The 57,671-nt window shown below is 44.6% G+C and carries 35 protein-coding genes and 1 riboswitch; of the genes, 16 read left to right on the forward strand and 19 right to left on the reverse strand.

Annotated elements, in window-relative coordinates:
• The 13 genes from D7D25_RS06580 to D7D25_RS06640 all read right to left on the reverse strand — a co-directional run.
• The coding region (locus D7D25_RS06580; protein WP_185140228.1) for a right-handed parallel beta-helix repeat-containing protein at positions 1 to 2,504 on the reverse strand (2,504 nt) is incomplete at its 3' end.
• Between the two features lie 96 nt (positions 2,505 to 2,600).
• Positions 2,601 to 5,111, reverse strand: a complete 2,511-nt coding sequence (locus tag D7D25_RS06585; RefSeq protein ID WP_148038871.1) for a glycoside hydrolase domain-containing protein — start codon at positions 5,109 to 5,111, stop codon at positions 2,601 to 2,603.
• Between the two features lie 54 nt (positions 5,112 to 5,165).
• A complete protein-coding gene (locus D7D25_RS06590; RefSeq protein WP_122968187.1) occupies positions 5,166 to 8,291 on the reverse strand; it encodes a DUF5107 domain-containing protein in 3,126 nt (1,041 codons plus the stop codon).
• Between the two features lie 255 nt (positions 8,292 to 8,546).
• Positions 8,547 to 9,566, reverse strand: a complete 1,020-nt coding sequence (locus D7D25_RS06595; protein WP_122968188.1) for a DUF5627 domain-containing protein — start codon at positions 9,564 to 9,566, stop codon at positions 8,547 to 8,549.
• A gap of 44 nt (positions 9,567 to 9,610) precedes the next feature.
• Positions 9,611 to 11,368, reverse strand: coding sequence for a RagB/SusD family nutrient uptake outer membrane protein (locus D7D25_RS06600; RefSeq protein WP_122968189.1), 1,758 nt, complete (start codon positions 11,366 to 11,368; stop codon positions 9,611 to 9,613).
• Between the two features lie 12 nt (positions 11,369 to 11,380).
• Positions 11,381 to 14,392 carry a SusC/RagA family TonB-linked outer membrane protein gene (locus D7D25_RS06605; RefSeq protein WP_122968190.1) on the reverse strand — a complete coding sequence of 1,004 codons (3,012 nt, stop codon included), beginning with the start codon at positions 14,390 to 14,392 and terminating at the stop codon, positions 11,381 to 11,383.
• 44 nt (positions 14,393 to 14,436) lie between these two features.
• Positions 14,437 to 16,224, reverse strand: coding sequence for a RagB/SusD family nutrient uptake outer membrane protein (locus D7D25_RS06610; protein ID WP_148038872.1), 1,788 nt, complete (start codon positions 16,222 to 16,224; stop codon positions 14,437 to 14,439).
• A gap of 10 nt (positions 16,225 to 16,234) precedes the next feature.
• Entirely contained in the window at positions 16,235 to 19,693 is a 3,459-nt protein-coding gene (locus D7D25_RS06615) for a TonB-dependent receptor (RefSeq protein WP_158602557.1), read from the reverse strand.
• A 191-nt stretch (positions 19,694 to 19,884) separates the two neighbouring features.
• Positions 19,885 to 21,405, reverse strand: coding sequence for a SusD/RagB family nutrient-binding outer membrane lipoprotein (locus D7D25_RS06620; protein ID WP_122968193.1), 1,521 nt, complete (start codon positions 21,403 to 21,405; stop codon positions 19,885 to 19,887).
• Positions 21,406 to 21,436: 31 nt separating this feature from the next.
• On the reverse strand, positions 21,437 to 24,814 hold the full coding sequence (locus D7D25_RS06625; RefSeq protein WP_158602558.1) for a SusC/RagA family TonB-linked outer membrane protein: 3,378 nt from the start codon (positions 24,812 to 24,814) through the stop codon (positions 21,437 to 21,439).
• A gap of 256 nt (positions 24,815 to 25,070) precedes the next feature.
• The gene (locus D7D25_RS06630; RefSeq protein ID WP_122968195.1) at positions 25,071 to 26,264 is read right to left on the reverse strand and encodes a FecR family protein; all 1,194 of its coding nucleotides are present in this window, start codon (positions 26,262 to 26,264) and stop codon (positions 25,071 to 25,073) included.
• 170 nt (positions 26,265 to 26,434) lie between these two features.
• The gene (locus D7D25_RS06635) at positions 26,435 to 27,004 is read right to left on the reverse strand and encodes an RNA polymerase sigma factor (protein WP_255417217.1); all 570 of its coding nucleotides are present in this window, start codon (positions 27,002 to 27,004) and stop codon (positions 26,435 to 26,437) included.
• Positions 27,005 to 27,255: 251 nt separating this feature from the next.
• Positions 27,256 to 29,673 (reverse strand): TonB-dependent receptor, encoded by a 2,418-nt coding sequence (locus D7D25_RS06640; RefSeq protein WP_185140229.1) that lies wholly within the window; start codon positions 29,671 to 29,673, stop codon positions 27,256 to 27,258.
• Positions 29,674 to 29,932: 259 nt separating this feature from the next.
• On the opposite strand from D7D25_RS06640, the gene fldA reads away from it, so the two are divergent.
• The gene (gene fldA / locus D7D25_RS06645; protein WP_122968198.1) at positions 29,933 to 30,439 is read left to right on the forward strand and encodes a flavodoxin FldA; all 507 of its coding nucleotides are present in this window, start codon (positions 29,933 to 29,935) and stop codon (positions 30,437 to 30,439) included.
• Between the two features lie 327 nt (positions 30,440 to 30,766).
• On the opposite strand, the gene D7D25_RS06650 is transcribed toward fldA, so the two are convergent.
• From D7D25_RS06650 to D7D25_RS06665, 4 genes are all read right to left on the reverse strand, one after another.
• Positions 30,767 to 32,251 carry a BACON domain-containing protein gene (locus tag D7D25_RS06650; RefSeq protein ID WP_370453840.1) on the reverse strand — a complete coding sequence of 495 codons (1,485 nt, stop codon included), beginning with the start codon at positions 32,249 to 32,251 and terminating at the stop codon, positions 30,767 to 30,769.
• Positions 32,252 to 32,316: 65 nt separating this feature from the next.
• Positions 32,317 to 35,586: a carboxypeptidase regulatory-like domain-containing protein gene (locus D7D25_RS06655; protein ID WP_122968200.1), complete on the reverse strand. Its 3,270-nt coding sequence runs from the start codon at positions 35,584 to 35,586 to the stop codon at positions 32,317 to 32,319.
• 307 nt (positions 35,587 to 35,893) lie between these two features.
• Positions 35,894 to 37,528: a chaperonin GroEL gene (gene groL / locus D7D25_RS06660; RefSeq protein WP_122968201.1), complete on the reverse strand. Its 1,635-nt coding sequence runs from the start codon at positions 37,526 to 37,528 to the stop codon at positions 35,894 to 35,896.
• Between the two features lie 131 nt (positions 37,529 to 37,659).
• On the reverse strand, positions 37,660 to 37,932 hold the full coding sequence (locus D7D25_RS06665; protein ID WP_122968202.1) for a co-chaperone GroES: 273 nt from the start codon (positions 37,930 to 37,932) through the stop codon (positions 37,660 to 37,662).
• Between the two features lie 335 nt (positions 37,933 to 38,267).
• Between D7D25_RS06665 and D7D25_RS06670 the strand changes: the two genes are divergently transcribed.
• From D7D25_RS06670 to D7D25_RS06740, 15 genes are all read left to right on the forward strand, one after another.
• Positions 38,268 to 39,083, forward strand: coding sequence for an ABC transporter substrate-binding protein (locus D7D25_RS06670; protein ID WP_122968203.1), 816 nt, complete (start codon positions 38,268 to 38,270; stop codon positions 39,081 to 39,083).
• Positions 39,084 to 39,215: 132 nt separating this feature from the next.
• Entirely contained in the window at positions 39,216 to 39,746 is a 531-nt protein-coding gene (locus D7D25_RS06675) for a cob(I)yrinic acid a,c-diamide adenosyltransferase (RefSeq protein WP_122968204.1), read from the forward strand.
• 45 nt (positions 39,747 to 39,791) lie between these two features.
• Entirely contained in the window at positions 39,792 to 40,811 is a 1,020-nt protein-coding gene (locus D7D25_RS06680) for an iron ABC transporter permease (protein WP_185140230.1), read from the forward strand.
• A 198-nt stretch (positions 40,812 to 41,009) separates the two neighbouring features.
• The gene (locus D7D25_RS06685; protein WP_122968206.1) at positions 41,010 to 41,816 is read left to right on the forward strand and encodes an ABC transporter ATP-binding protein; all 807 of its coding nucleotides are present in this window, start codon (positions 41,010 to 41,012) and stop codon (positions 41,814 to 41,816) included.
• 61 nt (positions 41,817 to 41,877) lie between these two features.
• Positions 41,878 to 42,134, forward strand: a riboswitch (cobalamin riboswitch).
• Between the two features lie 133 nt (positions 42,135 to 42,267).
• On the forward strand, positions 42,268 to 44,406 hold the full coding sequence (locus D7D25_RS06690) for a TonB-dependent siderophore receptor (RefSeq protein ID WP_122968207.1): 2,139 nt from the start codon (positions 42,268 to 42,270) through the stop codon (positions 44,404 to 44,406).
• Positions 44,407 to 44,688: 282 nt separating this feature from the next.
• Positions 44,689 to 45,069, forward strand: a complete 381-nt coding sequence (locus tag D7D25_RS06695) for a DUF4430 domain-containing protein (protein ID WP_158602559.1) — start codon at positions 44,689 to 44,691, stop codon at positions 45,067 to 45,069.
• Complete coding sequence (locus D7D25_RS06700) at positions 45,069 to 45,578, forward strand: bifunctional adenosylcobinamide kinase/adenosylcobinamide-phosphate guanylyltransferase (protein WP_122968209.1); 510 nt, start codon at positions 45,069 to 45,071, stop codon at positions 45,576 to 45,578. Before D7D25_RS06695 ends, D7D25_RS06700 begins: the two co-directional genes overlap by 1 nt.
• A gap of 259 nt (positions 45,579 to 45,837) precedes the next feature.
• Positions 45,838 to 46,848, forward strand: a complete 1,011-nt coding sequence (gene cobT / locus D7D25_RS06705) for a nicotinate-nucleotide--dimethylbenzimidazole phosphoribosyltransferase (RefSeq protein ID WP_122968210.1) — start codon at positions 45,838 to 45,840, stop codon at positions 46,846 to 46,848.
• 5 nt (positions 46,849 to 46,853) lie between these two features.
• A complete protein-coding gene (gene cobS / locus D7D25_RS06710) occupies positions 46,854 to 47,612 on the forward strand; it encodes an adenosylcobinamide-GDP ribazoletransferase (protein ID WP_122968211.1) in 759 nt (252 codons plus the stop codon).
• Positions 47,613 to 47,714: 102 nt separating this feature from the next.
• Positions 47,715 to 48,326 (forward strand): alpha-ribazole phosphatase, encoded by a 612-nt coding sequence (gene cobC / locus D7D25_RS06715; protein WP_122968212.1) that lies wholly within the window; start codon positions 47,715 to 47,717, stop codon positions 48,324 to 48,326.
• Positions 48,327 to 48,455: 129 nt separating this feature from the next.
• Positions 48,456 to 49,607 (forward strand): ATP-binding protein, encoded by a 1,152-nt coding sequence (locus D7D25_RS06720; RefSeq protein WP_122968213.1) that lies wholly within the window; start codon positions 48,456 to 48,458, stop codon positions 49,605 to 49,607.
• Positions 49,608 to 49,736: 129 nt separating this feature from the next.
• The gene (locus tag D7D25_RS06725) at positions 49,737 to 51,194 is read left to right on the forward strand and encodes a cobyric acid synthase (protein ID WP_122968214.1); all 1,458 of its coding nucleotides are present in this window, start codon (positions 49,737 to 49,739) and stop codon (positions 51,192 to 51,194) included.
• A 205-nt stretch (positions 51,195 to 51,399) separates the two neighbouring features.
• Positions 51,400 to 52,422: a histidinol-phosphate transaminase gene (locus tag D7D25_RS06730; protein WP_122968215.1), complete on the forward strand. Its 1,023-nt coding sequence runs from the start codon at positions 51,400 to 51,402 to the stop codon at positions 52,420 to 52,422.
• Positions 52,423 to 52,482: 60 nt separating this feature from the next.
• Positions 52,483 to 53,457: an adenosylcobinamide-phosphate synthase CbiB gene (gene cbiB, locus D7D25_RS06735; protein ID WP_122968216.1), complete on the forward strand. Its 975-nt coding sequence runs from the start codon at positions 52,483 to 52,485 to the stop codon at positions 53,455 to 53,457.
• A 149-nt stretch (positions 53,458 to 53,606) separates the two neighbouring features.
• Entirely contained in the window at positions 53,607 to 54,137 is a 531-nt protein-coding gene (locus D7D25_RS06740; protein WP_122968217.1) for a DUF192 domain-containing protein, read from the forward strand.
• A 65-nt stretch (positions 54,138 to 54,202) separates the two neighbouring features.
• Here the strand turns inward: D7D25_RS06740 and D7D25_RS06745 are convergent, their stop codons facing one another.
• Positions 54,203 to 56,641: a prolyl oligopeptidase family serine peptidase gene (locus D7D25_RS06745; RefSeq protein ID WP_122968218.1), complete on the reverse strand. Its 2,439-nt coding sequence runs from the start codon at positions 56,639 to 56,641 to the stop codon at positions 54,203 to 54,205.
• A gap of 137 nt (positions 56,642 to 56,778) precedes the next feature.
• Positions 56,779 to 57,534, reverse strand: coding sequence for an SDR family oxidoreductase (locus D7D25_RS06750; protein ID WP_122968219.1), 756 nt, complete (start codon positions 57,532 to 57,534; stop codon positions 56,779 to 56,781).
• Between the last annotated feature and the right edge of the window lie 137 nt (positions 57,535 to 57,671).

A 57,671-nucleotide genomic window follows, 5' to 3' on the forward strand; every position in this document is an offset into this window, starting at 1 on the left:
ATTTTATTTCCGTAACAAAACAGGTTACGCAGTTCTTTATTCGACAACAATGCGGTAATCCTGTTTTTGGGACAGTCCAGCCGATATACTTTGCCGTAAATATGTACGGTCTGTGCGCCAATTTCAAATTCCACAAATCCCGTGGCTATAGGGCCGGTAGAGGGTACGGTAAATGCCGGCGTTTCATTGGCGTCCTTTTTCCCGTTGTTGTTCAGGTCTATCCAGACATCGGCCTGATCTTCCGCAGCGGCATATAGCGCAATCTTGATTTTTTCTCCGACAGCTTTCTCCGTGACAAGAGTGATTTTATCAACATCGTCCGGTTCTCCCTCATAGGGCACTTTGTTTGCGTTACTGCCCCTATAATCATATACACCCCATTTTTTTGCAACCGCGATATTCACGTCTGCTTTTGTGGCTCTGTTTTGCTCATCGGGAACGGTTGTATCAATAAAGGCCAATGTGCCAGCAGAACCGATTTCGTTGCGATCGGGTAAAGAGTTCATCAGGGCGGTGGCATTTGCTCCCGTGATTTTATTTCCGTAACAAAACAGGTTACGCAGTTCTTTATTCGACAACAATGCGGTAATCCTGTTTTTGGGACAGTCCAGCCGATATACTTTGCCGTAAATATGTACGGTCTGTGCGCCAATTTCAAATTCCACAAATCCCGTGGCTACAGGGCCGGTAGAGGGTACGGTAAATGCCGGCGTTTCATTGGCGTCCTTTTTCCCGTTGTCGTTCAGGTCTATCCAGACATCGGCCTGATCTTCCACAGCGGCATATAGCGCAATCTTGATTTTTTCTCCGGCAGCTTTCTCCGTGACAAGAGTGATCTTGTTGTCATCTGCCGGTGGTGCCACAACCTCCGAACTTTTTGATGCTTCAGCCGTGTTTCCGTAAGCTCCCATATTTACTCTTTCGCCATTGGGAGAAGGTTCTTTTGAATATTCATCATTCGGATTACCGGCATTGATACACGGACTGGTTACATTGTCCGTTATCCATCCGTTCCCATTCCAACGCCCTTCTTCCGATTTCAGGTGGTAATCGGAATTCGTTTCGTCTGCAAATAACGGATCAACGGCTGTATTTCCCGTGCCGGTGATTCGTGCAAATCCGTTCCAGAAATTGGTGTATTCAAATGTAACATCATCCATGTCGCTGTAACCGGCTTCATTTGAATAAGCCGAACCGGTCCATAGCCCCCATCCTCCGTTCCGGGATATGGTCTCATATTGTTTCGTAACGCCAGAGAGTATACAGTTGCGGAGAAGAGTACCCGAATTGTCATCCGCTCCCCCGTAAGCGGTTACGCTAAACCTGAACAGGTGAGTGATGTTGACAAAATTGCAATTCTTGAATGTTGTATTGACCGAACTTCTGAAATAGGCACCGATTATTCCTTTTTCAAAAATACAATTGACGAATTTGTTTCCGGTCTGCATTTGATTGACCCCTCCCTCGCGTGATCCGTCGTAAACGGTGACAACCTGCGTCTTTCCAACTGCCTTGCAATTGCTGAACGTATTGTATTCGGCGCCGTCCCTAACCATCAGGCAGGTATTGAATCCGCCCGATTTACCCGTATTGTCGGCATAGCAGCTATCGGCTACATTGTGATGCGCACCGTGCGAAAAGGAGATGCACTCTTCAAAATTTTTTGAGGTACAGTTGACAAAGCGGTTATTGGTGCTATGCGTTCCTGTCGTGCTCGGATTGTCCTTGATGATGATACCGTGGTCGCCTTTTCCCCACCCGGTTGTATTCTCTGTGTGACAGTTCCGGATAGTATTATTACTGCTCCACTCCAATACGATATAATAATCGGTCGCAAATTGATTATCTTCCGATTGTTTGGAGTAAGATTTACAATCTTCAAGCGTACAATTGTTCGATTTAAACAGGTGAATGTTGTTTCCCCCGTTATCTGTGGTCGAACAGTTTTTGATAAGGGCATTTTCGGCGTATTTCAATTGTATGCCGTAACCATCCCATCCTTTGTTCGCATAATCTGTGTTACAGCATGAATCTACAATAACACCATCTAACGTATTGTTCTTGGTACTTTCAATTAAAATTCCTGTCCGGTAATTTTTTACTTTTATGTTTTTTAATACGATGTAATCTTTCTTGGATATATGAATGCCAACAGATAGCCAGTCTTTTCCATCGAGCACCGGGGTGCCGTTATATCCCATAAAGACGATCGGGGAAGCTTCCGATCCGGCATTTGCAATAACCACATTTTCATTGTCATAATTACCACCTTCTATTAAAATCGTATCACCCGGATTTGCCTCCTTTGCTGCGTAAGATATTGTTTTCCACGCATCTTGCTTTGTGATGCCGGTATTTGTGTCATCTCCGCTCGTTGAAACATAATAACAGGTAATAATCTCTTCAGGTATGATTTCTTTTGGAGGTGGTATTAATTCATCCTCACAATGAATAAACACTACCGCAAAGAATAAAAGGATAAAATAATAAATAAATTTTTTCATGATTTTTAGTTTTTAATAATTATTTGATAAATAAATATTCAATTCCAATTTATTTGTAATGAACAAATTACATATAACAGAATAAAAAATGTCTTGCTAATCATCGATAATTGCGGTTCCAAATCTCTCCGGTCTGCCAAAGCCGCCTCTTGTCATTACCCACGATGAAAGTTCGAGTAATGCATCTTTTGGTCTGCGTTCACGATTGAAGTTCAATCCAAACCGGGGAACTAATTTCATCCCTTTTACAGGGATACCGAGCTCCACAATCCATTCCTGTTTTTCTTTGTTTATTGATGTCGCCGTTTTTATGTCGGGATTCCAATCCTTGTAACTTCCATCCGTCAAATAGATTCCAAGCGGGTTTACGGCTACATGATAAAATTTACTCTGCGTAATTCCGGGATCAAGGAATACCTCTACACAGTCATCACTCGTAACGTTGTCTCCTTGCTCCGTAGCATTGACGGTAAGAAAATCGATCACTTCCTCGGTGCAGGTAAATGCAATGTACAACGTACCGTTATGTAGCCCGCAATGTACTTTTGTAGGCATTTTGGGGGCTCCGAAAATATCATTCAACGTCAATTCTACTTCGGCAGCGTCTTTCCATTCATTAAGAGTAACCTGCCCATCAATAACCGGAGCGTTTTTTAAACCGGGAATATGGATCGTTTTTTGAGCAAATTCCGGTTTGGGGATTGTCTTGGATATTTTCACATTGGGAGGGATCGTTATTCCTGTAGGGGAGACCTCTTCCATTTTTTCCATCATGTGCACGATGTGTGCCGCTACCATTTGACGGATTTTATCGTAATCATCCAATTGCAGATTGTTCCCGTACTTGTATGCGCCGCTGGCATAAGCAGAAATTTTTCCGTGAATGGGAGGAATAAAAGCGTGCTTTTTAGCTTCCTCTTCAGGAAGATACATTGTCCAATCCATGTTTTTGTATTGAGCTGTCGGATTGTTGCTCAAACTTGTGCGAAGTTCTTTAAGCATTTTATCCGCCTCTTCGGCAGCTTTCGCCGCTGCTCCTCCTTTGGCTTTCGCCCTTGAGATGGTTTGCTGACAAAGTTCAAGATAGTGCCTGTCGTTTATTCCCTGACGAATATTTTCCCAGCCGATGGAGCTACCGCCCGGATGCGCAGTTGTTTTGGGATAATGGTGCATCCAATCGCCGATTTTCGAATCGAAGTCATTATAAAGATCTTCTCTTCCACCAAAATAGACCCAGTTAAAAGCGCCATCGAGTCCGAATTTCCAATTAAACAGTCCGGTTGCCCAGCGGCCGCATTCTCCGAGCCAACCGGAAACATCGTAATTGTAAAGGGTAACCTTACGCCCTTCCGACTGTGCTTTTTGCACATCTTCTTCCGAACTGATTGCCGCATTGTAGTTCCAAAAATCGGCATGCGGCCCCGCAATATTGACAAAGTAATTATCGCCCGGGCCATCTATTTCCGTTGGAATGCCGGCCGCTTTCAACACTTTCAATAAATGCAGGTTTTCATCGCGTTCCTGCTGTGAATGCCAACCCGGTTCATCGTAAGGTTGCACATACATTGCCGGCCAACCTTTGGATGCTGCTTCTTTAAACAGTTCTTTATAAAAGCTGACATAGATTGAATCATATTCCGGAGTGCCGAATCGATGCCCTTTCGTTGCCTTTTGTGCCGCCCGGGACATGTCAATAACCGGTTCTGGAAATTTATATTCTTTGTATGCCTCCATAGTTAATTCGAAAAGCGTGTTGCCATCGAAATGAAATTTCACGTCTCCTTTATCGGAAACCGTATAACTGCTTGGATCCACCCCATTGCATATCCCTATGGAGGTCATACCGTGCATCCGCATATCCGCCAGATCGTGCCGTACTTGTGCACGCATCTCATCAACCGTTTTAAGATTTCCGAATACCTGATTATAAGCCATATAGTACAATCCATACAGCAACCCTTCTGGCTCCGGGAGTTTAAAAGGCAAAATCCGTATTTTTAAAGGGATCTCCTGAGATGCATCTTCTGTTTGAAGTGTGATCGTACCGGTATATACCCCGGGCAGAGCATGCTCGGGAGAATGAAAATTTATCCAGATTTTTTCACTTCTATCGGTGGAAATTGAGACGGTTTTTTCAAGTGATGTGATGTACACGGGAGCATTCACCAAATGTTGAAGTTTCTGATACATGAATCTTTTAGTCAAGTACTTCACTATATACGGCTTCATGCTTGTTGCGGAAATAACCGTTCCGTCGTTCTTCTTTAAATCGGAAATTTTTAATTGTGCGTTTTCTATATCACGCAGTGCATATACACAAAAAGTCACCGGAATGATTTCTCCTTGCGCGGCAAAGGCATCGATACCCGTGAGTCGCATTGAGTCGGGCCTTGAATGTTCAAACGACATTTTCAACGAATGACCGGGGTAAACGATAAAACCGTTCTCCTGCTCAGATTTTGTTGCAACAGGTTTGGGATTTCTCTCCACATAGACCACCGCCGCATCTTCCGGTTTTTGTACGTTCGATACGGTTTGTGAATACGATCGGGAAAAATTAAAAATCACAAAAACCGGCAACGATAACATTAAAAAACAATACTTCATGACAATTTTTTTAGTTGTTTCTGTATAATTAAGGGGTTGCATTTCTCGATTTATTTAAAATAATCGTATAAATTCAGCACTCGTTATTGATTCTATAACCTCCGCAATCATCTTATAGTCAAACGCATAATCTTTATCTTTATGGGTATCATAAAAGGTGTTTCCCCAATTTTTCACACGAGAGTCGTTTTGCGCCGACGACCATTTGCGCATCATGTCGTTTGCATGCTGCTTCTCGCCTAACCGGTAAAATGCCAGTACCTGCAATAAATAATGCATTGAATTGTCGCTTTTTTTTGAAAAAGCAACTTTCTTCAAATATTCATCTTGCTCATCCGGTTTTTTTATTTTCTGTGCGATTAATGCATCCAGCCAGTCTTCCAGCCTGAAATCAATATCTTCGTCGTTTGGCTTGCCCACACCCAGGTTACGAGGGTACAGCCGGGCTTCATTTATTTTTTGTTTCGCATATTTCGTGTTGTTTTTTAAAAGTGCTTCTGCAGCCAACATCAATTTTGTCTGCCGGTATAATTTGTGTCCGTCCCGATAACCTTCGGCGGGGAGAACAATGATGTCACTTAATGCTTTTTCCGCCGTTTCATACTCTTTATTTTTTATTAGTACGCGCACATACAACAATCCTGTCTGATATTGTTCCGGATGGTTTGTGCAAAAAGGTGTAATGGTTTCGAGCGCTTTTATATGCTCGTTGCTGGCAAGGTAATAACGGGTTAAATCGCTGACGTATCGCCATTCGGCAGGTGCTAATGAAACCGCTTTTTTCAGGTAATTTCCTTTAGCCTCAAGGTCTGTTGCCAACTGTGCGGAAAATGCATGAAAAGGGGCAAAATTTACCTCTTCACGGACAGATGACATCAGGTTATACGCCTCGTCATTTCTGTTCCTGGACCTATAAAGCAAAGCCAACAGATAACGTGGAATCCAGTGCGGTTGCTCCTTTATCGCCCATTCAAGAATCTCTTTGCTCTCTTCCCTGAAAGGAAACTGAAAAGAAAGTTCCCTCTCAAGGGCTTTTTGTAAATTGATTGTCTTTTCATCTTCCGCATACAGGGCGTCATTTAAAAACGCTTTCCAATAACATACAACCGGAGTTTCGGGCGATTGCTCCAATATTTTAAGGCTTCTATCCGGCAAATTCAGTTGATGGTACCACGTCCCCAGTTCCAGATAGGTTTGCTCCGGCATTTCATTCCGGATGCCGTTCTTGAATTCAGTCAATGCTTGAGTATCGCCACGTTTTAAATAGTTTTCAAACCGTACGAAATGATTCAGCGGATCCAGTTCCAATATCCGCTTTCCAGTCTCTTCCGCCTTTTTGCTTTCACCTGTGAATGAATAACTTAAATAGGCTAATTGCAATCCTTGAATGTTGTTTTGGTTGTTTACAAGACTTTTTTGGGCGTATTCCAAGGATTTCACTAGATCTTTCCGGACGAAATAAATCTCGCTGATTTTGGTATATGCCGCACTTCGGTAAGATTCACTTAAAGAAGCCACTTCAAAACCGTCGAGCGCATCGAAATATTTTTTCAGACGAAATGCCGCGCAACCGTATTCATAATTGGCTGCCGCATCGTACGTATCAATGGACAACGCTTTTTGGGCTACTGAAAATGCGCTGTCGTACTTCATCTGATGGGAGTACAACCTGGCCAACTCAACCAGGGAAGGAATGTGGTTCGGATTCAACTTCAAGGATTTTTTTATATAGGGTTCCGCCCGTTCATACAAACGAAATCCCATTAAATCCCGGCCTCTAAGGTATTGTCCGTAACCGGTATCCCAGTCAAAATCGTCGACGGTTTTTACCGGACGGTTTAACCTGTTATCCTCATTTTGCCACAACAACCGATTTCCGTAAAATATTCTTGTCAGTTCTTCGTTGTCAGAGACAGGAATATTCAGGGAAAAAAGTTGCCGGATTCCTAATTTTACGTGTTCTTCTTTTATTATTTGACCGTCATTGTTATATACTCTCAATGTGTCCTCACCTGCTTGCAAAGGGTATATTGAAATATCGTAAGAGTTTCGGTTTTTTTCAACATCAATTGCCCCTGTCAAAGTGACATTTTTTACCTCTTTCATCTCCTCGAAAGGGAACCAATATTCAGTCCATACATCGGTCTGATAGGGCTGGAACAAGATCTGCTTGAAAGGAGTAAAGGAACTGCTTACCATATTCTGGTTAAACAGCCTACCGCTCTGTAATTCAATATATTGTCCGTTTTGATCCGTCAATAATTCTTCCCATATCTTGCCTAAATCGGATAAAGCCCAACTGAACATCTTTTTCCCCAATTTTTCATCCCTGTCCGAATAATGAAGCCAGCCGAAATGATCGTTTTCCCAGTATGCACCAAAATAGGAATCATGACTTCCGATAATGTGATAAGATTTGGATCGATCGCTCTCAAAATTGTTTTCCCTCCAGAGAGAGATATCCTTATTTTGAACGGAATCAAAAGGCCATGACGATGCGATCGTTCCCTCATGCCCGATGTTGTATATACCCGGATAGATGAATCTCAGGTCGTCTTTGGCTGTAATAGCCGTATTCACCCAGTTGTAGTAAGGCTGAGGAGAGCCTGTACGGTTATGCCAGAAAGATTTTGTGGTGAACCAACCTTTGTCTTTGGGCAAATTGATTTCAACACTCCAATAAGTACGTGTTAACAAATCCAACGTACCGACAACACAACTGGCACTTCCGTCTTTGTTGTTTCGGACAAGGTAGTCTACCGGAAAAGAACAGGATGGGGAATGTCCGATAACTCCATAGTTGAATTCGATGCCTCCGCTTGTCCACGGCCCACGTAAGGAGATGTCCCTGAATTTGACCACCTTATTTCCATAAAACATCTCCTTCCCCGATCTTTTATCCATCACAGACCAAATTTTACCACCAATTTCGGGGAATATTTTAATTTTTAGAAAATCATTTTCAAGTTCGATGATTTTCCATGATTTCTTTTCCGGCAGGGTAGTATAGCCGTCGTATCGAAAATAGGGATATATCTTTCCAAACAGGGGTATGGGATTTGCATCGGAATAGGGATAAGTAATGTATTCCTTAGCGTATTCTTTACATTGGGAGTCATGTTGGTTGCATGAAAATGCAACCAACAGCCATAATCCAATTAAAATAGGAGTAAGTTTCATGAATGCTGTAAATTATGAATGGATTGAATAAAATAAACTGTGGGTTGAAATGCTTATATTGAATGCCAAAAAAAGCAATTTACCTGTGTAAATAACGATTAGATTTACTTTAAACCGGAACGAACAAGAGGATGCAGAGGAGAACCTTTGTCAAAGTTTCAAGATTCCGACAAAGGCACATCCTCCCTCCGGTGCATTCAATTACATCATAAAATAACCGATTTTCCAAATAAACGTGTGTGATAAACAATCGCCTTAATCGAATACTGCCGGTTCAAAAACCTCCATAACAATTCCTCTGTCCCTTATTACCAATGTATCTGTGGCGGAATAGGTGTTAACTCCGTCCGTAAATTGATAGTTCAGGTAAATTGCATTGCGCTTTTTATCTCCCCAAGTATCGCCGTCTTTGACAAATTTACCGGTACCGGTAATAGCATGCACAGCGTCTTTCCCCTCTTTAACCGTGCATTCTCCATTATCCGCAAAATCCAAAACCAAATTGAGCTCTCCTGTAATACTTGAGGAGTGAATATTGCCTTTTACGGTTACTTGATTTTTTCCACTTGTTCCCAAACTCCATAATTCATTATCAACGATATGGCGTGTCCGGTATATATTGGTTTCAAGTACGTTGTTTGCGGCATCTTTAAGTATGCTCTTCCCACGATGAAGGTATGTTCCGTGATAAGGATTCACAAACTTTACGGCAAACAGGGTGAAATCGCGGGGAACAACATCCCAATGGCTTGAAATTCTCGGATCCGGATTGTTTACGGCCGGTTTTCCTCTCAAAATAGAATCCACATCATTAGAGCCGACAATGCGCAAAGGAATCACGTAATTCAATTGGATTGCCGATGGATCGTTAAAAAATTCTTCCGACAACTGTACGGCAATGCTTCCATTAAATTTCCCCGCAGGGATTGTCAATTTATCTGAAGAGCTTAACGTGTAATAATTGGAAGGCATGGGTTGTACAGCATTCGACGTAGATCCGAACCGTACATTTTTGCATAGGCTTTCGTCCACTTGTATATTGAGAACCCTGTCCTTGGTATTTGCATAAACACCTCCAAATCCTGCCGAAATCAGAAATCTGTGTTCATTATCGTTGCTGTTATCGTATATATAATCGCCCAATATCAGGGTTCTGACAGGATATTGGTAAGGAAAATATGCCGCCGTAAAATTAAAGTCGGGAAAAACATTCTCTTGGTTTTCGCATGCTGACAAAGCAAATACGAAAATTATCATAATTACTATTTTTCTCATAATGGTTTCTGTTTATCTTTTTTGTATAAAATCAATGAATGCGTTCACCATCCCTTATTTTGGACAAGGGCGTTAAATTTAAGCACCTCTCCTTCAGGCAGTGGAGCATAATGCATGTATGAATTATCGTATTTACGCTCTTCAACATCCACAATATCGAACGTTCTCCCATGAATATTGACTCCTTTTACCGTCGGTGTCAAATCTTCTTTCCAGCGACGCAAATCCCAGAAGCGAAAACCTTCGAAACAGAGTTCGATCCGTCTCTCGTTTCGGATCAGCTTTCTCATCTCCTCTTTGGTGGAAATAGAATTTACATATAGATCGGGTTGGCTTATTCCTGCCCGTTTACGGATAGCCCTTATTACGTCTCGGGCCGAGTAACTGTGGTTTCCGGTACCATCCGGTCCCCAAGCTTCGTTGGCTGCCTCGGCATAGGAGAGGTACAGTTCGGTATACCTCATGTGTGTGTCGTAATGATTTTTTGCCGCCGGCGACACCGGATCCAGATTGACATCCTCTCTTAACATTTTCCGAAGGTAATATCCCGTACGTGTTGATGTTGCGATGGAATCTTTGGCGTCTACCTTCCCCCCTACACCGGTATGAATTACATTCCCTTTCAATTTACTCCCGTCATACACGATGTATAGCGCTAAACGGGGGTCACGGTTGGCATAAGGTTCTTCCGGGTTATATCCGCTTCGCGGATCGGAAATGGGGTATCCATTGATACAGGGGAATGCATCCACCAGGTTTTGCGAAGGATTCACTTCCCCTCTTCCATATAAAGAGGGAGGATAATTGGCGGCTTCACGGTACGACGTTGCCCCGATTGCCTTTCTCCAGATTATTTCTTCCTGTTCTTTTTTTGTGGAGATAATGGCTTCGATCATGGCTCCTTCAAAAAAACGGTGCCCATCCGGATCCAGCCCTTCGATACCATTATTCTTGTCGATCAGTACAGCCGCATAATCGGCCGCTTTTTTCCATAAAGCAATATCTCCGTTCGAAAAGGCGGGGCTCGCCTCCAACAAGGCTACACGCGCTTTGATCCCTTTTACTATCCTGCCGCTGATGCGTTGTTTGGCAAAATCTCCGAAAACCGTATTGTAGTTGTCTGTATTCACTCTCTCGTAGCCGGGCGGAAGTTGTGAGGCTGAACTTATATTGTAGTAATCGTCCATGGTAAGGTATTCCGACGCTTTATCCAAGTCGGCATATATCTGCTTGACCGATTCGGCAAAACTCGCGCGCGGAACGTTAAAATCGGCATCGAATTTCATGAACTCGTTATAGATTGGAATTCCCAACAGTTGATTGTCTTTTCCTATTCCCCCGATCGTTACCAGCAGATGGTATTCAAACAGCGCTTTTAAAGCGTACGCTTCGCCCTTAAGCCTTTTTTTAAACATGCCATTTATCTCTTCATTCGACCATTTCCAACCTACCGTATCAATGATAGGGATAAATTGATTGATATAAAATATGGCTGAATTTGAGTTGTTCCACTCACTTACCGGGTTATACAACGCGGACCACTGTCCTGTAGCCATTTTCAGGAATCCATTCGATGTGTTGTTGCTGACGGCATCGTCGGTAGCGACCTCGGTATATTTCAGGCTGTTGGTGGGTAATTTAGAATATACGGTCATTAATAGGCCTTCGGCATACTCCGGATCCTTATACACTTGCTCGAAAGTGGTAAAATTCTCGTTTTCAGGTTCGAGTAGGTTCTCACACGAAACGCAATGTATTGATACAATCAATAAGATAATAAAATATATATTATTTTGTTTCATTTTGGTATTTTTTTAAAACTGCATTTTTAATCCAACGGAAAATGAACGGTAGTTTGGTTCAGATCCCACCCTCAGTTCTTTTATATCCCGGTATTTTGAAACGGTGAAAAGGCCGGATCCGTCTAAAAAACAACTGATGTTTTTCATTTGCAGCGTTTGTGCCAGGACTTTGGGAAATTCATAGGTCAATTGCGCCCGTTGCAACGTAAAATAGTCGTCTCTATACAGCCAAAAGGTAGAATTACGGAAATTATTCGTACTGGTCATCGTTGTCAGACGCGGATAAGTGGCCGTTGTTTTGGTTTCTTCCGTCCAACGGTTCAATATGTACTCCGAATATTTCTTATCTCCGTCCACCCAATAATAGTTCCCGTTTATATAAGAATCTGCCCCCTTGCGACCATTTCCTAAAGCGTAAAAAGATACATTTTTGTACGTCAGGCACAAGTGTAATCCATAAGAAAAAGGAGCCTGCCAACGGCCGATCTGAACCTCATCGTTGATGTTAATAACGCCGTCGTTGTTCTGATCCACATATTTAATATCCCCCGGCTTTACTGTGCCGAAAGTTTGGGTGGGACTGTTGCTGATCTCTTCTTCATCCATAAACAGCCCGGCTGCAACCAATCCGAAACGGGCGTCTACAGGGCGTCCCTGACGATATTGATACGCATCGGCATATATTTCGTCTCTTCTAATAACTTCCGACGTTGTGTACAATGCATTTGCCCCCAGTACAATCCGGAAATCCCCTAATTTGCGATTGAAAGTCAATCCGATTTCCGCACCTTTGTACGCATTTTTATCAAAATTGACATAAGGAATAAATTGTGAATAGAAAGTGGGGTATATGGTTTGTGCACGGGTAACCATGTCGTAATTCAAACTGGAAAAGATATTGGCTTCCAGCGCCAGCATCTGGTGGAAGAAACTCCCTTCAATCCCGATATTCAACTCTCTTCGTTTTTCAAACCCCATCACATTATTTTCACCCTGCACGGCAACGACGCCTTCGTTACCCCAGTTCAATTCATTCCATTGATAACCGGTGGATTTGGCATATCGGCCGATGTAATCGAAGAATCCCCCGATTCCTGCATCGTAATTGATGATACCCCCTGTCAATCGGAGTTTCAGGTAATCGATCGCTTTCACGGATGACATAAAATCCTCGGAACTAATCATCCAGGCAAGCCCGAAAGAGGGAGAGAATGCCCTTCTTGCTTTTGGGGGCAACTTCACGGAATTGACATAGGCACTGCTAAAATCAACCATATACTTCCTGTTATAAATATAGTTTAGCCTCAGTCCGAAGTTGGCATTTTTTTTACTTTGGTAATCTCCCATCATCTTATAGCTGTTGGCGAACCCCAAGAGCGAACCCGTGAATTGGTGCACCTCATTAAATATCCTGTTATAGTCGAGCAGGCCGTAAAAACCGAACCTTCTCTGATAATACGTGCCAGAAACGGACTGGGTTCCGGGACGCGAATCATTTCCGTATTTCACCAAAGCTACTATCGAATCTCCTGTCAAATTCCAGGTGGGCTCATAGACCGAATATTCATTGGCAACGCGTTGATCATAATTGGTGAAATAATCGAAACTGATATTGGTATGAAAAGCCAATCCGTTCAGGAAATCACTTAAATCAAAGTCGATCCGGTTGTTCAGTGAAAAGTTCCGTTGTATATTTTCACTGGTGCCACCCGAATAGCCGTCGGCAATGGGGTTTGTCAAATAGGATTGCGTGCCCCCCAGCAAGTAAATTTCTCCCACATCATTTTTTCGTGATTTCAGCAAAGGTTCTGTTGAAACAATATACTTAATGGGGAGGAGAGGGGAAAACAGGTTGGGCTTTAACGTAGCCGCATTACTCCAGTAATCACCCACAGGTTCCTTGTCGTTTGAAAATACCGCCACGGCATCTAAGGAGGCTTTGATAAAAGAATTAACATTTAAATCGACATTGCCCCTTAAATTGAATCTGTTCCTGCGGCCGTTTCTTCCTTCACCAAAATTCAACAGGCTTCCCGCATACTCCCATCCCATATTGGTATAATAGGTGGCGGTATTATTACCCCCTGAAAATTCAGCCATTCCTTTTGCAAAAGGTTTATAAGATTTCAGGTAGTCGTTGGAATAATAATCGATATCCGGATAACGATAAATGTTATGTCCTTTTCTGTAGTTTTCAATCACTCTTTTTTTATATAGCGGGGTTAAACCGTCGTTCACGCGGGCTTCATTATACAATGTCATATAATCGGCCGATGACAGGTATTTAGGCAGTTGCATGGGTAGTGAGACACCGTAATAGGCCGTAACATTTATTTTACTCTTATTGGGATTTCCTCTTTTGGTGGTAATTAAAACCACACCGTTTACCGCCTCGCTTCCGTATAACATTGCCGAATTGATGTCCTTTAACACGCTTATCTGCTCCACTTCCGCCAAGTTTATCGTCCAGATATCACGGGGCAATCCGTCAACAATAAATAAAGCATTCCCCAATCCGCGGATATTGTTATAGCCCAGCAAACCGGGTATGCGGCCCAAGAGGGCATCGGAAAGCCATTGGGTGTTATCGTATTTGATTATATCGTCGGCCACTAAAAAAGTAGCTGAACCTATTAGGTTGCCCTTTGGAATTCTTCCAAAAGCGATATTTACACTATCCCTTTTACTATATAAAGGAACATGAGGTTCCAACTGGAACAATTCCATTTCGGCAAATTCTCCCGCCTGAAAATAAACCGGCTCAAATGCGGGAGCTTTTATGGAGAGATCAGACTGATCCGGAACGGATATGGTGAACTTCCCCGAATCATCTGAAAAAGCGACCACCCATCCGTCATTTGCCGAGATCGTTGCTCCGCTTATGGGATTTCCGTTATTATCTTGAACAACAGCGTCAATTGTTATGTATTTGGTATGTTGCCTCCTTTGGGCAAAGCTTTTTCCTGTGGAACACAGCATTAAAAAAACCAATAAGGTAGATAGTATATCGTATTTTATTTTCATTTCGTGGAATTTTTAGGTTGTTAGTATTCGACTGCCCGTCTAAGTTACCAGCCCGGATTTTGAGGAAATTCGGGATATAAAGTGGTAAATTTCACCTGAAACGGCAACCAGTTGTGTTTCTTTTCAACCACCCTCGTGATCACAATCCTTTCTTGTAAATTGATTGGTTTCCCGTTCGGACCGCGGTCAAAATCAATGGCCGTTTTCTCCCTGTATTTCATCTCTCCATTCAAATTCCACCTACGTAAATCGTGAAATCGATGTGCTTCAAAAGCCAATTCCACTGCCCTTTCCCGAATAATTTCACCCATAAAGGCTTCTTTTGTTGAAGTATACCGGGCATCCAGATCCGGTAATTGTGCGCGGTTCCTGATTATATTCAACGCCTGTTCCGCAGTGAGGGAATAGTTGGGCGCTTTAGACGATGGGTTGCCATAACCTTGTAATACCGCCTCTGCGTACATCAGATAGATATCCGCCAATCGCAAATAAGGGATATAACATTGCCAACTTGCCCATTTATTATCCCAACTGTTGCATCCGATGGGACTGAACCTTTTATAGAAATACCCCGTCACACTGTTACCTACCGTGCTGCGGTATGAGCCGCCGTTGTATAATTCCGCGAATCGGACGCTGGCAGGAGGCGCTGTGCTATAAACCAGCTGGTCTCCGTCGATAATGATATCGGAATAAAAACGGGGTTCACGCCCTGTCCACGGATCGTTCGGATTATACCCCGAATGGGGGTCATCGATGGGCAAACCGTTGGCCATGGCATAGTTTTTAATAAAATTATGCGTAGGCACTTCTACATTTTTTTGCATTCCCCCGCCTAAAGCCACAGGAACCGTACCATTGACTGCAGACCATCTGGATCGAGAATATTCTAGAATTGCCGGATACATGATGACTTCGCTACCGCCGGGCAAAGTCCTGTTACTGGCTGACCAAACCCAAAAGTTATCTGTCCATGTGGCCCACGGCTGTAACTTATAAGCTCCCGTTTCGTCACAGAGCTTGAGGAGTTCGGAAAAAGCATCTGCCGCTTGTTGACAAAGTTCACTATCGAATACGGCTTTTCCCGTCGATTCTTCATTCATCATCGGGCTGGCCGCATACAATAAATCTTTACCCAGATAGCCCAATGCGTGGATCTTTGTGATCCGTTGGTGGTTATTGCCTAAAGTAGGCTTCCCTGCCACCGATTTATCCCAATCGACAGGTAACAGTTTCGCTGCCGCTTTTAAATCTTCTGCCGCTTTTAAAGCCGTCTCACGATATGACAACCGCGGCAAGCTTAAATCATCTGTGGCGACCAATACGGTATCAATATAGGGCAGACCTCCCCAATAACGCATCAGTTCGAAATGAAACCAACCCCGGAAAAAAAGGCACTGCCCTTTGATAAAATCCTTTTCTTCCTGCGTGGCATCCGTTAACAGGTCAAGTTTACTTAGTCCCAGATTGGCTTTCCGGATGCCGTACCAACACAAGGGCCATATTCTTTTACTCCTCGGTTCATTATCGGTATTGGCTGTTGTTCCGTAGAGCAAAGCGCTCTGATCCCAATAATTCCCCAAATCGAAAGAATAGGGATAGTTGTTCAGGGTTTCATCGGCAAAAAGATATAGATTCCAGGCTCCGGCTTTGTTGTAATCGGTAACACAATTGTACATCTCTTCTACAAATCCCTGAAAACTTGTAAAACTGCCGTAAACCTCTTTCTCCGTAATATTGGCTTCCGGTGATTTGTCCAGATAATCTTCACAGGAAGATATTATTAGCATCAATAGTAATGAATAGCTTATTTTATAGATTATGTGTTTCATAGGAAGTCTTTTAAAAATTAATATCAATACCCAAATTTATCCTTTTTACCGTTGGATAGGTGCCGTAGCTCGCAGATCCTCCTGCCCATGCGGCTTCCCTGTCATCGGGAAGTCTCGACCAGAAAAACAGGTTGTTCCCATTTAAATAAACTCTTAATGAAGATAATCCACTGTTTTTTAATAATTTATTTGCTTTGTCAAATGTGTAAGCGATTTCAACCGTTTTGAGCCGGATAAATGACGCATCATACAAGTAATAATCCCCGATGCTAAAGAGAGAAGTATTGTCTTTATTTCCAGTTTTCCATCTCGGCAGGAACGATGTAGCATTTTGATTGTCTTTTGACCAGTAATCCTGCACGTGAGAAAATACCACATTATCGTAAAGCAAAAAATTTAACAAAGGTACTGAGCGAGAAACGTTGTTCACACCATAAAATTGGGCCATGGCACTGAATCCCTTGTAATTCAATCCCAAAGAAAGGTTATAGGTGTTTTCCGGCACCTCGGGATAACCGTAGGGAACAACATCTTCCGAGTTTCGGATGTATCCGTCGGCATTGAAATCGAGAAGATTATAAAATCCGGGCATTTTCAGTAGGTCATTCGTCTCCATCGGCACACTGGCATACACCTCATCCCAATTGTTGTAAAACTCCGTTCTTAACAGGCTTCTGCTTTGGCCGATAGGGTATCCCTGGGCTTTCAAATAATCGGGTAACAAAAGCGGGTCGTCTTTAAAGATTACCTTGTTCCGGATATGGGTGAATGACAGCGTTGTCCAGAGATGAAAGTCGTTGCTGATTCTTTTGTTAAACTTGGTTTCAACCTCATACCCTGTAGAGTTTACCCGTCCGGAATTGGTAGTAGGCGGCGTGCCTCCATAAAAAGGGGGTACACTGCTTAAGTTACCCGCCAGTAGGATATCGGTTCTTTTCTCACTAAAATAGTCAATATCTATGGCCAGTAAATTATTGAAGATACCCAACTCAACACCGTAATTTTGTTTTTTCGCTTTTTCCCAGTGAATGTCGGAGTTGCCGATAGAAGCCTCCTTATACCATGTATAGGGACTTGCGCCTCTCGGCGATTGGTTTAACCGGGCAAAACCGCCGTAGGAATATTGGGAAGCGTACAGCCATCTTCCTCCACTTACCCTGTCATCCCCGACGTATCCCAAACTGTAGCGAAGTTTTAATTTATTGATCCACTGCGGTTTGAAAAACTTCTCGTTAGAAACATACCATCCGAGCGCCATGGACGGGAAGAAATCAAAACGGTATCCCGGCCCGAACTGCTCGGAACCGTTATATGCTCCGTTAAATTCCAAAAAGAACCGGGTGTCGTAATCGTAGGTGGCTCTCGATACCCAATCTTCCCGATAATGTTTAAACTCGTTTCCGGAAGCGTATTCTTCCCGTTTCATCACTCCCATAGCGCCTACGCTATGGAGTCCGAATTTACGCGCATAGTTGATTTGCAATTGATAAACCATTCTTCTGCTCAAAGCTCCGGAAGGTGCTTCATCGTAGAGTTCCCAAGGTTTCAATGCCCAGTCGAATTGATTGTATCCCAGGATCGGCAGGTTTTGGATATATTCGTTTGGATCCTGATCCGGCCCGGTATATAATTCCGAGTTCACATATTTTTCCGGGGTATTACTGTTCCAGTCCGTAGGACGGATATGGTTGGCCAAATCCCAAATGCCTCCGGTCGTGGAAAGGGTATTGTCGTAATAAAAAGAGGCCTTGGCAACCAACCCTTTGGTAATGAATTCGAGATTTTGCTCCACCTCAAAATCGGACAATAACGAAGTTGTACGGATTTGTTTCAATCCCTGGTTATAAACTACGGCTACCGGGTTTATTTTTCCCGTCAACAACGACCAGCCCCAACGACCGTCCGAATATTGCGGGAGATAAATGTCAGGCGGCATCCCGTAAACGGCTGCCCACATACTTCCATCATAGCCATAGTTTTTATTTTTCTGGCTGTAATAGCCGGACAGGTTCATTTTTAAAGTAGTTGAGCCGGTTATCTGAAAATCGAGGTTGCTTCTGAAATTAAACCGGTCAAAATCATAATTCGGGTCATAATTTTTAAAATTCTCATAATCTTTAAACATATCTCCTTCGTGCAGGTAGGAGAGGGAGCCGAAGTAACGGACCAGGTTGTTTCCACCAGACACATTCAACGTGGCTTTGTGTGAAAATCCGACATCTTTGAACATCGCTTTCTCCCAATCGACGTTGGGATATATTTCAACGTATTCGGGTGACTGGGGTAATTGATATCTTTTGGCTATTTCAAAAGGGATATAATCCTGCCAGGAAGGTTCGTTCAGTGAAACTTCCCGTTCAATGGCTTCGTTCCGGGTAAGGATAGCCTGGTAGGAATCCATTGTTTTCGGGACTTTGGATAACTGCATGGCCGTGGTATTGTAAGAAAAAGAGATATTGGGTTTTCCTCTTTCTCCTCTCTTGGTAGTTATTAAGATTACCCCGTTTGCGCCCTTTACGCCAAAAACCGCAGTGGCAGAGGCATCTTTCAATATGGATACATTTTGTACTTCATTGACATCCACATTGCTCATATCCCTTTCAACACCATCTACCAGGATCAAAGGCTGACCCCCGTTCCACGTGTTTTGACCGCGGATAAAAATGGATGTGGCGCTCGACCCGTCATTTGTGCCGCCCGGTTCTCCTGATGAGGTGATCGTGACCAAGCCGGGCAATTGTCCGCTCAGAGCCTCCCTTAAGTCGGCAACATTTCCCCTTCTTATCAACTCCTTGGATGATGCCTGGGAAATGGCACCCACCACACTCTCTTTTCGTTGTACACCGTATCCCACCGCAACAACTTCTTCAAGGCCTATGGTCTCTTCTTTCATTGTTATGTTGATCGTGGTTCTGTTTCCAACGGTGATCTCCTGCGATTGCATGCCGACAAACGAAAAAATGAGAACGGGAGTACCGGGAATATTGTGTAATATATAATTACCGTCAACATCGGTAGTAGTTCCCATTGATGTTCCTTTTACCACGATGGTTACTCCCGGTAGAGGTTCTCCGTGTTCGTCGATCACCTTTCCTCTTATTGTTTTTCCTTGCTGTTCCGGTTCAGCGATGGAAACTTCTTTTATGTCTGTTGTAATTGGTTTGGGATTCTTATATACCGAAACCTGTCGCCCTATCGTTTTATAAGCTAGGTCGGTGCCGGAGAAGATATTGTCCAGGATGGTTTGAATGCTCTCTTTCTTTGCCCGCAACGATATTTTTCGATTCAATTCTCTCGATGCTTCGTCAGTAATAAGAAAAACATAGTCGCTTGTCTTTTCGATTTCGGAAATCGCCTTTTTCATACTGACGTTGCTCAGTTCCAACGAAAGTTTTTTTTGCTGCGAAAAAACGTCTCCCGCGGTAATGGTAAAAAAGCAGAAAAAAAGCATTAAAAATGAAATCTTCATGATTTTTATGGTTCTGTTGCACTTTTTACATCTACTTTGGTCAGGTTTAAATTTTTCTTCCATACATTTGTAATGAATTTTTAGTTTAGGTAATTTATTTTCTGAGGATTATCCGTGAATTAAATTTTCACCCGATCGGGCGATGTGCCACCATTGCCCGATCTTTTTGTTCCTTTTCTTATTTATTCAAGTTATTGTTCAACATCCCACCATACACGGGTTGTGAAAGCATCAGCACCCATAGAAGTTATCGCTTCAGCAAGATTGGACGAATTGACGGAGTATTCACTCGAGGGATATCTGATTCTTCTCGGTATTTGTCCGTTTGATTCATTTCCGGTGTAGTTAACCGGAGTCAATACCGGATACCCGGTACGTCTCCAATTAGCATAGCTTTCGTAAAAATTCATCCAGGTCGCCAGCCAGTATTGCTCGCCGATCTGCTTGAGCCCGACGGAGGAATGGTATGGATTGGCCGCGAGGTATGCATTCACTGCGGCATCATTAACGGTCAACGACGGATCATATAGCGTGAACATTTGCATGGCTGCCTTTACTCCTTTATCATAATGAGACTTGGCATCGGTTACATTTCCCCAACCTCGTTCGGCTGCCTCAGCCAGCATCAACTCCACTTCCGCATAGGTCATATAGATCAATGGAGCTCCCAAATTAACTAAAATGGGGTTAACATCGCTATAGATGTTCAGGTCGAGACTCTCATCGGCACCAAGCCCTTCGAAAGCTTTTATCGTGATATGATCGTACCCGTTGGGCATGCCGTGATGAACCGTGTTTGCGCTACCCTTTTCAAACATTACATCTATCCGTGGGTCGTTCGTTGCGAGCATAAAATCTATAAGCGTCTTACTGATCTTTTCGCCCCAATCTGCTTCGTGAAAAGGCCAACTGTTTGGGTTTTGGTTATATTCCCGGCTACCGTTTTCATTGCGCGGAACAAATGCGATATCATCGTTTCCGGTCATCACTCCTCCTGCGACGGCTTTCTGAACCCACCCGGCGGCGTTAGTAGGATCTACCTTCGACATACGCATCCCCAGTCTCAACATCATGGAGTAACCGAGTTTTTTCCATTTGGCAATATCGCCGTTATAAATCAGATCTGATTCTCCCCAGGTCGGTTTGGACGCGTCAAAAGCGGCAGCAGCCTCTTCCAACTCATTCAGCATATCGGCGTAGATGCTCTGCTGGGTGTCGTACTTGGGCGTGTAATTCTGTTCCAAATACCCGAGCCCGGACTCGGAATAAGGCACATCACCGTAAAGATCCGTAATAACATGAAAAACAACTGCCCGCCAAATCCGTGCCATGGATAAATTGTTCACCATTTCCGGGTCATCTTCCATATTGTGAATAAGCATCGCCAATTCTTTGACAGCCTGAGGGTAAGACTCATCAAAGTAAGCAGAACAACATGTGTTGCTATACAGGTACTTGTCACCAACCCCATAATCCCCGGTCGACAGGTTGGCAAATTGCTGAACAAAAGTGCTGCACAAAAACAGATTAACACGTTTCGCCACATATTGTCTTCCGCCTGTTACTGTAAGAATATAACTAAACAAATAGCCATTATCCATTTGGGAGGAAGTTTTGGGATTCACGTTTAAATTTTTAAGATCTTCCGTGCATGCTGTTAGAAATATTGTACCGGTGACAAGTATGATAAAAATTCTTTTGAATCGTTTCATGATAATTTTTTAATTTGTGGCTGATTATCAATTAAAATTTAATACTCAGGTTTATGCCGAAACTTCTTGTCGAGGGCACGCCAAATCCTTCCAATCCCTGGGCATTGCCGGCAATATAAGTCGACTCCGGATCGATATTGGCTGTTTTACGCCATAGAAGCAGCAGATTTCGCCCCACAAGGGACACGTTCACACCGGTAAACGGCGTTTCACTCAGCAGCCTTGAAGGAAAATTATAGCCCAGTACCAATTGCCTCAGTTTGACAAACGATGCGTCCTGTACAAATTCTTCCGTTATCTGGAAAAGCCTGGCGTAATAAGTGCGGATATCTTCCGGGGCAATATGATAAGTGAACGGATTCCCCTCTTCGTTTACACCGGAAATATCCAGCCCCGATTCCCGGCCTTCCAATGTGTTTTTGTGGAATCCCCGGGTATAACCGTAAGCATCGCTTGCCGCATAAATATGTCCTCCGGCTTTCATGTCGATCAGAAAATCCATATAGAAATTCTTATATGTAAAAGAGTTGTTCAGGCCCATTGTCATTGGACTGATACCGGTACCCAGCGGATATAACTCCGTTGTCCTTACAGGTCGTCCCGATGCGTCATACACCCGTACTCCCTGATCGTTAGTCTTGAATTTATACCCGTAGATCTGGCTGTAAGGCTCTCCGACAATATTGGCCAGGAAAGCGCTCTGTGTCCGGCTTTCGGCCATGGTAAGCGTTTTTATGTCTCCGGACAGGCGGATCACTTTGTTTTTGTTGTAGGCAAAATTGAGAGAAGCATTCCATTCGAAGTTGCGCCGCCTTATAATGCCTGAATTGATCAACAACTCAATGCCCTTATTGGTGACTTCACCGACATTGACCCTGGCAGAAGAGTAGCCGGATGCCCTGGATATTGTGGCGGACAATATATCGTTTTCCGTCTTTTTGCTGTAATAGGTGAAATCTATACCCAGCCGGTTGTTAAACAGCCTCACGTCGTATCCCAATTCGTATTCCGTACTCTTATAAGGTTTTAAATCGGTATTCGGTACCGTTGATTGTGATATATAACCTGCCGGTTGCCCCTGGTATCCTCCTCCCAGCAAACTGTAGCTTAGCGAGGTCTGGTAGGGGCTGTCGACTCCGCCACCCACCTGCGCTAAGGATAACCGTAATTTGCCGAAAGTCATCCAGTGGGGCATTTTAAACGTATCGGAGAATATCCAGCTTAGACTTGCGGAAGGGTACAAAACGCTTTTACCGTCGAGCGTGGAAAACCAGTCCTGCCTACCGGTCACGTTCAGGAAAAGATAATCTTTGTATGAAATTTCCGCGGAACCCAGGAGGGAGTTAACACCGTAATTACTTACACTGCTACCATAGCCTTGATTGGCGATATTGGACACATCATGAAAGAAAGGGATGTTAAAATCATTTCCCCCAATACTCGCATAGTCGTACTTGTGGCGCATGTAATTGCCGCCAACAAATCCGCTGAATTTATAATTGTTAAATTCACGATCCCATCCCAACATGACATCGGCGTTTTCCTCGCTGATCACGAATCTTTCTTCGGTCATTTGACCCCGGGGTATGTAACCGGTTCCATAGGGAGTGAGATAGGTTCTCGAATAATGATACCAGTCTCTCCCGATACGGCCCTGGAGATAGAGCCAGTCGGTGAAATCGTATTTTAAAACCATTGAGCCGATAATCCTGTTCCTTTTGCTGCTGCGCCTGTATTGATAGGCAACCCAATAGGGATTGTTCACATATACGTTCCCGTTGAACTGCAGTTCCGTTCCCTCTTCGTTTGCTCCGAATTTATCGGTTGTTCCCTTCAGTGTTTCGACATCGATACTGGGGGGTAGGGAAAAAAGCGTGTAGTTTACATTTCCGGGCGAATCCGATATTTCACTCCGGTGGCTTACGTTCTCGATGATGTAATCGACCTTTGCCGACGCGCTGAATTTTTTCCCATACTGCCCGTTCGCGTTTAGGCTGAAGTTCTTTCGGTCCATATTATTCTCCGGAACGATCCCCTTGTTTTCAAGGTCGGAAACGGTAAAACGAAACGCGTGCATCTCGTTTCCTCCGGTCAGGGTTAAGGTGTTGGTCCAGGTGGAACCGGTACGATAGAATTTTTTCAAATTGTTGCCGACGTAGGAATACGGCCTGGATACACCGTCGAATTGGATGACACTACTTCCGTCCAGTTTTGCCCCATAACTGTAAAGTCCGTAATCCAATGCTTCCGTTTGACTGGTCGGTTTTGCTCCGTTAAATCCATGTCCGTACTCTTTCTGGTAATCCGTAAAATCAATCATATTTTCCAGTACGTAGTTTGTAGAGAACTCAATACCAATCCCTTTCCTTTTCTGTCCTTTTTTAGTGGTGATCAGGATAACCCCGTTGGATGCCCGTGAACCGTAAAGGGCGGCTGCGGCGTTTCCCTTTAATATGCTGATATTTTCTACATCTTCTGGATTCATCAAACTGGACGTGCCATCCCCCCAATCACTGCCTCCCCATGTTCCGGGAACCCCCAATTGGGTATTGTCGATGGGGATACCATCAATAACGTACAACGGCTGGTTACTGGCCGACAACGAGGTGTTTCCCCTGATAAGGATTTGGCTTGAACCCGAAGCTCCCGTAGCGATGTTGCTGACATTTACCCCCGCTACTTTTCCGGCCAATGCGTCGGCAATGTTGATTTCCCTTGCCTGGATTAAATCGCTTCCCGATACTTCTGTAACTGAATAACCGAGCGCTTTTTTTCTTTTTTCGATCCCGAAACCGGTTACCACCACCTCTTCAAGGGCCTTTACATCTTCCTGTAAAACAATGTTGAAGCTCCTTTTTCCTGCCGTGGAAATATCTTGCGACAAATACCCTATATATGAAATATGAAGGATCGCATTTTCTTCTACACTCAACGTAAAATTTCCGTCTATATCGGTTATGGTACCGTTAGCGGTACCCTTTTCCAAAATATTGGCTCCTATAACCGGTACTCCTTGCTCATCAGTAATCTTTCCGGTGACCGTTTTTTTTTGTTGTTCGATCTCCTCTTTTTTTATTTCATTTTTTTCTATCGCCTTCAGCGAGGCGCTTTTATACACCGATACCTGCCGCTCCACCACGGTATATCCCAACTCCCTGTCTTTCAGAAGTTTTTCCAGAATTGCGGGGATGGATTCTTTATTGGCATGGAGGCTGGTTTTCTTATTGAGTTCGAGTTGCGCCTCATCAGTAATAAGAGACACATCGTCGCTGGTTTTCTCAATTTCTGAGATAGCCTTTTTGATGGTGACGTTTCTCAAATCTAACGAACGTTGCGTTTGCTGGGGATGCACATTCTCCCCCGTTAAAGAAAACAGACAGAAAAAAAATAATAAAGTTAAAACCTTCATGATTTTTAGAGCTCTGTTGCATTTTTTGGATACAATCAGGCTAAATTCAAATTTTTCTTTCATACATTTGTAATGAATGTTAGTCTACATAATTAATTAAGCGTTAGTTGTAGATTAATTATCGTATGATCGGGCAATGTGGCAGCATTGTCCGATTTTCTTTTCATTCGGTACTTCTCTCATAGGCAATTATTTTTCTACATGTGTTTCAAATAATGCTTGCCGGAATAAGGAACAGTCTTTTTTTCAGAAGCATTTATTTTTTAGTGATATGGATGATATTGTTTTCTCTTTGGTAAACAGTGGATGAGAGTACGGAAACGGAGGCCATGACGCTGTCCAAGTTGTTCGAAAGGAACAGTTTCCCGGAACAGGTCTTATCGTTCAGCTTTATCTCCGGACTGCTTTCGAATTGAACATTGTAATATCTCCCTATTCTCTTCAGTATTTCAGACATAGGCGTTCCGTTAAATTCCAATATACCTCTTGTCCAACTGATATATTCCGATACATTTACAGATTCCTTTGTCATGTCATCTCTCGTAATCTCTATTTTCTCGTTGGGCAGCAATTCGGCCGTAAGCCTGCCGGCCGTTTCTATTTTTACTTTTCCTTCCACCAATACGACAGTTTTTCTACTGTCATCATGGTAAGCCGAAATATTAAAGGAAGTACCCTGTACATAAATATCCATATCATGTGCATGTACAATAAACGGGATTTCCGGATTATGTGCAACATTGATAAAGATCTCACCATTCACGCGTATTTCTCTCCTACTTCCCGTAAATTCTGAGGGAAAATCGAGTTGAGTCCCTGAATTCAACCAAACCTCTGTTCCGTCAGAAAGGGTCAGATTTGTTCGTTTACCGTAAGGAACGACCAATTTATTGAACTCTGCTGTAGCCAACAACAATTCTTTCCGGGAATCAGTACTATCCGTTACCAGTGCTTTTCCATCTCCGGTGAGACCAATATGGGATTTGGGGGCGATATTAATTGTCTTTCCTCCCGAAATAAGGTGTATTTCCTCTCCGGGAAGCGCTTCTCCGACAATAATCTCAGTTTCAGAGTTACTGTTCGGTCCGGGATCTTCTTTACGGGTAACAAATAAGACAGACAAGGCACCTATTACCAAAACTGCGACTGCCGAACTAATTCTCTTCACCAATCTACGTCTCTTATGCCTCTGTATATCTACCCAAACAGCCTGGTAAATATTCTTTTTATCCTTCTCCGATAATTGATCCCGATTAATTTTTACCGTATCAAACTGTATTACTGCTTCATGGAACACTTTTTTCAGATGCGGGTGTCCGATCTGAAAAGAGTTCCAATATTCATCTAATTCCTTCGTTTGAAAGAGCCTCCATCTAATAAAATCTTCGTCATGAAGGAAGTCATGAACATCTTGAAACAGCCGGTTTTTATTATCCTCTTTATTATTCACAGTACCCCTTTTTATAGGGATGACGGATCTCTTTTATTTTCGTGGACATAAATAAATAAAAATCAAAAAAATTAACATTTTCAAGAATAAAAAAGAAATAATTTTATCGATTATTCCATAGAAATATACTAATTATATAGTGGTTATGGAAATATTATCACTGCTTGCTGTTACAAAAACCGCTGAGACAAAAACAGCAGGAACAATATGCTTAGTCCTTCCGGAAAATCTTCCTGGGAAACTTGTTGCCGAAGTTTTTCCATCGTCCGGTACAATAATTTACGAGCTGATTCTTCACGAATATTAAGGATGTCTGCTATTTCCTTATGTTCCAGCCCTATCATATATTTCAGATAAACCACTTCACGTTGGTTGGCCGTGAGTCCATCCAGGAGCGAGGAGACTTTTTCCTTTAATATTTTTGCCTTTTCACTGTCTATTATATTGTCCAGCACGGTTACATTTACAGTAAAAGATTCGGTAATGACATCGAGGGTTTCCTCCCTTATATTTTTTCTGGATAGATCTATCAAACGGTATTTGAACGATTTAAAAATATAAGCGGTGATATTTTTTATATGGCTTAAATTGTTCCTGGATATATAGAGTTTATAGAATATGTCCTGTATGGCGTCTTTACACGTCTCCTTTTGAAAACCCAGGCTGATTCCATATGAATACAAATCATCCACATGGCTGTTATAAATAAGGGAGAAAGAGGGTTCATCTCCCTTTTCCACAAAGTTCCTCCAATTTAAATCAATAGAGACCATTCAATTATATATACCCCTGATTTTCTTTACTTGGTATTCAGAAACAAATTAACGTCATTTTTTCTTTGTGGGCAAATTTTTTAATTGTAAATGAAGAGTAACAAAAACCGTACCCGGTAAAAATACCGGATACGGAAACATGTTTTTTAGTTATGGGGAACCGCACGACAAGTTCTTCAGCATCTCTGCCCGATAGACTGACGAAATCGTTTTTTAGGTCAGTAATTCATATTTACCGAAATACCGGCATAATAGAGTGCGCCATAAAGGGGAGCATAGATAAACGCCGCGTCATCGAGGTGTTTCTCGTCCTGCATATAGCTGAATATGTTTTTTGCCCCGGCATAGAGATTGAATAGTCCGAAACGCCTGGAGACCCGGGCATTGAAGGTCATATAAGGATCCGTCTTTTTGATCTTTGACTTTGCAGCCGTCTCGCTGATATAATCGATATACATTTTGCCCTGATAGATGCCGTATAGTGTGAACATCCAACTCTTCGGCGAATATTCCAGTTTTATGCTTCCGCTGGTGGACGGAAAGCGGGGAATGTAGCGGCTGATATCTGCGTATTCGGTTTCCGCCCAGTCTCCCCTGTTGTTATTATACTTTCCGCTATTCAAAGCAAAGTCTGCCCCCACATTCAGATTCCTGAAGGGATTCACCATTACCATCAACTCGATTCCTTTTACCACCGCATCGTCGATATTTTCCCATTGGTAGGTATACCCCAGTTTCTTCACCTCGTCGTCGGCATCCGCAAAATCGATCTTATTTTTCAGGAAGGTATAAAACAGGTTGGCGCTGACCTGGAAATGGTGGCCGTAATAATCGGCGGAGAAATTGGCGCTGCGTGATGTCTCGGCTTTCAGTTCGGATGATTTCCACACACGGGGAGAGCCGCTGCACAGGTGCAGGTCTTCCGAAAACCCGTAAGGCGCCCTGAAGCCCGTGCCGGCATTCGCCCGTAGGGTAATCTGTCTTGTCAATTGGTATTTTAGCGCCAGACGGGGATTAAAGCTTGTTTCATTAAATTTCGTTTTCGGGAAATCGCTGTCGAACACTTTTCGGTCGGAAGTATATTCTTCACCCGACGAATGATGATCGACACGCACACCCGGTACGAGCGTCAATCTGGGTGACACATTCCATTCGTCCTGGATATAGGCTCCCATTTCACGGGCATGTTTATGGGCTATGGATTGATAAGCATTGCCATAGTATTCACTGGCCTTGTCCACTACGGTGTACATCCCGGTTTCATTAAGGTTTGTGGTATAGTATTGTGCTCCAAGGATCAGGTTATGATTTTCGAGTCTCGAGGTAAAGCTGAGGGTCGATACCCAGGTGTTCTCTCTGGCGATATAGGGACGCATATCCAGCACGTTCGGCGTTTCCCCGTCGTGTGTGCCCATGTAATCGTTCAGGAAAGAATCGTTGGTCGCTTCCCTGTTATGATTGATATAAGCGGTGTTGAACTGTAATTCGGAACGCTGCCCAAGTGGTTTCATGTAGTTCATTTCTCCCTCATAACGGTGGGTGGTGATATTTTCAGTGCCGTCGGTAAACGGGTTTTTATAATAATCGTTGGTAATGGTACCTCCGGCCCGCTTTTCATTAATACCTTTTCCCCGGAAAATAAGTTTATCGTCTTTAAAGAAAGGATTATCCAGATAAAGGCTGAATCCCATATTGTGCAATTTCGATTCCACACGGTCGGTTACCCCGTCTTTCTGTTTCACCTCTTGCCGGGTATCACCCTCGCCCGTTTCGTCAATCACGCCGTGGTCGACCTTCTGCGCATATACGTTCAGACCTATATTGCCTTTATCATTGCGCATGGAAGAAGAGATATTATAGGCGTTGGTGCCATAGTTCCCGAACTGGATGTCGGCCGAGATGGAGGGGATGGCCGACGGTTCGCGCGTAATAATATTGATAGCCCCGGCCACGGCGCTGCTCCCGTAAAGGGCGGAGCCCGCCCCTTTCACGATCTCGATCCGGTCCACATCGCCCGTTCCGATCTGCTCAAGCCCATACACACTGGCCAAACCGGAGTAGATCGGTTGTCCGTTTATCTGCACTTGAGTATGTTCGGCCCCCAGTCCCTGCATACGTACCATGGAGAAATTACAGAACTGACACTGGTTCTCCACCCTGAGACCCGGAATCGCTTCCAGCGCCTCAAAAATATTCTGGGCGTTCTTTGCCCTCAGCGACTGCGAAGTAACCACCTCGGTGCGGACAGGCACATTCTTCACGTAGTGGGGTGTACGCGTTCCGGTGACCACCACCTGTTCCAGGTTGAACATGTCTTCTTCCAGTTCAAAACGGATTTCGGTATTTTTTCCGGATTCAACCGTCACATTGACCTCCTGCGGTTTATACCCCACATATTGGGCCACAATGGTCTGTTTCCCTTCCGGAATATTTCTCACCACAAATGTACCGTCGGAACGGGAGGATGTTCCTTGTGATGTTCCTTTTACGAAAATGGTGACGGATGGTAACCCTTCTCCGTTTTTCTTATCCTGCACGTATCCCGAGAGCGTTCCCTCACTTTTTTGTGCTTGTGAAAAAGCGTCGGACACATACCACAGCATAAGTGACAATAAAAATAAATAGGTAGTTTTCATCCTGTTATGTTATTTACTATGTATAATACCTAAAAAAGCACGCAAAATTACCAGTAATTATAAATCGTATCAATACCCAATAGTTATAAATTTTCAGAAAAAAATAGTCATATTTGGTCATTGCTATATCTGATAGAATCATATTACTTTGCAAAACATTCTAAAATCAATAACGCAGCATGAACGTCATGGCATCCAAGAGAACAAATATATTGTCTTGTATCTTGGTTCATGACTCTTGGCTCTAAAATTTAATCGTATGAAGTCAATCGCCATTATTTACGGTTCAAGTACCGGTAACACCAAATACGCGGCTCAATTAGTCGCTGAAAAGCTGGCCGGTTATTCACCAGTCTTGAAAGATCTTGCCGACATCTCGTCTGAGGAGCTTCTGGAGCCCGATGTGCTTATTCTGGGTGCTTCCACTTGGAGCATAGGGGAATTGCAGGATGACTGGGACACATTCTTCCCGCAGATCGGCAAGCTTGATCTGAAGGGTAAGACCGTGGCCTTTTTCGGTCAAGGGGACGCGGAAGGGTATCCCGACACTTTTGTAAATGCGCTGGGTATCCTTTACGATGAGTTCGCCAAGACAGGCTGTACTTTTGTGGGAGAAGTATCCACAGAAGGATATGCGTTTGATGATTCCCACGCTCTCAGGAACGGCGTTTTCGTGGGATTACCGCTGGATGAGGATAACGAAAGCGACAAAACAGACAGCAGGGTTGAGGCTTGGGTGAATTCACTGAAACCGTATTTGGATTGATCTTTTTATGATGATGGTATTCGCCGGATATTCCGGTAAGAATCATAAGAAAAGATCGACGGACACAAGTCCCCATAAAGGACTCTTCTCTCTTTTAAATTATCAATCGTGTTCTACACTATCAAACAGTGGGTTGTCTATGCAACTCACTGTTTTTTTGATTCACATTTTGGTGTTCCAATGATTTCTCCGCAACAATTATTTTTGCCATGCCCGGTACACTACAGTAAAAACCGCGTAACAACAATTTGTCACACGGTTTTTTATTATCTGTCACGCAACTCATGCTGCGTTTCACACTGCTTATCGTATATGGTTTCGTATTACTTACTCCGCACTTTCGTGGCTGAAATAAATGCCATTGGCAAGTTGAATTGTTGATATTCCTGTTGTACTATTAGTATAAGTGGTCTTCGTTCCAATAACCGTCAGTTTGTCTCCCACTATAATGCCCTTGGCTGCTAACAAGCCTTTTCTAAAATCGCCGGTTGCACCATAACCCGGATAACAGCCGTACACGTAAATCTCACTGCCGCCGTCTTTCAAATAAAGATTACCGTAGTCCTGATTAGCAATTGATGTAATGGCACCTGTCACCATATAGTAATCTTTGCTGGAATCAGGTTTAGTCAGCACCTCGGCAATGGTAACAGCAGTTACAGGGATAACGCTCTCCAAAACGGCACCACCAACTTGAGGATTTCCATTATATGCGGCACGTCTGCCGACAATGGTGATGATGTCGCCCACTTTCAATCCTTTACTTTGGAAATCCTGAATACCATACACATACGCTTCACCAGAGAAATCCCTCAGGTATAAATTACCATAGGTAGCATGGGCAATACTGGTGATCACTCCTGTCAGACGATATTGCGTGTTACCAACCGCAGCCGCGAGAAATTCTGCCACAGTTGCTTTCACAATCGCACCTTTTTGACTGAGCGTTGTCTCTGTAGTATACTCTTTAGAACCATCCGTAGTACGGAATATGATGGTAGTGTTACGGTCTCCGCCGGTATTGGCAGCGGCTTTGAATTTCACAACAGCATTTGTTCCCGCCTGTTGGATAGACGAAATTGACAACCAGGATTCGGCATCTTCAGGAATTTCCACCGACACGCCTTGCCCTTTGCAGGTAAGGTATGCTGTGAACTCACCCCCTTCGAGAGGAAGCACCTCGTTTTCAACAGAATCAACTTTTACCAGTGATTTGTTGATATTGATCACCCTCACTTTTACCAACTCTATAACTGAACCATAGGTAAGTTTTGGTCCTTCAACAGTTACCTCGTCTCCCATTTCAAGACCAAGACTCAGGAAGTTTTTTTCCTCGTTATTCGCATCAAGCGTACCGTATATATACAAGGAACCGGTTTCATCCGTCAAATACCAGTTGCCATAGACAGTATTTGAAATTGCAGTGCAAACACCCGTAACACGGAAAGTTTTTCCATCGGGGCCGCCAATCACGTCAGCGACAGTGGCTTCGGTTACTCCCAGCAGACCTTGGATAATGTTAATTCTCTGCGTATTACCACCACAATTAAGTAAAACCTCCGCAGCCCGGCCATCTATGGTAGATGGAGCAGAAAATGTAAGTTCTGTCTCACCGGCGCTTCCGGTAGCTGAAGAGATCGTCAGCCATTTAACCGAATCTTTCTCGGTAATTACTTTCTTTGCCGTCCAGCTGTCCTGTGCCGTCACGGTAATGGTTGTAGAACCGCCTCCTTCAGGAATAGCCACGTATGACGACGATACCTGAATTTCTTTAAGCAACGTCACAGCCTCTTTATCGTCACAACTTGTCATCAGGGCAATTGTCGCGATGAATAATGGGAATAAGTATTTTAATTTCATATTGTCTTCACTTTTAATTAGTTGAACATATATTTGATACCAATTGAAGCATACCAGCACTGACCCAATGAATAGCTTGGTGTGAATGTTTTGGTATCGCCATTGATTGAAGCGGGTGTAGAGAATGTAGCCACACCGTCAGCATCCACACCTTCATATTTCAGGATACGCGCTTCCGAACCAATTGCCGGATTCAAATATTTAGCCACGCCCCAACTGGAATTGAACAGATTCATCACATTTTTGATATCAAAGCTCAGTTGCAGCTTATGTGTATCTCTACCTGCATTCACCACAAAATCATGCTTGTAGCTAAAGTCGACACGATGTACCCAGGGAGAGTAAACGCTATAAGCCTCTGCATATTTGCCTTGCCGGTTTTTCAAATAACTGTTGCCATGCACATAGTCCATAAAACGGGTTTTGTCGTCTTCCGACACAAAGCGGAATTGATTGTTTTCCACTTCAGCGTCAGTGGGGACATAGATTGCATCGTAATTGTAACCGTCACTATTGATATCGTTCACCATCATGTATGAGTAGTTTGCTCCACCACGCCATCCTTCATAGACAAAGCTATAGTGATTACCGCTCTTGTCGTGGGTAGTAAGCGAAGCCACAATACGGTCGGGTGTGGTGTATTGGGAATTGTGCAACTTGATGTGGTTGGGGCCTTCTACCGTAGGAACGTATGTAAATGCGGATTCAGCATTCGATCCGGGCATACCGGTCACATCTTTGGCAACCGTGTGTGTATAGGCAGCCATCACGCTGATCCATTCTGCCGGTTGGGCATTGAAAGTGATGTTGCCTGACCAGCCATAACCACGGCTTGTGTTTTCCAACATAAATGCCGCTTTGTTGACACGATAACCATCGGGATAAATCGGGCGGTTGTCCACACCGTTGAAACGGGCAAAACCACCTACTGAGGGGGTACTCCAGTCAGACATACAAACACCGTTGATGGTTTTGTTGAAGATCCCTTCCACCGTAAAGGAGGAGGGAAAAGGTGTGGGTAATGCATAGTCAAGAGCAAGCGACGTTTTCCATACCTGTGGCATTTTGAAGTTTTGATCTACAGCCGCAATAGCTGAAGGAACGGTTCCGTCTTCGGGTGATATGGCCATAGGATAACCCAACGAGGCCAGTTTGTCATAAAGAGCGGCAATAGTGGCTTTACCGTTGGCATCGGTTACCAGGCCGCCGGCAAATGTATTCATTGAGAAACCTCTCCTTGCAGCTTCCGCGGCATTTATTTGTGCCTGATATTGCACCATTCCGCTGTTGGTAGGCATATTGGTGAAGAATACAAGCGGCAAATTACCTGAGAAAAGACCGGTACCGCCACGCACTTTCAGGCTCTTGTCCCCAAAAGTATCCCATACAAACCCTACACGGGGAGAGAATATGAGACTTGCTGAAGGCCATTTACCGGTGTCGATATGACGGCCAAAATAATCTATATCGTAGATCGCTTTGTTTGTCATCAAGTCAGCATTGTTGAAGAAAAGTCCATCAATACGAAGGCCGTATGAAAGTTTGAATTTTTCGCTGATACTCCAATCGTCTTGTGCATATACTCCAATTTTGTTACTTCTCACCCGAGCCACAGGATTTTTTTCTCCGTCATAACCATACGTCAGGTTCACAATTTCAGGTACCCCCCCGTTTAAAAAGTCGTCAAGACTTCTGTAGCGATAATATCCGGTACCGTTACGCATATAAGCATTATCTGCCATCTTGTATTCATATGCGACACCTCCCACGACTTTGTGGTTGCCCAGGTAATAGGTCAATTCATCCTTGATGTTCAGTACATTGTTGTGGACACCGTTATTCCAGGTAAAAAGCTCATACCCCAAAGAGATATAGGACTGATCATCTTTCAAAATGTCGATGAACGGGAATTCTGCAGAATTCGTCCCGCGAATATCGTCCAATTTTGAGAATGTTGCCAGGAACTGGTTGGAAAGGTTGTCTGACAACCGGCTGTTCAGGTCGAACGAGAATGAATGCACGAGGTTGTCCATTGAATACATCGAATTTGCAAATGACATTGAGGCTTGTGACATTCTGGCCTCCGACATACGTGTACCCCCATCCATTGAAGTGGCATTGGGAGATCTCCATGAAACATTTTTTGTATAGTTATAACGCAAAGCCAGACGATGTTTGTTTGTGATATTCCAATCCAAACGGGCAAGAAGTTTGCGATTACTCTCATCTGCCGGGAAGTTCGTGTAAGATCCCGTTTCATATCCATATTCACTTCGCACAAAATCAGAAACCCTCTTGAGGTCGCTTTCTGTTGTACGGGAGATATAATTGTCAGGATCGGCCACACCATTCGCGGAAGGTTTCCAACGATTGGCTATAGTGGGTATTTTAGCCATTTCAGCGTTGACGAAGAAGAACAATTTGCTTTTGATAATGGGACCACCTATGGTGAAACCGTAGGCGGTATTACGGTCCTTTTCACGCACGTCTTTTTCGACCAGTTGACCCCTAACGGCATTACCGCGCATATTTTCATTTCTATGAAAAACGTAAGCGCTGGCTTTAAAGGTATTTGTACCCGATTTTGTAATAGCGTTTACGCCACCACCAATAAAGTTTGTCTGACGGACATCGTATGGCGCGATAACGACTTGCAATTCTTCGATCGCTTCAAGGGAGATGGGGTTACCTCCACCAGGCAGAGCGGCACTCAAACCAAAGTTATTGTTGAAATTAGCTCCATCCACAGTAAAGTTTGCCGTACGACCATCTGTACCGGCAAAGCTCATACCATTGCCTCCATAAGGTGAAAGGCGGGTAACATCCATAATACTACGGCTTACCGTAGGCAAATTAACTATCTGGCTGTTTGTGATATTCGTCACTGCTCCGGTTTTCTCATTGGAGAATTTTGTGCGGGTTGCCGTTACCACAACTTCGTCCAATGATGTTGCTTCTTCGGAGAGTAGGGCATTCAACACATAGTTTTCACCCAGGCTCAACGTAATGTTGTCTGTGGCGTGAGTTCCATATCCAATGTAAGAAATTTCCACGGAATAAGGTCCACCCACACGCATGCCGTTTAGGTTGTAGCGGCCCTCCATATTGGTAATCGTCCCGTAAGTCGTTCCTGAAGGTTGATGTGTGGCAATCACCGTCGCACCGATCACGGCCCCGTCAGCATCTGTGACACGTCCGCTCATACTGGAGGTAGTCACCTGGGCCTGCATCACAGTAGCAATCATTAAAGTAAGAGCTACAGCTAAAAACTTCAATTTCTTTACCATAAATTCAATCTTTTAATTGTCAATCGTATTTTTAATTAAACTAAATGTCATAGCCTATATATTGCGCAAAAGTACGATAATTTTATCTAAAAACTGTTACATTTTTGTTACTTTATTTATCTTTTTTCAGGTTGGATCAGAATTAAAATTATCCAGTTAAAACAATGTAAAAAGAGACATAAGGAAGTAAGAATTGGCACAAAAGCACTCTTTAAATATTTCTATGACAAAAAACAAGGCGGATAACCTCCAATTTTCATTTTCGGTCATCCGCCTTCATAGCGTATCAATATAATCTATTCCGAGATTACATCATGCCGCCCATTCCGCCTCCGCCCATCGGCATCTGCGGTGCAGGGTTCTCTTCTTTTTTATCGGTGATCACACATTCGGTTGTGAGGAACATGCCGGCGATGGAAGCCGCATTTTCCAGAGCGACACGGGTCACTTTCGCCGGGTCGATCACACCCGTCTCGTAGAGATTCTCATATTGGTCGGTGCGGGCATTGTAACCGAAATCGACTTTACCCTCACGCACTTTCTGCACAACCACGGCACCTTCTTTTCCGGCATTCGACACTATCTGACGCAGCGGCTCCTCGATAGCACGTTTCACGATCTCGATACCGGTGGTTTCATCTTCGTTCTCACCTTTGAGGCCTTCGAGGGTCTCAATAGCACGCACATAAGCCACACCACCTCCGGGAACGGTTCCTTCTTCCACGGCAGCACGGGTAGCTGACAAGGCATCCTGCACACGGTCTTTCTTCTCTTTCATCTCCACTTCAGAAGGCGCACCCACGTAAAGCACCGCCACACCGCCGGCCAGTTTAGCCAGGCGTTCCTGCAGTTTTTCACGATCGTAATCGGATGTGGTCTTCTCGATCTGCGCGCGGATCTGCCCGATACGGTTGTTGATGGCTTCTTTTTCGCCCACACCGTTGACAATGGTAGTGGTATCTTTGTCGATAGTCACTTTTTCAGCGCTACCCAGCATATCGAGCGAAGCATTTTCCAAAGTAAGACCTTTTTCTTCGGAGATCACCACGCCACCGGTGAGGATGGCAATGTCTTCCAACATCTCTTTTCTGCGGTCTCCAAATCCGGGTGCTTTTACCGCAGCCACCTTCAATGATCCGCGCAGGCGGTTTACCACCAATGTAGTAAGCGCTTCCGAGTCGATATCTTCGGCGATGATCAACAGCGGTTTTCCGGTTTGGATCCCTTTTTCCAGAATGGGAAGAAGGTCCTTGATGGCAGAGATCTTTTTGTCATGGATAAGGATCAGTGGATTTTCGAAATCTACCTCCATCGCTTCGGTGTCGGTCACAAAATAGGGGGAGATATATCCGCGGTCGAACTGCATGCCTTCCACCACGTCTACATAAGTGTCGGTACCTTTCGACTCTTCCACGGTGATCACGCCTTCTTTGCTTACTTTCTGCATGGCTTCGGCAATCAGTTTACCGATGGTTTCATCACCGTTCGCGGAAATTTTGGCAACGTTCTCGATTTTCTTCAGGTCATTCCCTACTTCAACGGCCTGGCTTTTCAGGTTTTCCACCACAGTAGCGACAGCTTTGTCAATACCACGTTTCAGGTCCATAGGATTAGCGCCTGCAGTCACGTTTTTGAGTCCCACACCGATAATGGATTGTGCCAGCACGGTAGCGGTGGTCGTTCCGTCTCCGGCATCGTCGTTGGTTTTAGACGCGACCTCTTTCACCAACTGTGCTCCCATGTTCTGGAAAGCATCTTCCAATTCGATCTCTTTTGCCACGGTCACACCGTCTTTGGTGATTTGGGGCGCGCCGTATTTTTTGTCGAGAATGACGTTACGGCCTTTGGGCCCCAATGTTACTTTAACGGCATCTGCCAATGCGTCCACGCCTTTTTTCAGAAGGTCACGCGCATCCATTTCAAATTTAATTTCTTTAGCCATTTTATTTCGATTATTTGTTGTTGGTTTTAATTAGATTGATTTAGATTGATTCAGATTGGTTCAGACTAATGCAATTAAAATTTCTCAATTTCTCCATTCAATTTCCTCAATCCCTGCTTCAATCTTTTTATTTATCCGATGATTGCTAAAATGTCAGACTGACGCATAATCAGGTATTGTACTCCATCGATTTCAATTTCAGTGCCTGCATATTTTCCATAAAGCACTTTGTCGCCTTGTTTGACGACCATCTCTTCGTCTTTTGTACCTTTTCCCACAGCTACCACTTCACCTTTCAGCGGTTTTTCCTTTGCCGTATCGGGGATGATGATTCCACTCACTGTCTTTTCTTCTGCAGCTGCCGGTTTTACCAGCACTCTGTCTGCCAATGGTTTAATGTTCATACTACTAAAATTGATGTTAATATAATTAATGTTAGTTATCTAATTGACATTACCTCCACAGCGAATTCTGTGCCAAATTTATTCAAATCCCTTTTCTGCCAAAAAAAACATTGACAGGAAGGGAAACTGACAAATTTCCTGCCAAAATTTCAGTCCTCCTCCCATGCAAAAATGCAGGAATGAAAAACCCTTTCACCAAAGTGAGAATATTTCGAGCGTTTCTTGTACCTTTGCAGGGTTATATCAGGTGAAAAATTGGGAAAGAAGAAGAAACAAAAGTTTCAACGCATTTTTTGAGCGGAAAAAACATTGTGAAATGCTTTATTTTAAAGAAAATGAAAAAAATATTCCTATTTCTATTTATTGTCATAGTATTTACCGTACAGGGACAGCCTTACACGCGTATCGTGTCGCTGGCGCCCTCATTTACACAGAGTATCTATTATCTGGAAGCGCAGGACAATCTTATAGGATGTACAAGCTATTGCATGGCAGCGAAGGAAGATAACAAGGAGATCGTATCTTCAGCAGTAAAAGCGAACGTGGAAAAGATCATCAGCCTGAAACCCGACTTGGTACTGGCTTCCGGCTTGACCAATCCAAAAGATATAGAATTACTGAAGAAGATGGGGATAAAAGTAGAGATCATCCCCACTCCTCAATCTTTCCGGGAAATATGTAACCAGTTTATCCAGATGGGTAAGTTGGTCGGCAAAACCGAAAAAGCCAATACGCTGATAAAAGAAAGCGAACGTAGCATCCAGCAAATAACAGAAAAGAACAAAAACAAAACTACGCGGAAGATGTTTTTCCAAATCGGAGCCAATCCGCTGTTTGCCGTCACGTCCAATACATTCATGGATGACTATATGACGTTCCTCGGCATCGAAAATATCTCAAAAAAACTGACACAAGGCGCTGTCACGCGGGAATTCGTTATCGCTAATAATCCCGATTATATTTTCATTGCCACCATGGGTATCGTAGGAGAAGAAGAACTGAAAGCATGGAGCAGGTATTCCAGTCTCAAAGCAGCCCGGAATAAACAAATATATATCATCGAGTCCGACATAGCCTGCCAGCCGACTCCAATCACTTTTGCACAGACAATCGTGTTGATGGATCAGTTGATGTCGAGAACCGGGAACTGAGAACCGGGAACTGAGAACCGGGAACTGGGAACTGAGAACTGAGAACTGGGAACTGGGAACTGGAAACTGGGAACTAAGAACTGAGAACTAAGAACTGAGAACTAAGAACTGAGAACTAAGATAGATTCATCTATGAAAAATTTAGGGTTAATACATATATATACCGGTGACGGGAAGGGCAAGACAACCTCGGCTGTGGGATTGGCTGCACGTGCTTTGGGTAGTGGATTCAAAGTCTGCTACTGCTCGTTTCACAAACGTCCCGAAAAATATGGCTATGCTGAAATGGAAAGCCTCAAAAAACTTGGCGCGACAGTTTTAAACTTTGCCAAAGGGCATCCCCATCTGGATAAAAGCATCGACGAAGATCAAATCAAGAACGAAGTTCCGGAAGCTATCCAAACGATTAGAGAGATATTGACCACGGAACATTATGATCTGCTTATCTTGGACGAAATACTTATTTCCGTCCGAGATCAATACCTAGACGAATCCATATTACTCGATTTTATAAAATCCAAACCGGCCAATATGGAACTCGTAATGACAGGCAGGGCCGCCACAGATAACGTGATGGAACTGGCTGATTACGTCACGTTCTGTAAAAAGCTGAAACATCCTTACGACCGGAAAATACGTAGTCGGAAAGGGATTGAGTATTGAACGCCGACAGAATTCTTTCCGAAATATCTGTTAAGCAACCAAGGAATGGGACAAAAACAATGGATCTGGGGTTTATATGTCCTGCTACTTCTGGCAGGGCTCATAGTCGCATCCATCCTGTCGCTGGGAATGGGTGAAATTTCAATACGAATCGGCGACCTGCCGCGTATTTTTTCCGAAAAGGAGAGTATGGAATACGGCGTATTGGCCTACATCCGTATCCCCCGCACATTACTTGGCCTGGCCATCGGCGGGAGCCTCAGCCTGGCCGGAGCCATATTACAGGGGATTTACCGGAATCCTTTGGTGGAACCATATACGCTTGGGATCTCAGGCGGCGCCTCGTTGGGTATCACCTTTGCCATTGTGTCCGGACTTCATCTGCTCAATATCCTGTTCCTGCCGTTGGCCGGATTTATCGGCTCTTTTGCGACCATCTTCCTTGTATATACCCTCAGCCTTGGAAGAGGCGGACTCAGTGTCAACCGGATGTTACTGATCGGTGTGATGATCAGCTTTATCGCTTCTTCACTAATGATGTTTCTCATGTCCATCACTTCCACCGACAATATCCATGGTATTGTTTTCTGGATGATGGGGTCGCTCAACGAAACGAACAGCACTATGATCACGGTGATGATTGCCCTTTCTCTCTTCTGCCTGATCGTTTCATACCTGTTCGTAATGCCGCTCAATGCACTTCGACTGGGAGAGGAAAAAGCCAGGCACCTCGGATTTAATGCAAACAGTGTGATCCGTATCCTGTTCATCATCACGTCACTGCTTACCGGGGCATGCATTGCCGTGGCAGGGGTCATCGGATTCGTGGGACTGGTGATCCCGCACATCGTACGCCTATGGGTAGGTACCGATTATCGCATACTGCTCATCTCCTCTTTTCTGAGCGGCGGCATATTCCTGATCCTGTGTGATGTGATTGCACGTACTATCATCTCGCCCAATGAGCTGCCTATCGGAGTAATTACCGGCATTGTCGGCGGCGCGGCCTTTATCGTTTTATTGAGTAACTCAAGACGGAAAGAAATCAGACGATATGATGATTAATTGACGTGATGATGTGATGATTGAAAAAAAGATTGAAGAAGATAGATGAAGATTGAAGGAGATTGAAGAATTTATGTGAATTCTTTCTTACTTCTTTAATTTTTCACTTTTCACTTTTCATTTTTCATTTTTCACTCTTAATTTTTCACTCTTAATTTTTCATTTTTCACTTTTAATTCATAACTCATAATTAATAGAATGCCTCCTTTCCTCGACATACAAAACCTCTCCTGCGGATATAGCAGCGGTTTCAGGATACACGACATCAACCTGTCGCTCACCGAAGGGTCGTTTGCGGGTATCATCGGTCCCAACGGATCCGGGAAAACCACCTTGTTCAGGGGGATCTCCGGAGCATTGCCTTTAAAGGAGGGGTATATCCAGCTTGAGGGAACCGATCTGTCGAGACTTACATGGAGGGAGAAAGCGCGAAAGCTCGCCATCGTCTCCCAATTCTCCGAAACGGCAGAACTATCTGTAGAGGAATATGTGCTGATGGGAAGACTACCCTATCGTCAACCATTCCAGTTCTTCGACAGGAAAGAAGATATCGAGATAGCGCATCACTACATGCATTTGACCAACACCTATCGCCTGCGCAACAAGTCAATGACAGAATTGAGCGGCGGTGAGCGACAAATGGCCAATATTGCTTGTGCCCTTTCGCAACACCCCCGCCTGTTACTCCTGGATGAACCCACATCACACCTCGACATCACCCATCAGATGCAATTCATGAACCTGATCCAAAGGCTGAACGAAGAGATGAAATTAAGCGTGATGATGATCATACACGACCTCTCCCTTGCCGCCGAATATTGCGACTTCCTGCTGATGATGAAAAACGGGACAACCTTTTGCCAGGGAGCCCCCGAAGAGGTGATGACCTATGAACATATCGAAAATGTGTACAACACGGTGGTGATCGTGAAAACCAATCCCATATCCGGCAAACCGGTAGTCTTTCCCGTTTCCGAACAGAGGTTACGCAATGGAAAAAAATAAATTATTCCACCAAACAAACCGATCTCCGAATAAACTCTTCAATATTTCATTTCCAAATTCCAAATAAAAACAGTACTTTTGCACCGCTTTTCGGGTATAAAGGAATTCGGTAGTTTGCCTGTACGCAAAGAAGCCGAAGCTGTACCCGCAGCCGTATGTTCTCTATGGCTAGACTATTCCAGATGTTTTGGAAATAGTTTCGCTGACAAGGTTCTCCGACGCGGAAAACGCGAAAGTCACTGTCCCGGTAATCGGGGTGGGAAGGCAACGGATAACCGGGAACGAGCCGGAAGACCTGCCTGAAAGCATCAACCATCCAAGCTTTCGGGATAAAAGCAGCGTTGAGACTATTTCCGATTTCCCCTATTTCCCACCAATCGGAATTTCACAACACACTCTCCCTTGAAAGTTTATGGTTCAAACAAATGTTTAACTGTAAATTTTTTCAACAATGAACAAGAAATTTTTATCGGGCATCATTGCCCTGTTTTTTGCAGGCACTTGCCTCTATGCGCAGGATTCCGCCGAACAGTCCTATGACCTGGACGAAGTGGTGGTCACCGCCACCCGTATGGGGCTTCCATTAAAGAGCGTCCCTCAGAAAGTAGAGATCATCGACAGTAAAAAAATAGCCACCGTACAGGCCGACAATGCTGCCGACCTATTGAAACGGACGGTAAACCTCGATATCATACAATATCCGGGAGCCTCCTCGGCCGTGGGTATGCGCGGCTTCGCACCTTCCGCCCACAATCGCAATTACACGTTGGTACTGATTGACGGCAAACCGGCCGGGACAACCAACCTGACATCCATACCAACCGATTTTATCGAGATGGTAGAAGTAGTGAAAGGACCCTACTCAGTGCTCTATGGATCGGACGCAATGGGTGGCGTGATCAATATCATCACACGCAAACCCGGTGATAGCCGGACTGGCAATATCAGCCTCAGCGCCGGAAACTTCGGGCAGACCAACTTCAACGGATACGCATCGGGAGGCGTTTCCGATAACGTTTCTTTAGCACTCGGCTTTTCGAGGAAAGCACAGGATAAAGATTATCGTATCGGGAAAAAGAATCTGATTTCTTTGTCGGAAAAAGAGGAATTGATCCTCGACAAAAAATCGTATGGCGACATCATGACCAACAGCCAATACCAGATCAACCAATTCATGGGGAAATTGAATGTCGGGTTCAATGACCTCTGGAGTGCCGATCTGTCAGGCATATTCGTCACTTCAAACGATATTGAAACGCCCGGCAATTACTGGCATTCATACGGTTTGAGCAAGAAAGATTTCGACCGTACCAATACAATGCTCGATATCCAACGGAAAACATTCAACAATACATTGCTTATCTCACCCTATTATTCCGTATACAACGAGAGCAATTACGACAACAATACGGAGGAGGGGTTTATCAACTCCAAAGAATCGGTCAAGCAGTATGGGTTAAAACTGAGTAATACGCACATCTGGGGCGACTTTCAACTGATCGGGGGGATCGACTTGGATGCGCTGAATGTTTCGTCCGAACGATTTTCGGATAAATTAACGCCTACAAATCCTTACCGTCCGGATCATAACAGCCTTGCCTCATCCGCATTTGTGCAGGGCGCGTATACTAAGGGAGATCTTTTTGTCAACGCAGGTATCCGCTATAACTACACGAAATTCACCCTCGAAGCCGATGATTTTCTGGGCAATGAAAAGAAGAGCACCGATTATTCCAACCTCAACCCTTCGGTGGGTATTAAATACTTCCTCACACCGATGCTGAATATCCATGCCAGTGCAGGAAACGCGTTTTACGTTCCGGACGCCTATAAAACAGCCGGGAGGTATCAGGTTGGAAACACACAATATAGAGGGAATGAAAACCTGAAAGCGGAAACATCCACCTCATTCGATTTCGGCATCAATATGTCTAATAATGAATGGCTTAACTTAGATGTGACCTATTTTCATGCGTTCTACAAGAATAAAATCGTGAATGATAAGAAGACCGATAAGGCAACCAACGAAAAGTATACTACTTATGCAAACGCCGATAAAGGCCGTATGAACGGTTTGGAGATCATGTTCTCTTCCGATATCGCCAAAGCGCATGGATCACGGTACAGCCTTGAGCTATATGCCGCTTTTACCCACCTGTTCAATAATAAGTTCGATGAAACAACGGATAAAGATACGCCCGCCCAAAAAACGCTGACCAAAGATATGTTATATGTCCGTCGTAACACCGGGAATTTCGGAATCACATTCGACACCCACAATGGTTTTGTAACCCGCCTGAATGCCCGCTATATCGGGAAACGGCTCGAAAACGACTGGATGGCATGGGATAATCTTCGCCCCGATATAAAACCGGAGGATTACTACATCAAAGGCGACTATGAAACAACCGATCAGGTTCTTCAGCATTCGGCACATCTGGTCTTTGATTATTCCGCTTACTATAATGTAACCCCGAAAGCACGTGTCGGGATATCAGTCTCCAACCTGCTCGATGAAAATTACACCGAAAAAGACGGATACAATATGCCGGGACGCAGTATTATGGGATCGTTCAGCTATTCGTTCTGAAATCAGAAATTGGGAACTGGGAACTGAGAACTTAGAACTTAGAACTTAGAACTTAGAACTGGGAACTAAGAACTGGGAAACCTGTTTTTGTTAGACAAGCCCAAGATTCCTTAATTTTGAGCGTATGCTAAAATCAACAGTTCGGTATTTTTTACTCAAAAGGACCTATAACTGATTGACTATCAGCGTCAAACAGGATCTCACCACAATTGATTGATTATGTGGTTATTAAATAAAAATTTACCGAACAATTAAGAATGAGCCAGAAAAAATATGGAAACAATGAAACAAAAATTAGCAACCATCTTTTTGGCAACTGCATTTGCGGTGGGCATATACGCCCAGGAGCAAAAGGTAACGCTAGAGATTGATTACGGCGGCAAGAAAGCCAACGAAACACACCAGATAAACTGGTTCGAAGGGATAACCGCAATGACCGCCCTACAATCTTGTGCTACAGTTGAATCTTATCCGGTAAAAGAGTATATCTTTGTAACTACCATTAACGGTATAAAAACCGAAAGGACCGTGATGGCATGGTATTACACCGTAAACGGACAGAGTACGGGTAAGTTGGCGTTCCGTTATAACGTAAAACCCGGCGATACCGTACGATGGGTCTACAAAACGGATGTTTGTTCAAAACCGGATACAGTAGAATAATGCGGGAGATCATTTTCATCACAGGGGGACAACGGTCGGGTAAAAGCCGGTTTGCCCAAGAGTTGGCGGAAGAGTATTCCGCCAACCCGTTATATCTGGCTACAGCCCGTCGCTGGGATGATGATTTCGAGCTGCGTATCCGCCGTCATCAGGCTGACCGGGGTGAGCAATGGGAAACCGTCGAGGAGGATAAACGGCTGAGTTCGCTCTCCCTTGCCGGACGGACGGTACTGCTCGACTGCATCACACTGTGGCTAACCAATATCTTTCACGATAACAGCTACAACCTCGATGCCGCACTGGAAGAGGCAAAGTCGGAATGGAACGGTTTCATTCAGCAGGATTTCCGGCTGATCGTCGTCAGCAACGAAATCGGAATGGGGCTTCATGCTCCCGATGAAGCTTCGCGCCATTTCACCGATCTGCAGGGATGGATCAACCAGCATATTGCCGCATCGGCCGATAAGGCATACGTTATGCTCTCGGGGATTCCTTGGCAACTGAAGTGAAGAAAGTGGAAAGAAGGAAAGGTTCTTAAGTGCTTAGCTTGGATGATAATTCCCCGAATTTACCCATTCTCAACTTCTTAGTTCTAAGTTCTTAGTTCTAAGTTCTAAGTTCCCAGTTCTTAGTTTCTAAGTTCTTAGTTCTAAATTCTTAGTTCTAAATTCTTAGTTCTAAATTCTTAGTTCTAAATTCTTAGTTCTAAATTCTAACTTCCCTGTTCTCAGTTCTAACTTCTTATTTCTTATTTCTTTTAGTAAAAAAATGAATATTGAAACCGCACTTCGTAGTAAGATCAACAGCCGCACAAAGCCGGTAGGTTCGCTCGGCAAACTTGAAGAGATTGCCTTTAAGATCGGCAGGATACAACAAACACTGACGCCCGAACTGCGTAATCCTGCCATACTGGTCTTCGCCGCCGATCATGGCATTGCCGACGAGGGGGTAAGCCCCTGTCCGAAAGAGATCACCCATCAGATGGTGATGAATTTCATCCACGGGGGCGCCGGGATCAATGTGTTCGCGCGCCAGCACGGTATCAACCTGAAAATTATCGATGCCGGTGTCGATTTCGATTTTCCGGCAGGATCAGGTGTCGTCGATGCCAAACTGGGCCGTGGCACCTGCAATATGTTATATCAACCGGCCATGAGCATAGAGACCTGCCGCATGGCGATGGAAAGAGGAGCGGAATTTGTCCGTCAGGAATTTGATCATGGCTGCAACGTGATCGGTTTCGGAGAAATGGGTATTGGAAACACCTCACCGGCATCATTACTGCTGCACAAATTCGCCGGCATTCCACTCGAAGAGTGCGTTGGACGCGGTGCCGGACATGACGAGGCAGGTGTCCGCCATAAATGCGATGTCCTTCGACGGGTGGCAGAAAAATATAATCCCGCTACGCCACTCGAAATACTGGCTACATTCGGAGGGTTCGAAATTGCGATGATGTGTGGAGGCGTACTTGAGGCGAAACGGTTGAACATGCTGATCATCGCCGACGGATTTATCGCCACTTCCGCCTTTCTTACCGCATATGAAATGCAGCCCGGTATCCTTGAAAATACGCTCTTCAGCCATTCGTCGGATGAGAAGGGCCATCTATTGATGCTTGAATATCTGCAAGGCGATCCAATCCTGCACCTCAACCTGCGTTTAGGCGAAGGCACCGGTGTCGCCCTGGCCTATCCTCTTGTCAGGTCGGCATTGATCTTTCTCAACGAAATGGCGGGTTTTGAGGAAGCCGGCGTACATGACGTAAGCAAAAAATAAGGGCAATGAAACAGCAACTCAACCTCTTTTTCCACGCACTCCTATTTTACAGCCGCATTCCGGCAGGTAAAATCGACTATTCGGAAGAAAATCTGACGAAAGCATTCCGTTATTTTCCATTGGTCGGCATTATTGTGGGTGCGCTAGGAGGTGGAGTTTTTTTGCTGTTCCAATGGATACTCCCGATACCGGTCGCCCTTGTGATAGCGATGACGGCCATAGTATTTCTCACGGGGGCGATTCACGAGGACGGTCTCTCTGATTTTTTCGACGGGTTTGGAGGGGGACGCGACAAGGAACGCATTCTCTCCATCATGAAAGAGAGCGCTATCGGCGCTTATGGCGTTATATCCCTTATCCTGTTGTTTCTGCTGAAATTCATGTTGTTGCTTTCCATCGGCCCATCCCATATCATGGTGGTGCTGATTGCAGCCCATGCTTCGAGCCGCATGATGCCGGTCTTCATGGTGAACAGCTCACGGTATGCCCGCACCGGAGATAGCAAAGCGATGCACACCCGCAGAAAAACAGATATGACCACTTTCCTGATCGCCCTTACGTTTGGTCTTGTTCCATTGAGTTTTATGCCCTGGCAAATCATAGTGATTGTCATTCCGCTATATGCAGTGATCATGATCGTGTTGAAAAAATATACCGAAAAAAAGATAGGCGGTTTTACCGGTGATGTGTTGGGTGCGTTGCAACAATTTTCGGAGCTCGCTTTCTATCTTGTTTGCATTATAATATATCCCATAAATCAATAGTTTGACATCTGTAATTTCAGACATACACATTTCTCTTTATACACTGGCGGAAGTTCTGCAATTGGTAATTGGTAATTGGTAATTGGTAATTGGTAATTCCTCATGAGACTCTATCTTGTCCGACATACACGCGTGGATGTGCCGTCAGGGATCTGTTACGGGCAGACCGATGTCCCATTGGCCGCTTCGTTCGAAACCGAATCGGAATCTGTCCGGTCGAAATTATCGAAGATACAGTTTGATGCTGTTTTCTGTAGTCCGCTGAGCCGATGCATGAAACTCGGTTCATTGCTGTCTTATCGCTTCCAAACCGACGACCGGTTGAAAGAACTGGACTTCGGCGAATGGGAAGGCCGGACCTGGGATACGATATTCGAATCGGAAACAGGGAAAAGGTGGTTTGGAGATTATCTGAATGAAACCTGTCCGAATGGGGAATCGTATAATGATATGCTCTGCCGTGTCCAGGGGTTTATCGACGACCTTCCAGATACCAGAGGGAATATACTGGTTATAACGCATGCGGGAGTGATCCGGGCATTCAAAATACTACTGGAAGACCATCCGGAGAACATGTCATCCGCTGAACGAATATTCCCCGCAAGAACAGGCGACACTTCACGGCATTCGCCACACAAAGTGTTCGACGAACCTATTGCTTACGGGCAGATTACAATCATAAAAAACCTCCCTAAAACGCAGAGCTGGTCATGAAGAAGAATTTAAAATCCCGCCTTTCAGTATTACACCTTCCGACATCATGCCTTTTAGCATCATACCTTTTGGTATCATACCCTTTGGTATTATATTTTTTCTTATCTTTGTCAAAATATTTGTTTGAATATGGAAAAACTCCCTTTTATTTTTGGCAAATCGACTGATGCGGCAAACTTTACCGATCGGGAAGAAGAGTCTGTTCGACTGGCTCTCAACTTTAAGTCGTTGACAAATACGACGATTATCTCGCCACGACGCTGGGGTAAAACATCTTTAGTCGAAGCTGTATCAAAAACAGTTATGGATGAAAGCAAAACAATAAAAGTGTGTCTGCTTGATATTTTCAATGTGCGTAGCGAAATAGATTTTTACGACTATTTCGCAAAAGAGATTCTCAAGACGACAGCAAGCCGTTGGGAAGAAATGGCGACTCATGCCAAGAATTTTTTGGCACAACTGTTACCGAAAATATCATTTTCACCTGATTCGCAAGCCGAAATTTCATTCGGCGTAAGTTGGGAAGCCTTACAGAAAAGTCCTGATGACATTCTTAACCTAGCCGAAAATATTGCAAAATCGAAAAACATACGTATTGTCGTATGTATCGACGAGTTCCAAGCCATAGGCGATTTTCCCGACAGCTTGGCTTTTCAGCGGAAGTTGCGTTCGCATTGGCAACACCACCACAGCGTGGCCTATTGTCTTTACGGCAGCAAACGCCACATGCTGCTCAATATTTTCTCCAACATTTCCATGCCATTCTACAAGTTTGGCGACATCATGTTTTTACAAAAAATCAACAATGCAGTGTGGGGGAAATTTATAAAAAAACGTTTTGAAGACAGTGGTAAAAAAATCGGGATCAAAACCGCCGAATATCTTGCGGCAAGGGTGGATAATCACAGTTACTACGTGCAGCAACTTGCGCAACAGGCTTGGCTGCGGACCACGGAAACCTGTACGAAAGAAATCATCGAGAATTCCTTGCAAAGCATTAAAAATCAACTAAGTTTACTCTTTATCGGACAAATCGAAGGACTTAGCGCGACACAGATCAATTTTCTGAAAGCCGTATTAGATGGCGAAAGCGCCTTTACTTCAAGGAAAGTATTACAAAACTACCGTTTGGGGACCTCGGGCAATCTCAAAAAAATAAAATCGGCACTTTCATCCAAGGAAATTATTGATATACAGGAAAAAAAAATAGAGATCTTAGACCCAATCTTTAAACTTTGGTTAAAAGAAGATTACTTTAGAAACTATTTAAATTTCTTTTGAAAGAAGTAAATAAAAAATAATTCTTTTGAATAGCGAAACAAATACGGACCGACCGGCCACATTCATGGAAAAATGAAGATAAAATGGTCGAAGTATTTAAGTTACAAGCATCAAAAACATCGTCAACGAATGAAGAAACTTCGGCCCATTATGTTTGTCGGCACCGGCTCCGATGTAGGAAAATCGGTGATCAACACCGGTTTCTGCCGTATATTCCTGCAGGATGGCCACTCCCCTGCCCCGTTCAAGGCGCAGAATATGTCGCTCAACAGCTATCCGACCGGCGACAATCTCGAAATAGGCCGCGCACAGGCTGTACAAGCGGAAGCGTGCCGAATCGACTGCACCGTAGAGATGAACCCGGTCTTGCTGAAACCGACCGGCAACTCTACCTCGCAAGTGGTACTCAACGGCAAGCCGGCCGGAAACAAGTCGGCACGGGAGTATTTCAACGAGACCGACCGGAATGCACTGTTCACAGAAGTGATGCGTTCGTTCGACAGGCTGGCCAGCCGCTATAATCCGATAGTGATTGAAGGGGCGGGCAGTATCTCGGAGATCAACCTCCGGGAGAAAGATATCGTGAACATGCGTGTGGCACTTCATACCCATGCTGCCACATTTCTGGTGGCCGATATCGATAAAGGGGGTGTGTTTGCCAGTGTGTACGGAACCCTTGAATTGCTTCCCGACGGCGAACGCGATGCCATCAAAGGGATCATCATCAATAAATTCAGGGGAGATATCGCACTGTTTGAAGAGGGTAAAAAGATACTGGAAGAGCTGACAGGAAAACCGGTAGTGGGCATCATTCCCTACTGTAAAGGACTTTTCATCGAACAAGAGGACGGGGTAGTTATCGAAAAAAAGAAAACGGCCTTGAAAGCCGGAAAAATCAATGTCGGAGTGGTATTGTTGAAACATTTGTCGAACTTTACCGATTTCAATATGCTGGAACTGATGCCGGACGTGAATCTTTTCTATTCGGACAATGCGGAAACATTGTCGCAGGCCGATATAATCATTATCCCTGGATCAAAAAACACGCTGTCGGACTTGAAAACACTGCGGGAAAAGGGCCTTGACAGAGCCATCCTGGCGCATCACCGCAACGGAAGACCTTTGTACGGTATTTGCGGCGGTTACCAGATGATGGGTGAGGAGGTACGCGACCCGGATGGCGTGGAGGGCGATATCGCATCCCTACCCGGTTTGGGAATTCTTCCGGTCGTCACCACCCTTGCCGACGGTAAACAGACGCGACAATGCCGGTTTTCATTTATTGAAGGCGACATTTCAGGGGAAGGATACGAAATACATGCAGGATATACACCTTCCACTCGCCCGCTCTGTCGTATGGAAAACGGTGAAACCGACGGTTTTTTCCTGAACGACAATACCTGGGGGACCTATATCCACGGTATTTTCGATAATGCATCCGTCATTGAACAGGTGCTACGTCAGATAGATCCCGCCATCTCCGTTACCGTAGATTATAAAGCCCGCAAGGAAGAGGGATATGACCGGCTCGCCGATATGATCCGGGAAAATGTGGATATGGAGTATATTTACCGGTGTCTGCGGTAATAGGATGATATGCTTCAGACAATAAAGGAAAGTACCCTTTATGCGGATCGCACCTCCGGCAATAATTGGTAATTCGTGATTCGTGATTGGCAATTTGTAATTGGCAATTCGTAATTTGTAATTGGAAATTCGTAATTTGTAATTGGAAATTTGTAATTTGTAATTTGTAATTCGTGATTCGTGATTCGTAATTGGTATTAAAGGAATGCAAACAGGTCATGGTAACGACACATATAACTATCCTGGGGCTATAAGATGCGACTTCAGCTCCAATATTCCTTACCGGAACGCGTCGGAGACCATCGAGGGTTATCTGAAAAGCCGTATGGATACCATTCGTAATTATCCCGATCCGAACAGTCGTAAGTTAACATCCCAATTGGCCGATTTTCATGCTGTTTCTCCCGATAATATCCTTGTGACGAACGGTTCTGCCGAAGCGTTCTATTTGCTCGCGCACCTCTTTCAACACTGGGAAAGTGTGATCCCTTATCCTACTTTTTCAGAATATGAAGATGCCTGTCACGTTTACCGGCACAGGATTTCATTCATCCCGACAGAGTCTTTGCAAGAGTCCGTCCACTTTAGTGCCGACACGGTTTGGTTTGGCGTACCCAACAATCCCGATGGAAAAATTGTGAACAACGACATGATTTCCCGTTTTTGCAGCGAAAACCGCCACACCTTTTTTGTCGCGGATGCGGCGTATGACGAGCTATGCCCGCGAAACGAATCGGTGAAAGAGTTGCAAGGCAGATTCAGGAATCTGATCATCGTACATTCACTTACAAAAACATTCGGCATTCCCGGATTACGCCTGGGGTATATTGTTGCCGACCGACAGATAATCGACGCTATCCGGTCATTGCGTCCACCCTGGTCGGTAAACGCATTGGCCCTGGAGGCAGGAAGTTTTATTCTGGAGAACCGGGACAGGCTGTTGCCGGATGCCGCTTCACTTTGCGCCGAATCAGCACGGTTACAGCAAGAAATCGCCGCATTGCCGCAATTCGAAGTGACCGCTTCGCCATCCAATTTCTTTTTGGTGAAGATGAAAGAGCGAACAGCGGCAGAACTGAAATATTTCCTGGTCGACCATTTCGGCCTGTTGATCCGTGACGCGTCCAATTTCAGGGGATTGACTCCGCAATATTTTCGTATTTCGGTACAGGAGGAAGCATGGAACCGTCAGCTTATTGAAGCGCTGAATCTGTTTCACACAGGATAACGAGCGTGGATTGGGGAAGAGGATTTTCAAAGAGTTATTTATATCAGCAATTGTATTACTTTGTATCATTTTTTCACCACATATCAGGATTTTCTCATTCCGCTATTGGGCGGGTTATTGCTGGATGCGCTCATGGGTGATCCCCACCGTTTGCCGCACCCCATCCGTCTGTTCGGCAGCATGATAGCGTGGTGCGACAGGCAATTTAACCGGGGAAATCATCGAAAGAGAAATGGCGTGCTGGTCGCCTTGGGACTGGTATTGTCGGTCTTCGCTCTTTTATATGGTCTGGAACGGGCACTTTCTCCCTACCCCTCCTCCCTGCTCATCATCAACACTATTCTCTTTTTTTACGCGATCAGCAACCGGAGCCTGATCTGCGAAGCGATGAAAGTAGAAAAGCGGGTTATGAAAGGTGATATTCCGGCGGCACGAAACCAACTGGCCTGGATTGTGGGACGTGACACATCGCAACTTACAGCAAAACAGATCCGCATGGCAACACTCGAAACACTGGCCGAAAACCTAAGCGACGGAGTGATCGCTCCCCTGTTTTTCTATGTGCTCGGAGGAATTCCGTTGATGATGGCCTACAAGATGATCAATACCATGGATTCCATGATCGGATATAAAAATGAGAAGTACCGCGATTTCGGATGGTTCGCCGCCCGCATCCTCGATGACACGGCCAATTTTATTCCCGCGCGGCTCACTGCTTTATCAATGGTGTTACTACCACCCTCCCGGCGTGGATTCACCTTTATCCGAAAATATTCCAAATGCCACTCAAGCCCCAACTCCGGTTATCCGGAATCGGCGCTGGCCGGTATCCTCAACTGCCGATTGGGCGGTCCAAACCTATATCATGGCAAATTAGTGGAGAAACCCTATATAGGAGAGAACGACCGGGATCTCTCACACGCCGATGTGCGGCGGGCCTGTTTCATCAACCTACGGGTTACCTTGACAATGACGTTGATGATCATTCTGTTCCTTTACGGATTATACTACTTTTTGAGTTGCCCCACCATTTAATTGCAAACTTTTTAGTCACAAACCATTTAGTTTTATATTTTTCTTATACCTTTGCCATACATTATTTCTCCGCGCCGCTGGAGAAAAATATCTCGGATAGAGCCCGTTGCAAAAACGATTATGGCTAAAAACAAAACCATAAGAAAAGTATGTCAAAAAAGAAAAAAAGCAACCGAAGCGTATATTTGATGGTTTTATTGATCGTAATAGCCGGTCTTGCAGTATACTTTTTACAGCGATCCGGCAACGAACCGGAAATATCAACGCAATCCGAAGCGATAGACATTCCATTCCGCAAGCAGGGAGAATTGTTCTTCACCAGTCGGCAGAATGGCGACACACTGGCAATGATCGATATTGAAGTGGCCGATAACGACCAATTACGGGCACGCGGATTGATGTACCGGCGCAGCCTTCCGGAAAATGCGGGAATGTTGTTCATTCAAAGTATGGAAGAAATGCAGAGTTTCTGGATGAAAAACACTTACATCCCGTTGGATATCCTTTTTGTGAATAGGGACAAAGAGATCGTGACCATTCACGCGAATACCACCCCGTTAAAAGAGTGGAACTATGCGTCTACAAAACCCGCGATCTATGTAGTGGAGGTAAACGCGGGATTCACCAATCGGCACGGTATACGTACCGGAGACAGGATAGAATTCATCATCCCGGAATAACGTCCTCCCCGGTCTCCCATTCTTCCCTCTTCCCTCTTCCCTCTTCCCTCTTCACTCTTCATTCTTCATTCTTCACTCTCATTCTTCCCTTTGTTTTTCACATATTTCTCCAACCACCGATCCTGCTCCCACAAGAGGTGGAGTACGTTTTCCCGGGCAGCATATCCGTGGCTTTCCTTGGGCAGGATCACCAGGCGGACAGGGGCGCCAAAACTTTTCAAAGCCTGGAAATAGCGTTCGCTCTGCATCGTATGCGTGCCTGAATTGTTGTCGCTCTCCCCATGGGTAAGCAATAGGGGTGTTTTCATCTTATCGGCATGCATAAAAGGCGACATGGCATTATAGGTCTCTGAGGCAATCCAGTAACTGCGCTCTTCCGCCTGAAAGCCGAAGGGTGTAAGCGAACGATTGTACGCTCCGCTACGGGCGATACCCGCGGCAAAGAGATCGGAATGGGTCAGCAGATTTGCGGTCATAAACGCGCCATAGGAATGTCCCCCTACAGCGACCCGCTCCCGGTCGATATATCCCAGTGCATCCACGGCATCTATGGCCGCTTTGGCATTGGCCACCAGTTGTTTCACAAAAGTATCGTTCGGCTGTTCATCTCCTTCTCCCACGATGGGAAAGGCCGCGTCATCAAGGATCGCATAGCCGCGCGTTACCCAGTATACAGGGTTTCCATACGACAGGTAGGTGAATGAATTGGGATTGGCAGTCGTTTGTCCCGCGCTGCTCCGGTCCTTGTATTCAGTAGGATATGCCCACATGATCATGGGCAGTTTTTCCTTTTTGTCCCTGTCATAACCCACCGGCAGGTATAATGTGCCGGAAAGTTCCACCCCATCGTCGCGTTTATAGCTGATGACTTGCTTATGGACATTTTCAATGCTTTTGAAAGGGTTTTCAAAGGCGGTCAACGGCTCCGGCGCACTTTTGCTCCTGATATTGCGGATATAATAATTGGGATATTCCCTCGGCGACTCAATCCGGGTGATCACCGTGCCTTTTTTACTGTCGACAAAGGTGACCAACTCTTCCACCTTATCGGTATAGGCAGACTGATAGATCCGTTTCTTTTTCAATGTTTTCAGATCCAGTTCGTCGATAAAGGGAAACTGTCCCTCAGCGGTGAAACCGTCTCCAAAAAAGTAAATCGAATTTCCGTCCATTTTCAACGTGTAGGTCCCCAGCGCATTTTTTGTGGTTTGCGGATAACCGGGATCCTCATAAACATTCTGATAGTTCCGGTCGACCAGGACACGAGGTTCCTGTTTGTTGTCCGACGGATTAAAAACATACATCTTCTGATTCCGCGTGTTCCACCAGCGGTCATGAAGAACAGCGTATTGATTGTTTCCCCAGGTAATCCCCGCGTAACGGTGAATGGTTTTTACCAACGAACGGGGTGTGCCGGTGAATGGGGCATCGAGTTCGAATACCTCATCACGGAAATCCACTTCCACTCCGGGATCTCCTTTATCGAGCGCCTCCACCCAATAGAGGGTCGAAGGCTTGTCGGCACGCCAGTAAATATTCCGTTTTCCCTGCTGTGTGGCCATAAATCCTATCGGAAGGTTATCCAGTAACGGCTGTTCATTGAATTTCATTAAGAAATCTCCTTCAGCCGTGTATATCTCCGCGACATTGGGAAAATTATAATAAGGAACGGTATAAGAGAACGGACGGGAGAGTGTGGTCAGCAACAGATATTTTCCATCCGGGGAAAATGATTGTCCAATATACATTCCGGCCCCCTTCCATTGTGTTTTCGATCCGTCGAGCCCTATCTTATAGAGCTCCGATGTCATTAACCTTTCGAAATTAGTCTCATCCACCGGGTTTTTCAACAGGTCCTGATAAGTACGGTTCTGCGATATCTGTCCGTCACTGACCGACACAATCGGCCCTTCCGGCAAAGCTTTTTGGATATCGATCAATCCGGCCCGGTCTTCAGGAAGAATCCTCACGAGTAATCCGGTTCCCCCGCCGAACCAACTGTATGGAAATCCGGCATTGGCGTTCACAACCGCATCCGTCACTCTTTTTGCCTGCAAGGTTTTCAGGTCGACAATCCACAACTCTACACCGTTTTCCACCGTATTGGTAAAAGCAAGTTTTGTCTCATCAGGCGAAAAAAGGACATTGGCGATAAGAGGTTCGGAAGGCAACCCTTCTATCTGCCGTATTTCCTTATCGGTCGTTTTTTTATAGCGGATATTATTAAAATAGGTAATGGTACTCGATATATTGGCATCGGGATTGATACGTAGTCCTGCCAACCTTACTTCAGGCTGATTCAAGTCGGACAATGTTTTGAACGTATTCCGGTAAAAGAACAACATCTGCTCACCCTTACTGTCCATATTGACTGACGGCGCTCTCTCGATATCCACCAGCTCCAGAATTTCTGCCGGCGGCACCTGATAGGTGATATTTTCCTGCGATTCAACAAACCGGGTTGTCATAAGCAAAACAAATAAAATGAGGCAAACTCGTTTCATGATGGATATGTTTTTTATTTAGCATAGTTTATATTTGTAGAATATAAGATGCGGTTCGGCAGAATCTTCAAACAAGTTTGATATTCCGCGCTCACCTTTCACAATCTTTGTTGAATATAAGTGCGCTCCGGCTTTCACTATATTTTATGAAAAACGGAAGCCGACGCCTGTGCTGTGGGCATCACGACCATGTCGTTGATATTCACATGCGGCGGACGGGAAACCGCGAACCAGATACACTCTGCGATATCGTGGGCGACCAGACACTCATATCCCTCATACACTTTATCGGCACGGTGCTTGTCCCCATGAAAACGCACGAGGGAAAATTCCGTCTCCACGGCACCGGGACATATCTGCGTTACTTTTATATTATGGGGAAGCAGATCAAAACGCATCCCTTTCGTCAATGCGTCCACGGCATGCTTGGTAGCGCAATAGACATTTCCGTTGGGATAAACCTCTTTTCCGGCGATCGATCCGATATTGATGACATGTCCTTTTTTCCGGGAAATCATTCCCTGTGAAATGCAACGGGTAACATACAACAGTCCCTTCACGTTCGTGTCGATCATCCGGTTCCAGTCCAGGCTGTCACCCTGCTGAACCGGCTCCAGACCGGCAGCCAGACCGGCATTATTCACCAAGACATCCACACTTTGCCATTCCGGGGGTAGATTTCCCAGGGCAGCATTCACTCCCTCCTCGTCCCGCACATCGAAACAGAGAGCCAACACATGCGAGCCGTTCTCTTCGAGTGTGTTCTTCAATACGTTCAATCTTTCCTGCCGTCTGCCGGTGATTATTATATCGAACCCGTTTCCGGCAAGTTTCAGGGCTGTAGCTTCTCCAATTCCGGAAGTCGCTCCTGTGATTAATGCTATTTTCTCCATACAACTCAATTTCAGATCCAGAAATCAAGGATAAACTAATGTGCTAATTTATTACTATGCCACACATCGCTCAACGGAACGAAGCGCAGTGATGTGCAAAAATAGTGTAAAAAAAAACATAATCCTTGTTTTAATAA

The organism is Proteiniphilum sp. X52 (assembly GCF_003712195.1).
Taxonomy (GTDB): domain Bacteria; phylum Bacteroidota; class Bacteroidia; order Bacteroidales; family Dysgonomonadaceae; genus Proteiniphilum.

Bases quoted from the DNA above. Each gene is read 5' to 3' on its own strand.
- D7D25_RS06740 (WP_122968217.1), top strand. From the start codon at position 53,607: ATGTCAAAAAAGAAAAAAAGCAACCGAAGCGTATATTTGATGGTTTTA.
- D7D25_RS06595 (WP_122968188.1), bottom strand. From the start codon at position 9,566: ATGAGAAAAATAGTAATTATGATAATTTTCGTATTTGCTTTGTCAGCA.
- D7D25_RS06725 (WP_122968214.1), top strand. From the start codon at position 49,737: ATGAAGAAACTTCGGCCCATTATGTTTGTCGGCACCGGCTCCGATGTA.
- cobS (WP_122968211.1), top strand. From the start codon at position 46,854: ATGAAACAGCAACTCAACCTCTTTTTCCACGCACTCCTATTTTACAGC.
- D7D25_RS06690 (WP_122968207.1), top strand. From the start codon at position 42,268: ATGAACAAGAAATTTTTATCGGGCATCATTGCCCTGTTTTTTGCAGGC.
- D7D25_RS06605 (WP_122968190.1), bottom strand. From the start codon at position 14,392: ATGAAAATAAAATACGATATACTATCTACCTTATTGGTTTTTTTAATG.
- D7D25_RS06695 (WP_158602559.1), top strand. From the start codon at position 44,689: ATGAAACAAAAATTAGCAACCATCTTTTTGGCAACTGCATTTGCGGTG.
- D7D25_RS06730 (WP_122968215.1), top strand. From the start codon at position 51,400: ATGCAAACAGGTCATGGTAACGACACATATAACTATCCTGGGGCTATA.
- D7D25_RS06650 (WP_370453840.1), bottom strand. From the start codon at position 32,251: ATGACAAGTTGTGACGATAAAGAGGCTGTGACGTTGCTTAAAGAAATT.
- D7D25_RS06685 (WP_122968206.1), top strand. From the start codon at position 41,010: ATGCCTCCTTTCCTCGACATACAAAACCTCTCCTGCGGATATAGCAGC.
- D7D25_RS06655 (WP_122968200.1), bottom strand. From the start codon at position 35,586: ATGGTAAAGAAATTGAAGTTTTTAGCTGTAGCTCTTACTTTAATGATT.
- fldA (WP_122968198.1), top strand. From the start codon at position 29,933: ATGAAGTCAATCGCCATTATTTACGGTTCAAGTACCGGTAACACCAAA.
- cobT (WP_122968210.1), top strand. From the start codon at position 45,838: ATGAATATTGAAACCGCACTTCGTAGTAAGATCAACAGCCGCACAAAG.
- D7D25_RS06625 (WP_158602558.1), bottom strand. From the start codon at position 24,814: ATGAAGGTTTTAACTTTATTATTTTTTTTCTGTCTGTTTTCTTTAACG.
- D7D25_RS06720 (WP_122968213.1), top strand. From the start codon at position 48,456: ATGGAAAAACTCCCTTTTATTTTTGGCAAATCGACTGATGCGGCAAAC.
- D7D25_RS06640 (WP_185140229.1), bottom strand. From the start codon at position 29,673: ATGAAAACTACCTATTTATTTTTATTGTCACTTATGCTGTGGTATGTG.
- D7D25_RS06600 (WP_122968189.1), bottom strand. From the start codon at position 11,368: ATGAAACAAAATAATATATATTTTATTATCTTATTGATTGTATCAATA.
- D7D25_RS06670 (WP_122968203.1), top strand. From the start codon at position 38,268: ATGAAAAAAATATTCCTATTTCTATTTATTGTCATAGTATTTACCGTA.
- D7D25_RS06585 (WP_148038871.1), bottom strand. From the start codon at position 5,111: ATGAAGTATTGTTTTTTAATGTTATCGTTGCCGGTTTTTGTGATTTTT.
- D7D25_RS06615 (WP_158602557.1), bottom strand. From the start codon at position 19,693: ATGAAGATTTCATTTTTAATGCTTTTTTTCTGCTTTTTTACCATTACC.
- D7D25_RS06745 (WP_122968218.1), bottom strand. From the start codon at position 56,641: ATGAAACGAGTTTGCCTCATTTTATTTGTTTTGCTTATGACAACCCGG.
- D7D25_RS06620 (WP_122968193.1), bottom strand. From the start codon at position 21,405: ATGAAACGATTCAAAAGAATTTTTATCATACTTGTCACCGGTACAATA.
- cobC (WP_122968212.1), top strand. From the start codon at position 47,715: ATGAGACTCTATCTTGTCCGACATACACGCGTGGATGTGCCGTCAGGG.
- D7D25_RS06590 (WP_122968187.1), bottom strand. From the start codon at position 8,291: ATGAAACTTACTCCTATTTTAATTGGATTATGGCTGTTGGTTGCATTT.
- D7D25_RS06700 (WP_122968209.1), top strand. From the start codon at position 45,069: ATGCGGGAGATCATTTTCATCACAGGGGGACAACGGTCGGGTAAAAGC.
- D7D25_RS06750 (WP_122968219.1), bottom strand. From the start codon at position 57,534: ATGGAGAAAATAGCATTAATCACAGGAGCGACTTCCGGAATTGGAGAA.
- D7D25_RS06665 (WP_122968202.1), bottom strand. From the start codon at position 37,932: ATGAACATTAAACCATTGGCAGACAGAGTGCTGGTAAAACCGGCAGCT.
- D7D25_RS06680 (WP_185140230.1), top strand. From the start codon at position 39,792: ATGGGACAAAAACAATGGATCTGGGGTTTATATGTCCTGCTACTTCTG.
- D7D25_RS06675 (WP_122968204.1), top strand. From the start codon at position 39,216: ATGAAAAATTTAGGGTTAATACATATATATACCGGTGACGGGAAGGGC.
- D7D25_RS06610 (WP_148038872.1), bottom strand. From the start codon at position 16,224: ATGAAACACATAATCTATAAAATAAGCTATTCATTACTATTGATGCTA.
- groL (WP_122968201.1), bottom strand. From the start codon at position 37,528: ATGGCTAAAGAAATTAAATTTGAAATGGATGCGCGTGACCTTCTGAAA.